Annotated in this window: 50 protein-coding genes and 1 tRNA gene (2 of these 51 cut by a window edge); 41 read left to right on the forward strand and 10 right to left on the reverse strand. The window is 52.1% G+C overall.

Translation table 11 applies throughout. The features are described 5' to 3' along the window. Positions 1–1,153: the 3' portion of a metal ABC transporter permease gene (locus IPH59_08190; protein ID MBK7091686.1), read on the forward strand. The gene continues 128 nt to the left of window position 1, outside the view; only the last 1,153 of its 1,281 coding nucleotides appear in the window; its start codon lies off the left edge, out of view; its stop codon occupies positions 1,151–1,153. 21 nt (positions 1,154–1,174) lie between these two features. On the opposite strand, the gene IPH59_08195 is transcribed toward IPH59_08190, so the two are convergent. Further along, positions 1,175–2,302, reverse strand: a complete 1,128-nt coding sequence (locus IPH59_08195; protein MBK7091687.1) for a hypothetical protein — start codon at positions 2,300–2,302, stop codon at positions 1,175–1,177. A gap of 137 nt (positions 2,303–2,439) precedes the next feature. Between IPH59_08195 and rlmD the strand changes: the two genes are divergently transcribed. The 11 genes from rlmD to IPH59_08250 all read left to right on the forward strand — a co-directional run bounded on the left by rlmD (position 2,440) and on the right by IPH59_08250 (position 14,388). Then, the gene (gene rlmD / locus IPH59_08200; protein ID MBK7091688.1) at positions 2,440–3,834 is read left to right on the forward strand and encodes a 23S rRNA (uracil(1939)-C(5))-methyltransferase RlmD; all 1,395 of its coding nucleotides are present in this window, start codon (positions 2,440–2,442) and stop codon (positions 3,832–3,834) included. Positions 3,835–3,920: 86 nt separating this feature from the next. After that, complete coding sequence (locus tag IPH59_08205; protein MBK7091689.1) at positions 3,921–5,633, forward strand: DUF885 domain-containing protein; 1,713 nt, start codon at positions 3,921–3,923, stop codon at positions 5,631–5,633. A gap of 198 nt (positions 5,634–5,831) precedes the next feature. Next, complete coding sequence (locus tag IPH59_08210) at positions 5,832–6,941, forward strand: hypothetical protein (protein MBK7091690.1); 1,110 nt, start codon at positions 5,832–5,834, stop codon at positions 6,939–6,941. Beyond that, entirely contained in the window at positions 6,941–9,076 is a 2,136-nt protein-coding gene (locus IPH59_08215; protein MBK7091691.1) for an AAA family ATPase, read from the forward strand. The genes IPH59_08210 and IPH59_08215 overlap by 1 nt, the downstream gene beginning before the upstream one ends. Before the next feature lie 211 nt (positions 9,077–9,287). Next, positions 9,288–9,530: an acyl carrier protein gene (locus IPH59_08220; protein MBK7091692.1), complete on the forward strand. Its 243-nt coding sequence runs from the start codon at positions 9,288–9,290 to the stop codon at positions 9,528–9,530. Further along, positions 9,527–10,711, forward strand: coding sequence for a hypothetical protein (locus tag IPH59_08225; GenBank protein MBK7091693.1), 1,185 nt, complete (start codon positions 9,527–9,529; stop codon positions 10,709–10,711). The genes IPH59_08220 and IPH59_08225 overlap by 4 nt, the downstream gene beginning before the upstream one ends. 5 nt (positions 10,712–10,716) lie before the next feature. Further along, positions 10,717–11,727 carry a hypothetical protein gene (locus IPH59_08230; protein ID MBK7091694.1) on the forward strand — a complete coding sequence of 337 codons (1,011 nt, stop codon included), beginning with the start codon at positions 10,717–10,719 and terminating at the stop codon, positions 11,725–11,727. Positions 11,728–11,747: 20 nt separating this feature from the next. After that, complete coding sequence (locus IPH59_08235; GenBank protein MBK7091695.1) at positions 11,748–12,356, forward strand: acyltransferase; 609 nt, start codon at positions 11,748–11,750, stop codon at positions 12,354–12,356. Positions 12,357–12,456: 100 nt separating this feature from the next. After that, entirely contained in the window at positions 12,457–12,942 is a 486-nt protein-coding gene (locus IPH59_08240; protein MBK7091696.1) for an HIT domain-containing protein, read from the forward strand. Then, positions 12,939–13,901, forward strand: a complete 963-nt coding sequence (locus IPH59_08245; GenBank protein MBK7091697.1) for a hypothetical protein — start codon at positions 12,939–12,941, stop codon at positions 13,899–13,901. The genes IPH59_08240 and IPH59_08245 overlap by 4 nt, the downstream gene beginning before the upstream one ends. Beyond that, entirely contained in the window at positions 13,888–14,388 is a 501-nt protein-coding gene (locus IPH59_08250; GenBank protein MBK7091698.1) for a hypothetical protein, read from the forward strand. The genes IPH59_08245 and IPH59_08250 overlap by 14 nt, the downstream gene beginning before the upstream one ends. Here the strand turns inward: IPH59_08250 and IPH59_08255 are convergent. Further along, positions 14,385–15,107 (reverse strand): UDP-2,3-diacylglucosamine diphosphatase, encoded by a 723-nt coding sequence (locus tag IPH59_08255; protein ID MBK7091699.1) that lies wholly within the window; start codon positions 15,105–15,107, stop codon positions 14,385–14,387. The two genes, IPH59_08250 and IPH59_08255, sit on opposite strands and share 4 nt — an antisense overlap. Positions 15,108–15,532: 425 nt before the next feature. Here IPH59_08255 and IPH59_08260 point away from each other — a divergent pair, with 425 nt between their 5' ends. From IPH59_08260 to IPH59_08270, 3 genes are all read left to right on the forward strand, one after another. After that, positions 15,533–15,817 carry a hypothetical protein gene (locus IPH59_08260; GenBank protein ID MBK7091700.1) on the forward strand — a complete coding sequence of 95 codons (285 nt, stop codon included), beginning with the start codon at positions 15,533–15,535 and terminating at the stop codon, positions 15,815–15,817. A gap of 112 nt (positions 15,818–15,929) precedes the next feature. Continuing rightward, positions 15,930–16,574: a hypothetical protein gene (locus tag IPH59_08265; protein MBK7091701.1), complete on the forward strand. Its 645-nt coding sequence runs from the start codon at positions 15,930–15,932 to the stop codon at positions 16,572–16,574. 51 nt (positions 16,575–16,625) lie between these two features. Then, positions 16,626–17,237, forward strand: a complete 612-nt coding sequence (locus tag IPH59_08270; GenBank protein MBK7091702.1) for a polysaccharide biosynthesis C-terminal domain-containing protein — start codon at positions 16,626–16,628, stop codon at positions 17,235–17,237. Positions 17,238–17,260: 23 nt separating this feature from the next. Here IPH59_08270 and IPH59_08275 read toward each other — a convergent pair whose 3' ends face one another. Next, complete coding sequence (locus IPH59_08275; protein MBK7091703.1) at positions 17,261–18,214, reverse strand: DUF4872 domain-containing protein; 954 nt, start codon at positions 18,212–18,214, stop codon at positions 17,261–17,263. 81 nt (positions 18,215–18,295) lie between these two features. Here IPH59_08275 and IPH59_08280 point away from each other — a divergent pair, with 81 nt between their 5' ends. After that, positions 18,296–19,297, forward strand: coding sequence for an isocitrate dehydrogenase (NAD(+)) (locus IPH59_08280; protein MBK7091704.1), 1,002 nt, complete (start codon positions 18,296–18,298; stop codon positions 19,295–19,297). Between the two features lie 39 nt (positions 19,298–19,336). Beyond that, positions 19,337–19,921, forward strand: a complete 585-nt coding sequence (locus tag IPH59_08285; GenBank protein MBK7091705.1) for a hypothetical protein — start codon at positions 19,337–19,339, stop codon at positions 19,919–19,921. Positions 19,922–20,171: 250 nt separating this feature from the next. Here IPH59_08285 and IPH59_08290 read toward each other — a convergent pair whose 3' ends face one another. From IPH59_08290 to IPH59_08300, 3 genes are read right to left on the reverse strand one after another with little or no spacing between them, the layout of a single operon-like run. Next, positions 20,172–21,035: a hypothetical protein gene (locus IPH59_08290; GenBank protein MBK7091706.1), complete on the reverse strand. Its 864-nt coding sequence runs from the start codon at positions 21,033–21,035 to the stop codon at positions 20,172–20,174. Positions 21,036–21,062: 27 nt separating this feature from the next. Next, positions 21,063–21,635 (reverse strand): hypothetical protein, encoded by a 573-nt coding sequence (locus IPH59_08295; protein MBK7091707.1) that lies wholly within the window; start codon positions 21,633–21,635, stop codon positions 21,063–21,065. Then, positions 21,635–22,240, reverse strand: coding sequence for a sigma-70 family RNA polymerase sigma factor (locus IPH59_08300; GenBank protein ID MBK7091708.1), 606 nt, complete (start codon positions 22,238–22,240; stop codon positions 21,635–21,637). Before IPH59_08300 ends, IPH59_08295 begins: the two co-directional genes overlap by 1 nt. A 285-nt stretch (positions 22,241–22,525) precedes the next feature. On the opposite strand from IPH59_08300, the gene IPH59_08305 reads away from it, so the two are divergent. The 16 genes from IPH59_08305 (at position 22,526) to IPH59_08380 (ending at position 42,956) form a co-directional block, all read left to right on the forward strand. Beyond that, a complete protein-coding gene (locus IPH59_08305) occupies positions 22,526–23,500 on the forward strand; it encodes a PD40 domain-containing protein (protein ID MBK7091709.1) in 975 nt (324 codons plus the stop codon). Between the two features lie 191 nt (positions 23,501–23,691). Continuing rightward, entirely contained in the window at positions 23,692–24,309 is a 618-nt protein-coding gene (locus IPH59_08310; GenBank protein ID MBK7091710.1) for a DUF4013 domain-containing protein, read from the forward strand. Between the two features lie 41 nt (positions 24,310–24,350). Continuing rightward, entirely contained in the window at positions 24,351–24,809 is a 459-nt protein-coding gene (locus tag IPH59_08315) for a DUF2085 domain-containing protein (GenBank protein MBK7091711.1), read from the forward strand. A 190-nt stretch (positions 24,810–24,999) separates the two neighbouring features. Continuing rightward, a complete protein-coding gene (gene recN / locus IPH59_08320) occupies positions 25,000–26,706 on the forward strand; it encodes a DNA repair protein RecN (protein MBK7091712.1) in 1,707 nt (568 codons plus the stop codon). A gap of 101 nt (positions 26,707–26,807) precedes the next feature. Beyond that, positions 26,808–26,880 (forward strand) — tRNA-Ala (locus tag IPH59_08325). A gap of 233 nt (positions 26,881–27,113) precedes the next feature. Continuing rightward, on the forward strand, positions 27,114–28,232 hold the full coding sequence (gene hppD, locus IPH59_08330) for a 4-hydroxyphenylpyruvate dioxygenase (GenBank protein MBK7091713.1): 1,119 nt from the start codon (positions 27,114–27,116) through the stop codon (positions 28,230–28,232). A gap of 88 nt (positions 28,233–28,320) precedes the next feature. Further along, positions 28,321–29,517 (forward strand): homogentisate 1,2-dioxygenase, encoded by a 1,197-nt coding sequence (locus IPH59_08335; GenBank protein MBK7091714.1) that lies wholly within the window; start codon positions 28,321–28,323, stop codon positions 29,515–29,517. Positions 29,518–29,529: 12 nt separating this feature from the next. Beyond that, the gene (locus tag IPH59_08340; GenBank protein ID MBK7091715.1) at positions 29,530–29,802 is read left to right on the forward strand and encodes a DUF3303 family protein; all 273 of its coding nucleotides are present in this window, start codon (positions 29,530–29,532) and stop codon (positions 29,800–29,802) included. 87 nt (positions 29,803–29,889) lie between these two features. Next, positions 29,890–31,047: an aminotransferase class I/II-fold pyridoxal phosphate-dependent enzyme gene (locus tag IPH59_08345; protein MBK7091716.1), complete on the forward strand. Its 1,158-nt coding sequence runs from the start codon at positions 29,890–29,892 to the stop codon at positions 31,045–31,047. Then, positions 31,016–32,029, forward strand: coding sequence for a fumarylacetoacetate hydrolase family protein (locus IPH59_08350; protein ID MBK7091717.1), 1,014 nt, complete (start codon positions 31,016–31,018; stop codon positions 32,027–32,029). Before IPH59_08345 ends, IPH59_08350 begins: the two co-directional genes overlap by 32 nt. Positions 32,030–32,067: 38 nt before the next feature. Beyond that, complete coding sequence (locus IPH59_08355) at positions 32,068–33,033, forward strand: flavin reductase family protein (GenBank protein ID MBK7091718.1); 966 nt, start codon at positions 32,068–32,070, stop codon at positions 33,031–33,033. A 4-nt stretch (positions 33,034–33,037) separates the two neighbouring features. Then, positions 33,038–34,978, forward strand: coding sequence for an acetoacetate--CoA ligase (locus tag IPH59_08360; GenBank protein ID MBK7091719.1), 1,941 nt, complete (start codon positions 33,038–33,040; stop codon positions 34,976–34,978). Positions 34,979–35,198: 220 nt separating this feature from the next. After that, a complete protein-coding gene (locus IPH59_08365) occupies positions 35,199–36,944 on the forward strand; it encodes an aromatic amino acid hydroxylase (protein MBK7091720.1) in 1,746 nt (581 codons plus the stop codon). Between the two features lie 224 nt (positions 36,945–37,168). Continuing rightward, positions 37,169–38,746, forward strand: coding sequence for a TolC family protein (locus IPH59_08370; protein ID MBK7091721.1), 1,578 nt, complete (start codon positions 37,169–37,171; stop codon positions 38,744–38,746). Positions 38,747–38,759: 13 nt separating this feature from the next. Further along, a complete protein-coding gene (locus IPH59_08375; protein ID MBK7091722.1) occupies positions 38,760–39,836 on the forward strand; it encodes an efflux RND transporter periplasmic adaptor subunit in 1,077 nt (358 codons plus the stop codon). A gap of 15 nt (positions 39,837–39,851) precedes the next feature. Further along, on the forward strand, positions 39,852–42,956 hold the full coding sequence (locus tag IPH59_08380) for an efflux RND transporter permease subunit (protein MBK7091723.1): 3,105 nt from the start codon (positions 39,852–39,854) through the stop codon (positions 42,954–42,956). 83 nt (positions 42,957–43,039) lie between these two features. Here IPH59_08380 and IPH59_08385 read toward each other — a convergent pair whose 3' ends face one another. Genes IPH59_08385 through IPH59_08400 form a run of 4 tightly spaced genes read right to left on the reverse strand, consistent with a single transcriptional unit; the run spans position 43,040 to position 50,087 of the window. Then, positions 43,040–44,239, reverse strand: coding sequence for a response regulator (locus IPH59_08385; GenBank protein ID MBK7091724.1), 1,200 nt, complete (start codon positions 44,237–44,239; stop codon positions 43,040–43,042). A 12-nt stretch (positions 44,240–44,251) separates the two neighbouring features. Beyond that, positions 44,252–45,454, reverse strand: coding sequence for an HDOD domain-containing protein (locus tag IPH59_08390; GenBank protein ID MBK7091725.1), 1,203 nt, complete (start codon positions 45,452–45,454; stop codon positions 44,252–44,254). Continuing rightward, positions 45,451–45,792 (reverse strand): hypothetical protein, encoded by a 342-nt coding sequence (locus IPH59_08395; protein MBK7091726.1) that lies wholly within the window; start codon positions 45,790–45,792, stop codon positions 45,451–45,453. Before IPH59_08395 ends, IPH59_08390 begins: the two co-directional genes overlap by 4 nt. Further along, positions 45,789–50,087: a PAS domain S-box protein gene (locus IPH59_08400; GenBank protein ID MBK7091727.1), complete on the reverse strand. Its 4,299-nt coding sequence runs from the start codon at positions 50,085–50,087 to the stop codon at positions 45,789–45,791. The genes IPH59_08395 and IPH59_08400 overlap by 4 nt, the downstream gene beginning before the upstream one ends. 508 nt (positions 50,088–50,595) lie before the next feature. Here IPH59_08400 and IPH59_08405 point away from each other — a divergent pair. From IPH59_08405 to ppk1, 8 genes are all read left to right on the forward strand, one after another. Further along, positions 50,596–50,940 carry an RNA-binding protein gene (locus IPH59_08405; GenBank protein ID MBK7091728.1) on the forward strand — a complete coding sequence of 115 codons (345 nt, stop codon included), beginning with the start codon at positions 50,596–50,598 and terminating at the stop codon, positions 50,938–50,940. A 257-nt stretch (positions 50,941–51,197) separates the two neighbouring features. Continuing rightward, on the forward strand, positions 51,198–51,581 hold the full coding sequence (locus IPH59_08410; protein ID MBK7091729.1) for a hypothetical protein: 384 nt from the start codon (positions 51,198–51,200) through the stop codon (positions 51,579–51,581). After that, positions 51,566–52,702: a hypothetical protein gene (locus IPH59_08415; protein ID MBK7091730.1), complete on the forward strand. Its 1,137-nt coding sequence runs from the start codon at positions 51,566–51,568 to the stop codon at positions 52,700–52,702. Before IPH59_08410 ends, IPH59_08415 begins: the two co-directional genes overlap by 16 nt. A 50-nt stretch (positions 52,703–52,752) precedes the next feature. Then, the gene (locus IPH59_08420) at positions 52,753–53,304 is read left to right on the forward strand and encodes a hypothetical protein (protein MBK7091731.1); all 552 of its coding nucleotides are present in this window, start codon (positions 52,753–52,755) and stop codon (positions 53,302–53,304) included. Positions 53,305–53,328: 24 nt separating this feature from the next. Beyond that, positions 53,329–54,117 (forward strand): dockerin type I repeat-containing protein, encoded by a 789-nt coding sequence (locus IPH59_08425; protein MBK7091732.1) that lies wholly within the window; start codon positions 53,329–53,331, stop codon positions 54,115–54,117. 283 nt (positions 54,118–54,400) lie between these two features. Further along, entirely contained in the window at positions 54,401–54,826 is a 426-nt protein-coding gene (locus IPH59_08430) for a GTP pyrophosphokinase (GenBank protein ID MBK7091733.1), read from the forward strand. An 85-nt stretch (positions 54,827–54,911) separates the two neighbouring features. Next, complete coding sequence (locus IPH59_08435) at positions 54,912–55,595, forward strand: histidine phosphatase family protein (GenBank protein ID MBK7091734.1); 684 nt, start codon at positions 54,912–54,914, stop codon at positions 55,593–55,595. 32 nt (positions 55,596–55,627) lie between these two features. Continuing rightward, positions 55,628–57,671, forward strand: partial view of a polyphosphate kinase 1 gene (gene ppk1 / locus IPH59_08440; protein MBK7091735.1) — the 5' portion only. It continues 53 nt past the right edge of the window; only the first 2,044 of its 2,097 coding nucleotides appear in the window; it begins with the start codon at positions 55,628–55,630; its stop codon lies beyond the right edge, outside the window.

A 57,671-nucleotide genomic window follows, 5' to 3' on the forward strand; every position in this document is an offset into this window, starting at 1 on the left:
ACTGATGGGCGATGCGCTCGCACATACCGTCCTCCCTGGAATCGTCATCGCGTTTCTGATCTCCAACTCGCGCGCTTCGTTGCCACTGTTAATCGGCGCCAGCGTTGTTGGATTCATCACAACACTCTTGATCAACGGCATCCATCTCAAAAGCCGGGTAAAAGAAGATGCCGCTATGGGTATTGTCTATTCGACGCTCTTCGCTATAGGCGTCGTTCTCCTCACGGCATTCGCTTCCCATGTCGATCTCGACCCCGACTGCGTGCTCTACGGCGACTTGCTTGGCGTGCCCGAAACCTCAATTTGGGTAATGCTGACAGTGGCCGGGATGATAATCGTCGGAATAATTTTATTCTACAAACAGCTGCTCATCACCGCGTTTGATGCTCAGCTCTCAAATGCGCTGGGGATATCCTCAGCCTGGACACACTACATCTTCATGGGATTCTTGTCGCTTGTCCTGGTGACTTCCTTCGAAGCCGTAGGCTCTGTGCTGGTAGTCGCCATGCTGATCGCGCCCGGCGCGACAGCGCTCTTCTGGTCGGATCGCCTGCCCCGCATGCTCGTCATTGCAGGTGCCTTGTCAATTGTCTCAGCCGTTAGTGGTCTATACATCTCTGTCTGGCTTAACTGTTCGCCGGCAGGCGCCATCGTCTGCACGGCATTCATCTTTTTTGTAGTGTCCTTGCTCGTGTCGCCGCGCTATGGTCTGATTGCCCGCGCTTTGCGAGCTGCTCGTCTCCGCCGCAAGATTCTTCTCGAGAACATTTTGAAAGAAGCTGTCAAAGTCGCCGACTACTCAGAATCTCCAATCCCGCTTGCGACGCTTCAAGCGACGCTGAAAATGCCTGCAGGCGCTCTCTTGCGCGGATCTAAACGTCTCCAGCAACGCAAAGAGGCAACATTGACCAGTTCAACTCTCACTCTAACGCCGGCTGGAATTGCGGAAGGCGAACGCATTCTCCGTAATCATCGTCTGTGGGAACTTTTCTTGAGCAGGGAATTCGAATTGCCGGAGGACCATCTCCATCGTGACGCCGACGATATCGAACATATCATGACACCGGAACTTGCTGCTGCGTTGGCGGTTCACTTGGACGATCCCAGACTTGACCCGCACGGCAAACCAATTCCGCCGTCCCGATCAAACTAATAATCGTCGTTCCTGTAAAGGCTATTCAGTTTTCTTTGCTGTGTCAGCGGCAGCGGAATCTACTCCGTCGCGCGCGTCCACTTCCAGTCCCCGGAAGTCCGGCTGCGAAATAGCCAACCGAGTCCGGAAATCACCTTTGGCAACGCTGAGAATTGATTTGAGTGAACCAATCATCGGGTCTGCCGCATCCTTGTAACGCGTATACGGATCGAAATCTCCTGCGAACAGTACCCCCCCAGCTTCGCCGATTACGACATACATCGCAAAATCGGTATTGATCCTCCCGCCTCCCATTGCCAATGGGTGCTTGCCCAGAACTTGAAATGTCAACTGCGACAAGCCTGCCTTCAATGGCACAAAAGCAAACCTCCCACTCAAATGCCGATAGTCTTTCGCCGGACCCGCTTTGTCACCCCACGATTCTGGCAACTTTGAAACAGCAATATTCGTTGAGTGCTCCACTACAAATTGCACTTGTGTATAGAGCGAAACATGACACTCCAGATCAAAATCAACGAATACCGTGTCCTTGAATCCGGCTCCAGGCGTAATCTTGAACGTTGAGCTGAAATGACGGTCTTGAAGTCTCTTCGCCTCCCATTGATTGATAGGGAACTCCACCACGATTGGAACTTCATTTTGCCGGCTGTGTGGCGGTACCAATGTGGTGCGGCATGTTTCAGTTGGTCCTGCGCAAATAGTCTTTCCGTCCTCACTGATCGCAAAAAATATCGTTCCGATCGCTGACCAGGATCTCTCGTTTTTCTTCTCAAATGCAATCTTGTGACTGCCGACCAGCGTTGGCGTGAACACGAAGCTAAACGACTTCACTGCGCCGGAATCAATCGGCGCTTCCCAGACGACCGTGTCCGGGAAGATTGGCATCGTATATATGTCACCCTTCGTGACGCGGAACACCATAGTTTCATTGCTTTGGAGATGGTTCACCAGTTCGACACGAAGCGTGCATGGCTTGGTCAATTCAGGAGTAGCGCTGAATCTAATCTCGCCGCCGATTGGTTGCGGCTTCTGACTTACCTTGCCCGTGAGCGATGGCTTAATAACGGCCGGATTTGCTCCAACCAGATTTGCTGCGACCGCGAAACCGGTGGCAATTATCCCAATCGCGATTACTCTACATAGACTCATCGTAGTTTCAATCCTCTTTAGTGTGTAGCGCTGATGCTGTTCACAATATTCTACAACGCCAATTATACACATTCCTTTATCGACCGACATCCGTTTTCTCGGTTGCCGAACGCTCCAATTTCACTATGTTGCCCCTCATGATTGAGAAGCTAAGAAAATTCGACACCATCGAAGTCGAAATCGAAGACCTTGCCCTCACCGGCAAATCTATTGGTCACCATAACGGCATGGTCATTATGTCCGATCAGGGACTTCCCGGGGAACGAATTTCCTGCCAGATCACTATGACCAAACGTCGCTATGCCTTTGCCCGCTTCAAGGAATTGCTTCGGCCGTCTCCTCGCCGGATTGAACCTCGCTGCTCCAATTTCACCCGCTGTGGCGGATGCACTTGGCAGAATCTTGAATACTCCGACCAGATCGAGTTTAAAACACGATTCATCAAAGAAGCTATCGCGCGAATCGGCAAGCTGTCCAACATCCCGATCGAGCCTCCGGTCGTGGCCGGCGAGACTTTCTACTATCGCAACAAGATGGAATACACCTTTGGACATCATGATGACGATCCCGCTGTCGGTATGCACGTTCGCGGGCGCTTCGACAAGGTCTTCGACCTGAAAGAATGCTACCTTCAATCCGAACAATCCGTGCAGGCATTGGAAGTTGTGCGCAGCGCCGCCATCGATCTGCAGATCCCCTTTATGAATGAGCGCACCGGCGAAGGCGAATTGCGCTTTCTGGTTGTACGCGAGGGAAAACTCACCGGCGATTTCATGCTCAATCTGGTGACATTCAACCGCGAATTTGCCGGCCGTGACGAGTTGTTTGCAAGAATTGTCAGGAGCGTGCCTGGTCTGACTTCATTCTTTCACACAGTCAATGGCAAAAAGGCAAATGTCGCCATCGGCGATGAGTTGATACCGATTCATGGCAAAGATCACCTTACCGAAACAATCGGCGACCTCGAGTTTCGTATCACTCCATTTTCCTTCTTCCAAACTAATAGCCGCCAAACTAAAGCCCTGTATAACGTCATTCTTGATCATGTAGCTCCAAAACCTAATCAACAACTATTGGACCTCTTTTGTGGTTGCGGCACCATTGCTCTCTATCTCGCTCGTCAGGTAGGTGGCGTGCTGGGAATCGAACTCAACGCCGAAGCCATCGAAATGGCGAAGCAAAATGCCGCCTTGAACAAAATCGATAATGCCGAATTCATAGCCGGAGACGTCCGCAAACTCCTTGTCGAGCTATCCCAGTCTGAACGACACTTCGACACGATCATCACGGACCCGCCGAGGGCTGGGATGGAGCAAAAAGCTATCCAGCGAATTGTCCGACTCAAAGCTGACAAGATCGTCGCAGTCTCTTGTAATCCAGCTACATTGGCTCGCGATCTCGAACTATTCGCCGAAGCTGGCTATGTCACGCAGCGCGTCACTCCGGTAGACATGTTTCCGCAAACGGCACATATCGAAGCCGTCGCCACTTTGCTACGCGACCCCGATTTCCAGCCTCCAACTGAGGAATAATCTTGAGTTTCCGGTCTCAGTATTGAAGTTGACTGTAGAATCGAATATGATAGATTCCTGATCACATAACGATTATGGAGAAACGAATGACTCGAATTTTGACACTCTGCGGCTTGCTGATATTACTCGTCCTTGTTCCTACTACCAACGCCGCTCCCAAGCTGACCGCCGAAGAACAACTTCAGAAAATCGCTGAAGATTATCTGATAATCCAATATGAGTTTGATCCTGTCCATGCAACAGAAATGGGTGAACACCGCTATGACGGACGCTATCCCGATTTCTCAACCGGTGCCATCAACCGTATGGTCAACAAACTCCGTCAAGTCAAAGCGAATCTCAAGAAGATTAAACTCGCGGAATTGAGCACTGACGCCAAAATCGACTTCATGTTGTTGGATTCAAACATTGATACTCAGGTGATCTACCTGACCAGTACAATCCTCTACCGTGATAATCCGAAGCTCTACAGCTCGACCGCAATCAACGGCATCTACTTGATTATGTTGTCGCAATCTCTCAGCGTGACAGAACAATTGACCCTGATTCTCGAACGACTATCCAAACTGCCCGATTTCTTGATTGCCGGTGAGAAGCAAATCAAGAATCCACCCCAGGTCTGGAGCGTATTGGCAAAGGATGAATCTGACAACGCCACAACTTTCTTAAACGATGTCTCAACCTTCTACAGTGCGCAGGTGCCGGAGCGACAGAGTGAAATAGATGTCAAGTTCGCTGCTGCCGCTGGAGCATTTCAGGACTACTCCGATTTCCTCAACGACTATGTTGAGCGCGAGGGCCAATCGTTTGCCATCGGCAGAGAGGTCTACAATCGTCTCTTGACGACGCAGTACTTCCTCGACTTCAATGTCGATTCGCTGTTGAGGTTCGGCGAGACGATGTTCGCCCAAGCCAATACTACTTATGACTCTCTGGCCTCGATTGTCGACAGCCTTCCTCCGGTGGAGGAGCGGAATACTTTCATTCCCAGCACTTTTACGCGCGACGATGTGCTCGACTACTTTCAATGGGAGATTGAGCAGGTGAGAAACTGGGTGGTCGAAAACGACTTCGCCACGATCCCGGCAGATATCGGCGACTGCATTCCAGTAGAAACTCCGCAGTTTCTTGCAAATATAATTGGCGGCATTGCCTACCAGCCGCCGGGTGCATTCGAGCAGGTCCAAACCGGCAGATTCTATGTGCGTCCGCTCCCTGATTCGCTGGATGACGCTAATCGCTCCGCGCTTTTCCGTTATTGCTATCGACGTGGTTTCCGCTCATCGACCGTGCACGAGGCCTATCCAGGCCATCATATGCAGCTCCAGCTAGCCAACCGCAATACCTCGCTTATCCGCCGTATTCAACGCAACGACCTTTTTGTCGAGGGCTGGGCTCTTTACTGCGAAGAAGCCGTCTATAATGCCGGATTTTACGGCAAAGACGTCCGCCAGCAACTGGCAATTGCCGGTGGCATTCGTTTCCGCGCCGCTCGAATCATTGTCGATGCCAGGCTTCAGACCGGGCAATTCACCTATCAGCAAGCTATTGACTGGATGGTTGAGAAGCTCGGCTCTTCAATCGAATACATCGAAAAGGAAGTCAGTCGATACACGCTTACTCCAACTGTCCCAATGACATATCTGCTCGGGAAAGAACAGCTAAAAGAGATTCGCACCTCATTGCAGCAGCGGATGGGAAGTGAATACTCGACGAAACGGTTCCATGATCTACTCTTAAATGAGGGAGCCATTCCGCCGGTGTTAATCTCGCGCAAAGTGAACGACTTGATTCTCTAATACCGCTCAATTCAGCGTCCAATTCTTCCGATAACTTAAAAAGACAAGGCGTTCGTGTGCCCGGAATTGTTCATTCCCGGTGCCGAGTGCTTGTCGTTCTGCAAGTGCCGAACGAACAATAACTTAACAGGTTCGCCCTTCCACTCTGCGAGAATGGCAGTTGCGCAGTATCGGGCGATCAGGCGGAGGCTGACTTATATGGCTAAAATCCTTCTCGCGTCCGATTTTCAACTCGGTCGTCAGTTTCCCGGACTCGGAAAATCCGGCGATCTCGTTCGCAAGGCGTTGAAGGACGCTCTTGAAAAATGCGTCTCTCAAGCATTAGAGTCGAGCGTTGACCTGTTGGTTGTAAGCGGCAATCTGTTTGCCACAAATCTCGTATCGCGAAATCTGGTAGACTTTGTCTATCGACAAGCCGAACGTCTTGGGCGTATCCCGTTCGTAATCGTGCCTGGAAGTCTTGACTGCCTCGATGACAACTCGATTTACCATCACTTGCCAGTGGAAAACCGGCCCGACAACATCTGTGTGCTTGGTGCCGACCACGAATGCACGATCAATTTTGCAGATTCAAACATCACCGTCTATGGTGTCCCTGACTACGGACCGGATGCCCCTCAAAGCGGCTGGCGAGTTCCGCAGCGAGCCAATTTCGAAGGTGCTCATCTTCTCATTGTCGCTAACCGTGAAGCATTCGAGGTCGCTCAGGTAGGACTGCTCAGCCCGATGATGCAACAGGTAGTCCTTAAAGACAGTTTCGACGTCGTCGGAATCGGCGGCAATCCGGATTTCAAGCAGTGGGCTACCAAGGTCTACTCCAGCGGGGCAGCCGAAGTGCTAAATTTTGACTCCACCGAAAGCGGACTCTGTTTGATGCTGGATGTTGAAGTCGGACACTTAAACGCCGAACCTAATCCGATTGGCGAACTCAACTGGAAGAGACTCGTTATCGACACCACCAAATTTCTTTACAATATCGAAATCGAACGCGAACTGCAGAAACTCGCCGGTGACCACACATTGCTGAGAGTTGAGATTTCCGGTTCCGGCAGTGGCGAAGGATTCCTCGATCTCTCCGGATTGGAGCGATCTCAAGCCAATCATTTCTGTCATTTGCAGATTTGCGATCAACGCAATCTATCCGTCGCCGGATTCGGCCCCAATAACGACAGCGGCGGCAGCCTGATCGGCGAATACACAGCATTACTCTCGGATAGTATCAACAAAGCCCCGGGCGAGTTGAAGTCCAAATACATTGAAGCCATGTCCACCGGACGCGCGCTTCTATCGGGCAAGGATGTGATCTAATGAAAATATTGCGACTCGAAATCAAGCGCTTTGGTCGCTTCGAAGACCAGACCTTTGAGTTTGCAGACGGAATCAATATCGTAGTTGGAGGCAATGAATCTGGCAAAACGACTATTGCCGAAGCCATTTGTGCCGTCTTGTTTGAAGATCCTGCACGCCTCGCTCCCACGATCAGCCGCTTTTCGAATTGGAAATCAGAACATCCTTTCCTGCTGCACTTCGAATACGTCTCCGACAATCGACACTACCGACTTACCAAGGATGTCTCCACGGAATTGTCCATGCTCGAAGAAGTGGAAACCGGCACTCGTTGGAACTCGCACAAGGAAGTTCAAGAGCAGATATACAAGGCTCTCGGATTCACCGAGCGCGATTTCTTCGAAGCAACGGCGTTCTTGCGACAAGGCGATCTTGCACGCGTCACTCGCCACGCCAATCTTGTCAAAGACAAACTGGAACGCCTGTTCAATAGCAACAAAGATGAAGTTCTCGCCTCGCGCCTGCTGGAAAAACTTGGCGCGCGCGTTCACGAACTCGAGGGCGGTGATTCTCAGGGCGGGGAAATAGTACAAATTCAAAAACGTATCGCCGGATTGGAAGCAGAATTACAGACCGCCAAATCAAAAACCGCAGAATTGCTCGAGACTCGCAAACGGGTCCACACCAACAATGTCGAACTTCAGGATTCGCAACTGCGTTTCGACGAGCAGCACGAGCGATTCAAGAAAAGTAAACTGGCGTTTGAAGCGTCACAGAATCTTGAAAAAGAACGTGAGCTGTATCTCGATTTAACCCGCCGTACTCGCGAGGCGCAGGAAATCAAGAACATGATCACGACCAAGAAAGACACTCTTAAGTCGCTCACCCGAATCGAACGTGCAGACCTAAAGACCTGCGAAAGCCTGGCGACTCAACGGACCATCTACGAAGGAAAAGTCCAGGACTTTGAGCAACGCCTCGAACGCGAGCGCGAATCTATCGATCAGGCAACACCGAAAGGGTGGTATCGCTACATTGTCGGTGGCGCCTTGGCAGCCGTCGCGGCTGGTGTAGTCGTGTATCTCAATGCAAAAGACCCGCTATTCTTAGCATCCGCCGGTGCAGCATTTGTCGTGGCCATTGCCGCCGCTGGACTGTGGTTCTCCGGGCAGCGCGCGTTCAGCGCAGCTCAAGCCAAATATTCCGAAGTCAAAACCCGGCTCGAAGATGAACGCGAGACCTTGCACAAAAACGTTGAGACTCTTGATGCTCTTCTGCGCCGTTTCAAGGTCAAAGACGTTGATGAAATGGCCGAAAGTTACGAGCAGTACCGCGATCTTGACCGCGATGTTAAGAATATGGTCGTTCGTTACGAAGCAATTCTCGGCGAAAACAACCTCAAGGATCTTGAAATCGACCTCGCAAAAATCACCGACAAGATGAACGAGCAGGGCAAGATATTTGAGCAATATCGCTCTTACGCCGTTTCTGCCGTTGACTTGGAAGGGCTCCAGCGCGAGGTCGCCGAGTTGGATCGGAAACTGACACGGCTGCGCGAAGAAGCGAAAATGCTCAACCACAAGCTCGAGTTCCTTGAGTCAGGTACTGATATCATGGCGCCCCTGCAGGAACGTATCGAAGAAGGCAAGCGCAAGGCTGAGTTATTGCGCAATGAATCAGAACAACTCAAGATCGTTGCCCGCTACCTTGAAGAAGCGCGGCGCAAAGTGCTCAAGAGTTCAATTGAGCTATTGGAAGAGGAGTCATCCTCCTATCTCAGCGCGCTCACTGCTGGTAGTTGGTCCAAAGTTCGCCTTGACCGGCACAGCCTCGCCTGTGAAATCTCTTCCGACGGAATCAACTGGCACAATAGCGAAAGTTCGCTGTCAGTCAGTGCCGCCGATTCGCTGCATATATCGCTGCGTTTGGCAATGGTCAAAGTTCTGGTAAATGACCGAAAACCGCCGTTGGTTATGGAAGACCCGTTCGTCAATCTCGACAAGGTAAGACGGTCCGAAGCCGAACGTGCGCTTCGCGCAATCTCCGAGGACTTCCAAGTTGTATTCTTGACGGCTGACCAGCATTATCGCGATTTCGGCGATCACGTCCACGAGCTGACGACCACCGCTCAGCGGCCATCAACCGTCGCCGTCTAATCGGCCGGAACGGCATTCTTGATGATTGTCACCCGCCCCGTAACTCGGGGCGGGTGATTTGGTTTAGTTCGCTTAACAGATTCCGAATCCTTGGATTCGGTGACGCCCTGCTTGAGACAATCAGCCTTGACAAGCACCGACTCTGGGTGTAATTTGCCACGAATTTCCATTCCCATCATACCCCGACAGAGGACAAATTGTAGTGGTCGAAATGAGTAAGATTCTTGAACAAGTAGCTGATGTTGTACGTGAAAGCGGAAGGGTGACCGGCGAAATCCCCGAGTCCAGCGATCTCTATGCTGAAGTCGGCGTCGAATCAGTCAATTCAATTGCCATCCTACTCGCGTTAGAAGAGAAGTTCGCTATCACAATCGATGATACGGAATTTGTTAAGGCTCGGACTTTAACGGAACTCGTCAAGTTAGTTGCCGCCCAAACGGGAGAAACTATATGAAAACGCTCGAAATCGCCATTGAAGGTGCCATCCCGACAGACGTCGGTATCGAGATTGCCAAGAGAGCCTGCTATTGCGATCAATTGATCACTAGTTGTCGATTTATCGAAGCTGGAGGCATCCTTCATATAGAGCTGCAGGACAACGCTAATCTTGAGGACGTAGAAATCAAGGCCCGCAAGCTCGTTGCCAAAATGAAATCCGGGCGCCTTCAAATCAAACCGGAAATTATTCGTCAACGAGAAACCACTCGTTCCTCCTTGTTTGCTGCGTCGGGAGCTGACTACACGGGTCTCTATCGACAAGGACTTGGAACAATGGCTAGGGGCGAAGAATTCCTTGAGATTTTAGCCCGAATCGACCGCCTTTTTCAGCGGCTCGGTGTCGAGCACTTCGGTGCCGTGCCACAGGAGTATAACGTCCTGATCCCAACCGACTGGCTGCGTAAGGCTGGATATCTCAGTTCTTTTCCCCACTCGCTGACATTTGCGATTCACCTCAAGGAAGACTACGATGGCATCGCCCGGTTCTCAGAGCGGCATGCCGGTCTAAAGGAACTCAACCTCGATTCAATCGACGAATTCGAGACACCAGAGTATTGCCTTTCGCCAGCAGTATGTTATCACACCTACGGGCTCCTTTCGTCGACTCATTTCACCCCAGATGACAACGGCCTAAAAGTATTCACTGCTGTGAACAGGTGCTTCCGCTACGAATCTAAGAACATGGCTAACGTCGAGCGTCTTTGGGAATTCAGCATGCGTGAGATTGTTCTCGTTGGAGAACGAGACCGCGTCCTTAAGGAGCGCGAACGCGGCCTTGATATGATCTGGAAAATGGTGGAAATGTTTGATCTCACCGCCTTCATCGAGACGGCTGTCGATCCATTTTTCACGTCAGACTTCCAGTCTAAGCGCTTTTTCCAACTCGCCAACCAGCTCAAGTACGAACTACGAATGCCGGTTCGCGATAATGACACAATTGCAGTCGGTTCTTTCAATTACCATGAGGACTTCTTCGGCGACCGATTCGGAATTCAGACCGCCGACGGCTCACGCGTCCATACCGGCTGCATCGCTTTCGGACTTGAACGCTTCGTGCATGCAGTCCTTCTGCAACTCGGTGTCGACGAGACCCGATCGCGCCTGCAAGCTGCCGAACAGCTCTTTCTTGGGAAATGAGTCACTTGGAAACTCCAGTATCGCCTGCGCCGGGATTCCGATTTGTTTTTAATCCGGACCTCAATGTCGTTTCCGACCTGATTGTCAGGACCTGGGAGCATCCGTGTTGGAAATACGACCCTGGTCTTCTTGAACTCCACATTATGCGTCCCACTGGCGACCCGACACTCACGGTAGGGCAGATCGATGAAAAGGGGAATCTCGCCTCGTATGTCGCATTCATGCCATTCGACGTCGAGTATTTTGGGAAGTCCTACCGCGCGGTCTTTTGCAGCTTCATGACTGTCGCTACAGAATACCATGGCAAGGGTCTTAACGGTCCGCAACAAGTCGCGCTATTGCAGAAATCGATGGAGCGCGACTACGATCTGTACATTGTGATATGCGAAGATGGCGCCGTCTCCAACATCTCGCTGGAACGAATCTTCGCCAAGCGTGATCGCAAACTGCAACTCGTCAAGAATCTCGGTTACATCGGCGCGCGTAGAGATCTTTTGCAACCGGTTCTTTCAACCCAGCCCTCGGCGCACACCCGCCAGATGGTCAGAAACGATCTCGCTTCTGTCAGTGTATTAGCTGCCGAGATCGGCAGAGGTTGCGATCTGCGCAGGATCATCAGTCCGCTCGATGTCGAATTCCTTTTCATTGATCGACCGCACACTAGCTCATTCGTTTACGAATCGGCGGGCAAGACTCGCGCTTTCGCGAACCTGCTATTGCTCGAAGTCCTCGACAAGGAGGCTTCGCTCAACCTTTACTTCGAGAATGTCCACTTCGGTGATCTCAATGAGTCCGAGCAGATTGAATTTATGGGCGACTGTCTGACTCACTTGCTGGGAACTGGCTTCCGTATGGCGATTCTGCCGGATATCGGCTACACCAATATCGAGCCATTTCGCAAACTGCGCTTCAGAGCCTTGCCGCGTCGTTTGAATCTCTATATGAGCGAGTTGAAGCCCGGCATCGTGCCGAACGGAATTCGCGACGTTAATCGTATCTACATGGACATCTATTAGGCGACGGGAGAAACACAGTTTTGCTTTCAGGATTCAAGGAACTGGTGCGATACACAATCATCGCCTTTTGGGGCATCCTCGCGCTTCCTTGGGCGGCGCTCTCTTTCATCGAAAAACGCGTCGGTCGAACTGAGAGTTTGTACCTTCTGGGAGCGCATACGATGTCGTTGATCCCTGGCTTTGCGGGCAAGTACGCTCGTGCCGCCTTCTATGTCATGACCCTCGACTATTGCCATCCTACAGCTATTGTCAGCTTTGGCAGCTTTTTCGCCACCAGAAAAGCTAGAGTCCAATTCAAGGCCGGCGTCGGTGAATACTGTATTATCGGTCTCGTCGATCTCGGCAAGCGGGTTCGTGTCGCAAGCAGGGTCTCCATCGTTTCGGGACTTCATGAACATGGCAGCACCGCTAAAATGGGCGATCTTCATTCTGGCGGAGCCGTTCGGAGAATTGAAATCGGAGATGAGGTCTGGATTGGCGAGGGTGCAATCATCGGTGCTGCTATCGGCGAGCACTCAATCGTCGGAATCGGCAGTGTGGTCGTCAACGATATCCCGGCTTGGAGCTTTGCAATGGGAAACCCTGCACGTATTCTCCCAGGTTCTCGCAAACCACAGAGCCCTTCCTAATCTCCTCTTTCTTCAAGACTCCTGCCATCCACCGAATGGCGGCTGGCATTCTTATATTCCGTTTGCTTGTCCATTTGGTCTTGCTTATAATTCCACTGCCATGACCAAGCACATGTTCGCCCCGTGGCGTGGAGATTTCATCCGCGGACCTAAAGAAAAGGGATGTGTCTTTTGCAGAATGGTCCGCGAAAAGAAAGACCGCCAGAACCTCATCCTCCACCGCGCAAAAAACTGCTTCATCGTGTTTAACCGTTATCCATACACTTCCGGCCACCTCATGATCGTTCCGAATTCCCATGTCGGTCACCTTGAAAAACTCAATCCTGCTATCCTCAATGAAATGATGGAGTTGGCTCAGTTTATGGTAACATCCCTTAAAAAGGAATTCTCGCCGCGAGGGTTCAACTTGGGGATGAATCTCGGTCGTTCCGCCGGTGCCGGTATTGCTGGGCACTTGCATCTTCACATCGTTCCTCGCTGGGCCGGCGATTCCAATTTCATGGCGACTACTGGAGATGTCCGCGTAATCTCGCTGTCGCTTGAGAGTGTCTATAAGTCACTTCAAAAGTATTTCCAGAACAAGTGAGCAGTCGCCGAATTCCGACCAAGCTGGAGTTGCTGCAACTCCAAAAGCTCTACCGCACAGACAAGAAAATCGGCCAAGCCCTCGGCGGAGTATCCGAGCAGCTGGTGGCTTATTGGCGTCGCAAAAAGGGCGTCGGCAAGTCAATATTCCCGAAGTACTCCTTTATGGAGATCAAAGAACTCTGGGAGCGCTACGGTGATGACGAGAAAGCCGGTGTCGAACTGCAAATCACCAAACAGGCTTTCTACCGCTGGCGCAAGAAATACAAACTCCTCGAGCGCCCAACGATTCTCAAACTCGAACAGCTCGAATTCAAGTTCTTCGATGAACAGCGCCTCAATCGCGGCGCTGGGCGAGAGACACCGGCACAGACTTACCTTCAGAAAATCGTCTCATATCATCTCAGCAACCGGTTCGCCAGGATTAATGAATCTGTTGAGATCATTCCCGATCTCTTTGTTCAAATGAACTCGACTGGCATTCAAGTCCACTCCGAGGGTAAAGTCCAAACCTTTCATACGATCGACGAGATGTTCGCGGACGGCTACTTCCAGCCCGGTCGTCTGATTCTCGCGGATTCATCTGAGGCCGCTGTTTTGGCAGTTACTTCTTCACTGGTCGAGATCGTGCCGACCGGCAAGCTCGACGCTTACAAAGATCGTCCAATGCCAATCTCGATTGTCCCGACGATACGAGTGGTTCTAACTGGTATTCAGCAGGGCAAACAAACCCCATTCGATTCAGCTTGCTGTATTTGGGAGTCGCTTCGCGGTGCACTTTCGCAGGCATTTTGTATCGAGTTGTGCGGAGGCGAGCGACTAACTCTCGAAGAGAGGATGGCGCTGCTTGCCTATACGCGCCTCCTCACGCAGAGACACGTCATCCTCGAACCGGACCAGACCTTTCTTGAACTATGTCACCCAATTTGGCGCGACTCGCTGGCCAGTGCCGTTTTCTGACAAACAGGTCTACTACTTGGATGATCTGACTGTCGCCATTGCTCGCACTCGTTCTTTGATTCGCTCCCTTGGACGAGACGAGTTTGTCGCCGACCTCACCGAATTCCAAGAGCGTCGCCTAAAACGCATCCGCATTGGACCAGTTTTGGGGGGAACTTTGGAGGACTTTCGCTTGATTGCCGCCGCGCTTAAAGATGGCGATGTCAAGTCAGGGGTTGAACTATCCGTCGTGCCGCGCAGCAAAGTCGTCTTCGTCGAAGCTCTTCGCCGAAAATATGTTCAGCGAATCGTCGAAGCCGGAGGATTTGTTGGTAACTTCGCCACCCAAGCGCCTCTGTCACCACTCGCCAAGGATGAATTTGAGCTCACCACCGAGATCAATCAGATCGGTAATTCCAACTATCTCGCTTCGGTGCCAACCATCGCCCAAACCTTGACGACGGGCAAGATCGCCAAGCGAGGACTCGAGTCGCCGCACGGCAACTAAATCATCGCCGACAGCTCGAATTTGCCGTTATCCAACCGGACATAGCTGAAGTAGTTCAGCCAGTCTCCGCAATTGATGTAGAAATTTCCACCTATGTCAACAAGCTCCGGCCAGTGGATATGTCCGCAGATGATGGCATGGTATCCTTCTGAAAACTTCTGACGCGCGAAATCGTGATACTCCGATACGAATTTGTCGCTCGGCTTCTGTTCGCCATAGTGCCTTGATCCTCCCGAAACCGCCAGCGCCAGTTTGTAAGCGATGGTTGTCGGAAGTTGACGGTAAAGTGCGATTCCGGCCCGGTTGCGCAAGACTCGTTTCAGCAACCGATACTTATAGTCCGAGGGCGCTATCCCGTCACCATGCAGCGCCAGGACCTTCCCGCGCGGAGTGTCGAGTACCAACTGATCCATTTCTACCTCAAATCCCAGCTCACTCTGCATAAAATCGCCAATCCAGAAATCGTGATTCCCGCAAATATAGGTGACTCTAACTCCACTCTTCACCAGATCGCGAAGTCTGAACAGAATCGAAAGGTTGTGCTTTGGGATCAGATAGCGATATTCAAACCAGAAGTCATAGAGATCACCAAGAATTATCAGGTGGCTAAGATCGCTTGAGATATTCGACAGAAACTTATCGAACAACTCGAGTTTGCGCTGATCACGGTCGCGATCGCGCTCTCCCAGATGAAAGTCGGATACAAAGTAGATGGCCATCAGCCCGAATCTACGCCACGGGAACGAAAGAGTAAAGCCAAAACTCCCCGGGTCCGGTTGTTCATTGTTGAAACATTTCGGCTTATCGAAAGCCGCCTTTCATACCCATTTGAAACATCGCATCCACTTCTTAGCCAAACCTATCTAACCCGCAACTCACAACGAGGTCGCTTTCCTGCAAACTCTGAACGACATGTCCGAGTCACCGTTACGTCCAAACTGTGATCTCCGAGTCGGACCATGCAAACTTGCGAAGTAAACTGCACCATCAAAGTCGTGAATTTCTGTGTTCCAAAATAAAGTATCTCTGCTTTGATCCGATACAATTAACTGTTAATGAAACTAACGAAGACAAATTTAGGACAAACAATACTTCAGGACGAAGTCACATTCACAACTATATCCTCATGCGAAAGGAGCAAAGGATGAATCGCAGAAGAAGAACCACCACGGCCCGCAAGAGCAGACGCACAACCACGTGGAATGCTCGCCCGACCGGAACAACCCGTCGCTTCAACACCAACAGCCGCACCAAGAACTGGACGCCGGTTGAAATCAACACGCTGAAGAAGATCTACCGCACCAATTCCAACGTGTCGATTGCCAAGAAGCTGGGTCGCACTGAAGGTTCTGTTCAGTACAAGGCCTCCAGCCTCGGCCTGCGCAAGAGCGCTCAGTACCTCAAGCAGATTCGCAATAACTGGGCTTAATTGTCCCTCGTTATTTAGTTCTTGCGACGGCGGCATTCATGTCGCCGTTTTTTTTGCATTGCACTCGGGCTCGCGAGGGAATATAGTGCCAGTTGTCCCAGGGAGACCGAACTTGCGTTTTTTTGAATCTACCATCGCTATCATCGCCACTCAGATTCTTGGGCTCGTATCCGTCTTCTTCCTGAATCTGCTCATTGCACGCAATTTCGGCGAAGCCGGCAAGGGCTACATCTCCCTTTTAATTTATCTGGCCGAAATCCTCTACGCGTTTTCCAATCTTGCCCTCGGTTTCACCGGCCAATACTTCATCAGCAAGGGATTAGCCCCGCCTCGAAAGTTGTTTTCCAACGTATTTGTCTATTCGCTAAGCGCCGGAATTCTGGTAGTAGGTTTTTTCGCACTAACGCACTCATTTTGGAGTGGCTACCTCCAAGATCTCAGCCTCAAAGAACTCCTGCCGGCTCTGCTTGTCGCGCTCCTGCTGCTCATTTATGAGCCGTGCAGCCAGATGCTGATTGCACTCGGCAAAATCGGCAAGCGTAGCGCCGTGGTGCTCTCTCAGAACTATCTGATGTTATTCTCACTTATGATTCTCGTCTGGGCAACAACCTGCCAAGTACAGCAAGCGGCCTGGCTCTACGTCGCGACCTATGGTGTCGGGGCACTTCTTGCCGTTGTCTTCTTAACAAGGGAAGTCGGCGCTCCCAATCAGCCCTCTGCAGAAGTCTTCAAGTCCTCGATGAAGTACGGCGGATAGATATTTGCCGCCAATTTCATCGGACTCCTCTACGCTCGCGTCGATTTCTTCATGCTATCTGCACTCGGCAGCATCGAAGCCGCCGGAGTTTATTCCGTCGCAATCGGGCTCACCGCGCCTCTGATGATGGTTAGTCTCGCAGTAAATACCATCTTCTATCCAAAAACATCGTCCGAAACCGATGCCGACGCAGCTGTCACTACGCCGTTCTATTATCGTCAGGCGCTCTTGGTCCAACTTGCCGGCTCCATCGGACTGGCAATATTTGCGCGCCCAGTTCTGAGTTGGTACGGCGCTGGATTCGTTGATGGTATTATTCCGATGCTTATCCTCCTCATCGCTGCCATTGGACGCGGATTAAACGGCATCTTAACACTGCACATTCTCGGACGCGGCAAATCGTTCACGAAATCGCTTGCGATGTTCTCCGCATTATGCGTCGCAATCGTGCTCAACTATTTCTTGATTCCGCGATATGGTATGATCGGCGCTGCGATTGCATCGTCTATTGCGGTGGTAACCGAAAACTTGATTCTCACTTATCTCTATCAGAATCTAGTCCACGGCAGGGCAGCGGACCTCTATCGCTTCGAAAAACGCGACTTCACTGCAACGATTCGCGAAGCTGCACGATTCGTTGGTCGATTGGTTTCGAAACAATAGGGTTAGAAGAAAGCCGAGGCTAATTAAAGGTCTTCCGCTTCAAATGAACTGAATATCTTTATCGCCCGAGTTTCCAACTGATAGATTTTCTCGAGCTTCTCTGTAGTGCCATTCAATTCGCCCGACCTTGCGTTGATTGCAATCTCTCGCCAGAGCGCCGCCGATTGTTCATACAGCGCCGATGACAATTCATAAATCGATCGCGCATAGATCTGCGACGCCTGATCAAGGAAATCAGCATACATCTTCCGGCCCAGCCCGCCGCCAGTGCCGGCCTTTTCGATCTGCTGGTACAACACTGTTTTGTCTTTGTAGTCTTCGATATGGTCGCGCAAATCGAAAATCTGCAGCAGATTGTATCCGTGCATGTGATTTTCGAACTTCCGGTAAACATTATACAGCGACTTCGTAATTGTCTCATCGATAAACGGACGCTCATTGAATCGCGCCAGACTCCAGCGTCTTCGCTGATGCGAAAACGGCGGAAACTGACTGCGACGCGCCTCAATAAACTTCTCAATGGGACACGATTGAATCTTCAGGAAACCGGTGTCAGCAACAAAGATATTGTCGTCATCATACCCGACCGGTATCACGCGATGTCCGGCGAAGTGAGTTTTTGAATCAAAATAGGGGAGGTGAAACAAATCGACTTGAACAATACAGGGCATTTGATTGTCAATCTGCGCCCTCAAGTCATCAAGGGCCGCTTCATCCGAAGCAAATTCCGCCATGTCGTACGTCAAATGCAGGTTCTTGCAAAAGGAGTCAACTAATCCGGACCCGGATCCTCCTAAATGAGGGTTGTCCAGCCCTTCAACGCGCCGAAATGTGAACCCCATCCCTTCGGCGATCCCATATATCCGGGATTCCGGGTAACGAAATCCATAGAAATTCAGAATATTACGTATTGCTGTGGTAATGCAATTGTTACCGGGCAGGTGCACAAAGTTTTGAATTTCATTACGTTTTGTCATAGCTATATTCTCACGTCGATTTGAAGATAGTTATTTGAAGTTTTAGAAAAAGAATAATCGAAAGGATAAGCAGTAGCTCAAATGGGTCATCATGTTGTCACACTAATTGAAGGGGACGGTATCGGTCCTGAGATCAGCAGAGCCACGACGCGCGTTATCGAAGCCACCGGCGTGGAAATTGACTGGGAACCGATCAAGGCCGGAATCAATGCCATTCCCGACTATGGCTCACCGGTGCCCGAAGTACTGCTTGAATCCATCCGCCGCAATAAAGTCGCACTCAAAGGGCCGTTGACGACATTCGTCGCCAAAGGATTCTCCTCCGCCAACGTCGGTTTGCGTAAAGCGCTCGACCTGTATGCCAATTTGCGCCCCGTCCATTCGATTGACGGCATCAAATCGCGTTATGACAACGTCGACTTGATTATCGTCCGCGAAAACACCGAGGACCTCTATGCCGGTCTCGAACACATTATTACTCCCGGCGTTTCGCAGTCAATTAAAGTCATCACGACTCACGCATCGACCCGTATCGGTCAATTCGCATTCGAATACGCCCGCAAAACCGGTCGCAAACGCGTTACAGCCGTCCACAAGGCCAATATCATGAAGATCTCCGATGGCATGTTCCTCGAATCGATTGCCGCCGTCGCGCAGAATTATCCCGAAATTAAGTACGATGACGTCATTGTCGACGCGCTTTGCATGAAGCTGGTCATGGACCCGAATCAATTCGATATTCTCGTGCTCTCTAACCTCTACGGCGACATCGTGTCCGATCTCGCTGCTGGCTTGGTCGGAGGCTTGGGCGTCGTTCCGGGTGCAAATATCGGTTTAGACACCGCTGTATTCGAAGCTGTCCACGGCTCAGCACCTGACATCGCCGGCAAGGGAATCGCCAATCCCAGCGCCTTGCTGTTCTCGGGCGTGCTCATGCTTCGTCATCTTAAGGAAGACACCGCTGCTGATCGAATCATGAATTCCATTAAGAAGGTCTTCCGCGAGGGTACTCATACAACGCGTGACTTGGGCGGAAAAGCTACCACCGAAGAGTTTGCCGACGAAGTCATCCGGCATCTGTAATTTGGGATTTCCGATCGAGCAATGAACAGGCGGTAAGGCATGATGCAATTGAAACTGCACGTCTGGTACGTCGCTTACGGCTCAAATCTCTGCGAGTCGCGCTTCTTGGCCTATATCAACGGCTCCGACGGCTCGGTATGGCCCAAAGCTCGCGGCTGCCGCGACAAAACCCCGCCCTCTCGCGATATCTCGGGCGAAATCCCCGGCAGCATCTACTTCGCTGAACGCTCCAAAAGCTGGGACAACGGCGGCGTCGCCTTCTACGACCCGACTCTCAAAGACTCAATCACCTTGGTCAGGATGTACTTGGTCACGCTCGACCAATTCAACGACATCTTCCTGCAAGAAAACGGCCTCGAGAGCGGCGACATCACTGCAACGATTACCAACCTTTCCGTCGGTTCATCCGTCGTTCATGGTACCGGCTGGTACTGCGAAATCTGGCGTCTCGCCGACGTCAACTGCTTTCCCGCTTTCACTTTCACATCACCGGTGCGAAAACATCAGGCGGTCCAAGTTGCGCCGTCGAGGAAGTACGTTGAAGTTATTGCAGAAGGTCTAAGATCAGCACACGGAAAGAACGAAAGCGAAGCTCTTGATTATCTGAGATTGGAATCGCTTTAGAACACGATAATCGAACATCGCTCCACTTGTTATCCACACCGGAAAAGGTGAACATCGGTTTAAATTTCTCCCCTCCCTCGGGGAGAAGTCTTGTCGTAGTTTCGCGCTCTACCGGAGGTGGGGCACCACAATAGAGCACCGTATGATTCCCCTCTTGAGAGGGGTGCCTTGAGTGCGCGAGGAACGAGCGCAATCAAGGCGGGGTGTGTTTCGCCGACTTCCCTCTACAGGTCCGTCGCGAGAGTACCTCTTATTTCTTATCCTTCAAATGAAAAAACAGCTCCCCTTCAATGTAAAACGTATTCGATGACGCCTCATTGCCGATAATCTTCGACCGCTCGGCAGTAACCTTCGTCGTCTCTTCCTGCGAATAGGTATACCCGCCTTCATAGTCGAAAACCAGCGTCCCGGTAACATCTACTCGATCAACACCGCGACGCGAAAGACTATCTGACTCCATCACATCAAACGGCAAAATCAGATTGCCGCGATAGTCAATCACTACGCACTTGTGTCCATCCGTCTCTACAAAGTCCTTAACCTCGTATGTCGTACTGGCATCGAGCGCCTCGCCGGACGGCATGAAAATCTTCACCGTCTGCATCCAGGTATAGCCCTTGCCAACTTCTTCGGCAGGGAAGGTCGGCTGCGACTGCTCCAAATTCTGCTGGGCGTATTCTTTCCATTTGGAAGCATCATCCTGATCAAGCAGTTCCAGCCCGCCAATCTTTCCGTCAGGATTCATCTCATACGACAACGACTCACTTGATGACACAATCTGAATCGTGCTGTCCTCGGCTTTCTCGCTCCAACTCCACGTCGATGTCTCTTCGATTCGGGCAACGCCGTCAGTCGATAGCGATTTCACGATCTGCGTCATTTCGCCTTTGGATTGGGAAGCCTGTGAGACAGAAGGGGAGTTTCTGACCGTGATCGTCTGCTTATTGACCTGCTCGTAAACCAGCTCACGGCCCTGCTGGAACTTCATCTGTAACCGCACCTTCCGATCCTGCGTCTGGGCACAGTTAAGCGCCAGCAACGCCACAGACATCACCAGAAGCGAAATCCACGGTAGGCTCCGATACGAACAGACAGATTTGACCATTAGACCCATTGAGTGTTCCGATGCGGCAGATTGCCGCTATTTCCCGGACTGCGCCAGGGAGCGCGATCGCGATAGCGATGACGGCGACCCGAGAATTGCCGTCGACATGAGCAGAATCTCCCTGTATTCCTTCATTTCCTGTTCCGTCAATTGACCCTGTTCTTCCGGTTCAACGTGCTGGCTGTACATATCCGAAATCGAAACATACGGCCCGTATGCCTCAGCAGTCAAATGCGATTCAAAGGTGTTTCCAATCGGATAATATACCACGCTCAAAGTTATCGCAACTGCAATTGCCGCCGTTGCTATCGCCGCCTGCAACGGTCGTACTGACTCTGGAATCAAAGTTGCAAACAACCGCTCCCGCCAGGTAACTTTGCGGATTGTCACCCTTTGGTAAATCTTCTGACGCGCCGATGCAAAATAGGCGTCGTTCGGCGTCACGACCTTGCGCCCCGAAATCAAACGCAAGTACTCAAGCTCGCGCTCGACCTCGCCATGACTCAAGTCGCAACCAGTTCGAATTCTCTCGATTTCTTCCGGATCCCCGCCGGATGCGTGCTGTGGCCGCAAATCCAGCAATCCGTCGTCTCTTTGTTCCTGCTGCATTACCGTCGATCCTCTCGCTTCTTCTTATCTACCGGGCCGTCGATCTTATCCTTAAGCCGCTGTTTCACCTTGGAACGTGCTATATGCAAATTGGACCTTACCGTCGCCTGCGGGCAATCCATCATCTGCGAAATTTCTTCCTTGGAATAGCCGTCGACATCGTGAAGTACAATTGTCGCCCTCTGCTTGGGCGGTAGTTCAGCTATCGCGGCATTGATCAGTTCCAAAAGCTGCTTATTCTCCTGTTCATCCTCGGGTGTCGGAATTGACCGCGACAACTCGAGCTGAAATTTCCCTGACTCCTCAAATTCCTGATCATCAACATTGACATACTTTCGCTGTCGTTTTCGAATAATGTCAATGCAGTAGTTGGTCGCGATCTTAAACACGAAACTGGCGAAATTTGAATCCGACTTGAGCCTCGTGATATTCTTGACCAGGCGGACAAACGTCTCCTGTAATACCTCATCGGCTTCGGTATGGTTGCCCACCATCTGATAAGCGTGTGCATAAATCCGCTTCTCAAACAGTCGAACCAATTCATTAAATGCCTTTTCGTCACCGGCTTTAAATCGTTCTACCAGCTCCGAGACGTTCTCGATCACGGCACCCCACACTCTCCAACCTTAGTTTAGACGCGACTGAAGAGGGTTTGTTTAATGGTGAATCCTATCAGGTCGCACAAGATTACAGTCGCCGGAAGTGGTTGTCAAATAATCTTTTGCGGGAATCTGCCCGGTTCGACTTACCCGTGGCCACCCAAAAGCCACTTCCCCAAAAGCTCTACCGTCTTTTCTCACAATTATTCCCCCCAAAAATCATTCGTCAATTGGAATCAGCCGATGTATAAATGAGCGGATCATTAAGTTAGCTCGAAAGGAAGGATTGACTTGATTCTGACACGGTTATCGAAAATCACCCTGTTCTTCGTCTTGTTCTCGACTTGCGCCTTCGCCCAGTTCGAAAAAGAGGCAGGGAAAATTGTTGTCCACAATGCAATGATTCCGGTTCCTGCCGGCAACGATAAATTGGCATTCCTGCGAATGGACGAAAAAATCCCCGGTATGCCGCTCGAGCTCTATCTCATGGAACTGGCAACGGGCAAAGAGACTCGTCTAATGCCGGGCGTGAATTTTGCCGAGCACCCAAGTTATGCCTATGCCTTTTCTCCGTCAGGAAACGAATATGTCGTTCCCGTAAAGGGCACCAAGGGCGCATGGGAATTTTTCAAATACGCGGTCGGCTCCCGTGCCGGTACCCAAATTGGCGATCTGGCGCAATATGTCGATGTGCCGACTCAAGACATTATGATTGGCCTCAACCTCGACAAGTCATCCTTGTTGCAGGTTACCGATCTCAACTGGTCGCCTTCCGGCAAGAAGTTGATCTTCACGATGATGCGTCCCGGCCGCAGCTCTGTCTGGTGGATGGACATCGCTACTGGTCGTGCAAGACAAGCTACCGAAGACAAAGTCGGATATTGGGGATCATTCCACTCCGATGACGTCAAGTTTTGCTACACCGACAACATCATCCGGGAGGGAATCACTACCACTGAGGGAATCATCCTTCGCTCGACCGTGTCTGCCGACGCCGACACCGTGGTTGATACCTCAGACAACGAATTCGCGGGAGCAATCTCGCCCGACGGCAGATACATGGCCTATAATCGAAATATCGACAATACCAACAATGTCTGGGTGATCAATCTCGCCACGCGCGAATCCAAGGCAATTACCAAAACAACCGGCGGTAAACATTGCGCCTACCCCAAATGGAGCCCTGACGGAAAGAAGATCTATTTTCAAGGTAACGGCTTTGAAAGTCAGTCTGTCGTTCTCGTCCAGAACTTCGTACCGTTCTAAACTTCCACTTCGAATCACCGTTATATAACCGGATAAACAAGGGCGACCAATGGTCGCCCCCTTGTTTATCCATGGATTGAACTTCCGGATTTTTTGTTGACAACAACTTGCACATTGACTTATCTCGGCACCAACATACAATCGAACACTTAATTATAGTTGTCGGATAAGGCGATCCCCTTGGAGGAAAAATGGATAATCTAGGTCGTGCATTCAATTTTATGTTCGAGGATCCGGAATGGCTGCAGAAAATCCTGATCGGCGGCTGCTTCGTGCTGTTGTCCTGTATCTTGATCGGTGTGCCGTTCGTCTTCGGCTACATGCTCTTGTTGATCAAGAACACCACCGAAGGCCGGCCGGTGCCACTCCCAGCCTGGGACAATCTCGGCGACAAATTCACTTCAGGTCTAATGTTCCTCGTCATGCTCCTCCTATGGGCAGTACCGGTATGGCTTGTCAGTATTGTATTGATTATGATTCCTTGTATCGGCTGGATTATTCTGGTCCCCTTTGTACTGGCAGTGTATCTGCTGATTCCATACATCATGGCGCGTTTTGCCGTCGGCGGTAAGATATCGGATGCCTTTGATTTTGCCGGCATCATCGCTTTCCTGACGCAAAATCTGATGAATCTGGTTATTGTCTTGGTGATGTCAATTGTCCTCAACATCATCTCGTATTTCGGTATTCTCGCCTTAGGCGTCGGCTTCCTTTTCACGAATTTCTGGGCACAACTCGGTATAGCCTATCTTGCCGGCGAACTCTATCGTACTGGCCAGAAGGGCAAGGCAGTTACCGCTCAGCCGTGATCCGGCAAAAAGATTCACCAATCCGTCTTTGGGCGATCCGGGTGGCCATTTGGTCACCTGTGGTCGCCCTCTTTGTTTACTTTGTCGGCGGTCTAATTCCTGCTCTCAGCCATCCGATGCAGACCGGAACCTTGCCGTTAGCGCTATTTCGAGCATACTCACATACCTGCCATCAAATTCCAGAGCGTTCGTTCTTTCACGACAATTCCCAATTCGGCTTTTGTGCCCGCTGTACCGGCTTCTACGGCGGATTAGCATTAGCCATGCTATTTGTACTTGCAACCTCTCGGACTCGGCAAATTACATTGCCTTGGCTTCTTGTCCTGAGCGCCCCGATTTTCGTCGACGTCGCCTTTGACCTAAGCAGTCATTGTAGCATCGCCAATGAGTTGCGCTTCGCCACCGGACTACTTGGCGCGTTCTCCGTGACTTTGTTCGTCTATCCGCGTTTCCTCAAAGCCGCAAGCAATTCACTTGCTCCCGACCGCGACACAACGTAACTTTCGAATTGGCTATCAGGCAGTGATGGGCTGACTCATACATCGACTGTGAATTGGGTGCCCCACCGCTTGCGGTGGGATCGAGACATACCTATCACAGGATAATGTGCAGAGTCTCTCTTGTGTTGAGCTTGCAGAAGAGACCAGTGACCGACTGCCGCAGATTCACCCTTTAGTTTTGCCGAATCGAATGATAAAACTCTCTCGTCTCGCACTCAAAAATTTCGCCGTAGTCTCCAGTGCGGATATCAACTTCGCCGATGGCTTCACTGCTATCACCGGCGAAACCGGCGCAGGGAAGTCCCTCATCGTCGGCGCCATCAGCCTGCTCCTCGGCGAACGCAGCAGCAGCGACTTCATTCGTGCCGGTGCAACAATCGCCACAATCGAAGGCGAATTCACTGGTGATATCGCATCACTCAATCGCGACCTTGCCGATGACGACATCGCTCTCACCGGCAGTTCGTTCACCATCACCCGCGAAATCCAGTCCGATGGCAAGAGCCGCGCCCTGATAAACGACCAGCGCGTCAACGTCGCCACTCTTAAGAAAATCGGCGACCGCATTTGCGACCTCCACGGCCAGCATCAGCACCAGTGGTTGCTCGATTCCGACCGCCACCTCTGGTTTCTCGACCGCTATGGCCAATGTGCAGACGCATTCTCCGCATACACAGCGGCGCTATCGGAATACCGCACCGCTCAAAGTCGCATCTTATCTTTGGCGCGCAGGATTGCCGAAAACAATGAGAAACAGGAACTCTATCGCTTCCAATTGCAGGAAATCGACACTGTCGCAATTCTCCCCAATGAAGAAGACTCGCTCGAATCCGAACGCAAGCAGTTGGAAAACGTCTTGAAAATTCGCACCGCGCTGGAATCTTCCGTCGCCCTGATCGAATCCGACAACGGCGCCGCCCATATCTCCGGCGAAATACTCAAGAATCTTCGCTCAATCGCCGAGTCGTATCCCGCTGTCGCCGAATACGAAAAGGAAATCGAGTCGGTCAAAATCAGCTTCACCGAGATCGCCCGCTCGCTCAATCAATCCTTGGCCGGAATCGCCGAAGACCCCGCTCGTCTCGAACAAATAGGGGAGAGGCTCTCAGACATTTACAATCTCAAGCGCAAATACGGCGGCACCGTTACGGCAGTACTGGACTATGCCGGAAAAATCCGCTCCGCCCTTGACTCCAACGACTCGATGGAATTGGAACTCGCCGCACTCAAACGCAATCTCGAACCGCTCCAGACTTTCTTGCTGACTACCGCGGACAAACTTCAGCACGAGCGGGAAACTGCCGCCAAGAAGCTCTCCAAGTCGATGAAGAAAGAGCTCTCCGAGCTCGGTCTTCCCAAAGCCGAGTTTGTGGTCAAATTCTCCGCTCACGCATCCGGCGAATTGCTCAATCATCAAGACAAATCGATCAACCTCGGTGAGCAGGGTCCGATGGCAGGCGAATTCTTCTTCAATGCCAACGCCGGTGAGGAAGCCAAACCCCTTGTCCAGGTTGCATCCGGCGGCGAGGTCAGCCGCGTTATGCTTGCCCTCAAATCGCTCATTGCCGGAAACGACCGCGTCGGCCTTCTGGTCTTCGACGAAATCGATGCCGGTATCGGCGGCGAAACCGCACTGCTTGTGGCGCGCAAACTCAAACAGCTCGCAGCGCGCCAGCAGTTGATCGTTATCACCCACTTACAGCAGATCGCTTCCTTCGCTGATCACCACCTCAAAGCCATCAAGCGCGAGGTCGCAAAACGCACCGAATCGGAATTGATTCCGCTCACCCGCGAAGAACGCGTAGTCGAGCTTGGCCGCATGATCTCCGGCGGCGATTTCGGCGACATCGAGCGCAAACAAGCGGAAAAACTCCTCAAAATGGCAAGAGAAGAATAGGACTCTGCTCAATTTTCTGACACCAATCGGGGGGGTCTCAACTCTCCCTCAAACTTTCCGTTGACAAATCTTTTCGCCAAGCTATATTGACTATCCCTTTTGGGGCCGTAGTTCAGTTGGGAGAACGCTTGACTGGCAGTCAAGAGGTCAGGGGTTCGACTCCCCTCGGCTCCATTTTTTATTGCCCATCGCCTCCTCGCATCCCGAAAAACCATTTGCGCCCAAGCCCTTGTCCTGCTAACTTTTGTCTATCACGGCGAAGAGCCGAATTCTTTTACACATTCAGCGCCCAAGGCGTATAAATATCGAAGCGGTTGCTACTTTGACCGCTCGTTTGTCGAGTAAATAGATTGATTTATGCAGTGTTCGTCTCCGATGACTCTGCTATATGAGAGGAAGCTCACGCTATGGCAAATACCCTCGGAATCAAGACCTGGGACTACGCCGAATTCTACGTCGGCTCCGCGCGCATGGCCGCCTATTGGTTCAGCCGCGCCCTCGGACTGCGCATCACCGGCTATTCTGGCCCCGAAACCGGCGTCCGTGACCGCATTTCGTTCTATCTCACTTCCAGCGAAATCAAAATCGTGGTTACTTCGGCGCTTCAGCCAAGCACCTACGATATCTGGGGCTGGGTGCAGAAACACGGCGACGGCGTCAAGCGCTGGGCCATCCAGGTCGAAGACGTCGACAAAGCCTACCGCTTCGCGCTCTCCAACGGCGCAGTCTTCGAACGTGCACCACACATGATTAAAGACGAAAACGGCTACGTCGTCGAAGCTTCCATGAAAATCTACGACGACACCGAATTGGTGCTGATCAATTACGACAATTACAAAGGACTCTTCCGTCCCGGCTTTAAGGAACCGCACCAAAAAATGCGTCTCAACTTCAACGCCGGCGGACTCAAGCATTTCGATCACATCGTCGGCAATGTCCGCACAAACGAAATGAACCAGTGGGCGAACTACTTCAACAAGACGATGGATTTCGAGACCTTTCTCGATTTCGGCCCCGGCGACATTTCGACGAAGTATTCGGCATTGCTTTCCAAAGTCGTCCGCTCCAAAGATGACCTCATTAAAATGCCGATCAACGAACCCTACGATGGCATCGCCAAGTCTCAGATCGAGGAATACATCGAACACTATCACGGCGCCGGAATCCAGCACATTGCGCTCTACACCGACAATATCCTCGAATCGATCGAAGCGCTCCGCGACAACGGCATAGAATTTCTCGCAGTGCCTGATACATACTATGACGAGCTAAAGAAGAAGAACATCAATATGAAGGAAGACATCGACGAACTCCAGCGTCTGCGCATTCTTTGCGATGCTTCAATGGGCTCCGGCGGATATCTATTGCAGTTGTTCACCAAACCGATAGGGGATCGCCCGACTTTCTTCTTCGAAGTCATCCAGCGCGTCAATGGCGCTCAGGGATTCGGTCAGGGCAATTTCCAGGCGCTGTTCGAAGCCATCGAGCAAGACCAGGCCCTGCGCGGCACGCTCATGCGCACATAACCGGAACTTTCAAACAAACAGAGCTGTCATCCCCGCGAACGCGGGGATCCAGCAATCTGATTTCGTGTACCGATAAAGGAGCATCTAAATGCCTTTCTACCATAAACTCGGGAAGATTCCCGCCAAGCGCCATACCACTTTCTTCAAACCCGATGGCGAATCGCTCTACCGCGAGGAACTCTTTTCCACTCTCGGATTCTCCGGAATCCACACCAACAAGTATCACATCCACATGCCGACTCGCGTCAAGGATGTTCGCGAGATCACGCCGAATGAATCTGCTGTCTGGAAAGAAGCCCCGCTTCTGTATTATCACTTCTTTACCGACAAAAAGAAAACCGGCGGCGATTTCATCAGCGCACGAAACATCTTCCTGCGCAACAATCATTGCATCGTTTCCACGGCGCATCCGGACAAGAACCCAGAAGTTTTCTACCGCAACAGCTTCGGCCACGCATACGTCTTTATCCACCACGGCAGCGGCAATCTGCTTTCGGAGTATGGACAGCTTCCATTTGAGCCGGGCGACCAAATTGTCGTCCCGCGCGGTACCACCTACCAGATGTTCTTCGACAAGTTGGAAGGCAATAAGCTCCTCTTCTGCGAATCCGATACCCCGTTTGACGTACCCAAGCACTATCGCAACGAATACGGTCAGATGCTCGAGGGCGCTCCCTTCTGCGAACGCGACGTCAAACTTCCCGAACACATGGATGCCGTTGACGAAGAGGGTGACTTCAAGATGATCCTCAAGGCGTGGAATCGCACCTTTGAGTATACCTTGCCGCATCATCCCTTCGATGTCGTCGGCTGGGATGGTTACAACTATCCGCACGCGATCAACATCAAGGACTATTGCCCGATCGTCGGCAAGATCCATCTTCCGCCGCCGGTGCATTTGCTGTTCAAGACGCAGCATTTTGTCGTCTGCAATTTCGTACCGCGTCCATTCGACTTCCATCCCGAGTCAATTCCGGCGCCGTATTTCCATTCCAATATCGACTCCGACGAGATTCTCTACTACGTCGACGGTGATTTCATGTCGCGCAAAGGCGTTGTCGAGGGATCAATCACCTTGCATCCGGGCGGTCTGCCGCATGGTCCGCAGCCCGGTAAGACCGAGGCTTCCATCGGTAAGAAAGAAACTTCCGAATGGGCAATTATGATCGATACGTTCGAGCCGCTTCTGCCTACACTGAATGTCAAAGAGACACTCGACCCCGATTATGCGCGCTCTTGGCTTGACGAAAACAGCAATGGCCGCTATGTCGGCACGGTTTCCTGATCGATGCTCTTCATGGTGATTGAGCGATTCAAGAATGGCGACATCGACCCCGTCGGTGAGCGCTTCAGAGCTTCTGGCCGCATGATGCCTGACGATGTCAAGTACATCTCAAGTTGGATAGACTTCCCCGGCGCAGTCTGCTACCAAATGATGGAGGCAGATTCTGCCGACCGGCTCAAGCTCTGGACTGACAATTGGTGCGACCTCGTTGATTTCGAGGTCGTTCCTGTGCTCACTTCAGCGGATTTCTGGGCACAGCGCTCCGGTGGTCAACCAACAACATGATTTGCCGCGCTTGCAACGGCCCTAAATGGCTTGCTTACTCCACGTTGATTGGCTATCATTCACGCCAGTACCTAACCGGGAGTTGCCGTGATTAAGATTCCACACCACATTGAAAATCTCTGGCCGTACAAAGCAGGCAAATCGATTTCTGAACTCGCGCGCGAGAAGGGTCTCAAGCGCATTGTTAAACTGGCTTCCAATGAAAACCCCAACGGCCCGTCGCCGCGGGCACTCGCGGCAATCCGGCAAGCGCTGCCGCAATCGCATCTCTATGTCGATCCCGGCGCCTATGAACTCACGCAGGCAATTGCCAAAGAATTCGGCAAACGTCCCTCGCAAATTGTCTGTGGACACGGCACCGATGCGATCATCGAATACATCCTCGTCGCCTTCTCGGACGCCGGCGATGAAGTTCTGACTTCGCAAGGCACCTTCATCGGTATCTACGTTAACACCAACAAGCTCGGTCGCAGACTCGTCGCGCTTCCTCTGAAGAATTACGCATTCGATCTCGAAGCGATCGTCAAATCCGGCACCGAAAAAACCAAGATCATTTACTTGGCAAATCCCAACAATCCGACCGGCAGCATCTTCACTCGTTCACAATTTGATTGGTTTATGTCGCGCGTGCCCGACTATGTCACCGTCATACTCGACGAAGCCTATTGCCAATACTGCGAAAACGAACCCGAGTATCCGAACGGCTTGGAATACGAATACGACAATCTCATCGTCACGCGCACCTTCTCCAAAGCCTACGGTCTTGGCGGTTTGCGCGTCGGATTCGCCTCAGGACCGGAGCGCTTAATCAGCGCCATTACCAAGGTCAAACTGCCATTCGAACCAAATCATCTCGCGCAGGTTGGCGCGTTAGCGGCGCTGACCGATTACGAATTCCTGAAACTAACACAGGTTGTCAACGCTCGCTCAATCCGCATGTTCGAAGACGGCTTTGACCAACTCGGAATCTCTCGCATCAAGACATACTGCAATTCGATTCTGCTGCTCATGCCGACCGAGCAATTCGCCGAGCAGTTCTTCTTGCGTTGTCTCGATCGCGGCCTTATTGTCCGCCACGTAAAATCCTTCGGAATCCCCGAAGGTATCCGTATCAATTCTGGTTCGGAGGACGAGACTGAGTTTGCGCTCGAAGTGATCGCCGATGTCTATCCGGGTCTTTTGAAAGAACACACACAGGGGAATGTAACTCAGAATGAAGCTTGTATCATTCATCAATCAGAATAATCAGGAACGCGCCGGCATCTTTGTGAACGGCTCAGTCTACGACCTGAGCGACGGCGCTCGCGCCGTTGGCGCGTCACTTCCGACAACGATGGCGGAATTCCTCAAGGGTGAAGAGCGCGCCATGGAATTCGCCAACCTCGTCAGCGAAGCAATCAACTCCGGGAAAGTCACCGAAGTCGCTGAAATTGCAAAAATGCTCGCGCCGGTGCCGCATCCGACGTCTTGCCGCGATGGCTACGCCTTCCGTCAGCATGTCGCCACGGCACGTCGCAATCGCGGTGTCGAAATGATCCCCGAGTTCGATCAGTATCCGATATTCTACTTCACGAATCACAACGCTATCTTCGGCGAGGGCGATGTTCTCATCGAGGATGATCATCTCAAAGGCCTCGACTTCGAGCTCGAATGCGCCGTCGTAATCGGCAAGCGCGGCAAGAACATCGAAGCCGCCGACGCCGACCAATACATCGCCGGCTACACAATCATGAATGACTTGTCCGCACGTGTCCTCCAGATGGAAGAAATGAAACTCAATCTCGGTCCCGCCAAGGGAAAGGATTTTGCCACCACCATCGGACCATGGTTGGTAACTCCGGACGAACTTGCGGCTAGAAAATCCGAATCGCTCTTCGGTGCGCGCCACAACTTGCGCATGCTCGCACGACACAACGGCAAGCAAATCTCTGACGGCAACGTCAACCAAATGAATTGGACATTTGCCGAAATCATTGAACGCGCCTCCTATGGAGTGGAGTTGCTTCCGGGCGATGTCATTGGTTCCGGCACTGTCGGCACCGGTTGCTACCTCGAACTTAACGGCACGTGGGCGCTCGAAGCCAAAGACCGCGGTGAGACGCATACGCCGATTTGGCTCAAGGAAGGCGACACCATTGAACTCGAAATCGACTATCTCGGTGTGCTGACCAACAAGATCGTCAAATCACCGGGCAACAGGTCCATTCTGGCAAAGAAGAAAATGTAACGTGCACTCATCGGTGCACAGGTCGAACATTCATCTGTATGTTGCAAATTGATCCGAAAAATACTCCGATCCCGGTCGTTCATCAATACTTGCTTGGCGGCGTTGCCCCACGACCGATTGCATTGGTGTCGACGTTGTCCGCAGACGGTGTCCGCAACCTGACGCCGTTTTCATTTTTCAATGCCTTTGGCGCCAATCCGCCGATGATCGCCTTTTCACCGGCCCGCCGTGGTCGCGACGGCACTCTCAAAGACACTTACAACAATCTCATGGCGACGAAAGAGTGCACCGTCCAAGCGGTCACTCATGCAATCTTGCACCAGATAAATCTCGCCTCTGCAGAGTTTCCGTCCGATGTCGATGAGTTCGTCAAAAGCGGTCTCACTCCGATCTCTTCAGTCGTAGTCAAACCGGCTCGCGTCAAAGAATCCCCATTCCAAATGGAATGCATTCTCAGGCAGATGATCCCGCTTGGCGAAGGCAAAGCATCAGGAAATCTCGCTATCTGCGAAGTCGTGATGATGCACATCGCCGAGGACATCCTTGAAGGCACAATCATCAACCCCGGTCGCATCGACCATGTCGCCCGCAACGGCGGCGATTGGTGGAGCCGTGTCACGAGTGCAAATGCCTTCAAGCTAGCGAAGCCGGGCTCCGATGCCTTGATCGGCTACGATGGCCTTCCCGAATTCGTTCGTCGCTCCCAAGTCCTTTCAGCCAATAATCTCGCACAGCTTGCCAACTGGCCGGCTGCACCGTCTCTCGAAGACGCACGCAGTCTCATCGACGAAGATTCCACTATCGAGATCTCGCGCGTAACTTTTGAACGGCTCGCACGCGTCGGCAATTACACCGCCATGATCAAATTGGCGCAGGCTGCTGTACGCTCCGGCATGAAGAATTTCTACTTATTCGAGCAGACTGCCAAGACTGCTCTCGACTTTGCCGACGACCGCGACTTCGCATGGAAATCACTCTTGCTCGGAAACTCCCTTACCAAGTAGCTCGATGAAAGACCCGATCTGGCGGCCTACAACGGAACGAATCGCAAACTCCAACCTAACCGCTTACCAGAAATTCCTTGTCGACAACTTCGCGCTCAAATTCGCAGACTTCGCTCAGCTGTATCAATGGTCAGTCTCCGATATCCCGAAATTCTGGAAATCGATCTGGAAATTTGCGGATGTCATCCATTCCCGCGGTTATGATCGCATTAACGATGGCGACCACATGTGGGACAATCATTGGTTCACCGGCGCGAAACTGAACTACGCCGAAAATCTGCTCCGCCACTCCGCTGACCGTAACGCTATCGTCTGCTGGAATGAATCTGGAGATAAGCGCCGCCTGACTTTTGGCGAGTTGCGCTCTCAGGTCGCCGCCTGTGCCGCCGGCTTGCGTGCAAGCGGTGTTGGCGTTGGTGATCGCGTTGCCGCTTACATGCCCAACATGCCCGAATCTGTCATCATGATGCTCGCCGCGACCAGCATCGGCGCTATTTGGTCATCATGTTCTCCCGACTTCGGACTTCAGGGTGTCTTGGACCGCTTTCAACAGATTGAACCCAAAATACTCCTCGCCGTCGATAGCTACTCCTATCACGGAAAACTAATCGACCGGTCCGATACACTCTTGCATATCGTTGAAGGCTTGCCGACACTTCGGCGGGCAGTGATCGTCAATCGCAAATCGCCGATATTCGCTGCCGATTCAAGATTTGTCGATTGGAACGATTTCCTCCAACCGACTGCAGAGCCGCTCCAATTCGCTCAGCTCGACTTTGATCACCCGATCTACATCCTCTATTCGTCGGGCACAACCGGTGTCCCCAAGTGCATCGTCCACGGTGCCGGCGGAACCTTGCTCCAACATTTCAAAGAGCATTCATTTCACTGCGATCTCAAACCCGGCGACGTCCTCTGTTACTTCACCACCTGTGGCTGGATGATGTGGAACTGGCTTGTAGGCGCACTATTCAATGGTGTGACTATCTTCCTATATGATGGCAGCCCCGCTCATCCCGATTTGAGCACTCTCTGGAACGCCATCGACGAAGAAAACATCAACGTCTTCGGCACCAGCCCGAAATTCCTCCAATCATGCGAGTCCGCTGGTTTGTCACCGCGAAAATCACATCGCCTCGACTCACTGAAAGCCATTCTCTCAACAGGATCTCCTTTGCCTGATTCTTCCTTCGAATGGGTCTACCGCGAAGTCAAATCCGATATCCAGCTTGCCTCGATCTCCGGCGGCACTGATATCGTATCTTGTTTCATGTTGGGCGCACCCACCATCCCGGTGTACTCCGGCGAAATCCAGACTCGCGGTCTGGGAATGAAAGTCGAGACCTTCAATGATGAAGGGAAGAGCGTCATCGACGAAGTCGGAGAACTCGTCTGCACTGCGCCATTTCCGTCACGTCCGGTCCAGTTCTGGAATGATCCCGACGGCGCGAAGTACAAGTCTGCGTACTTCGATCATTTTCCTGGTATCTGGCGTCACGGCGACTTCATCAAAATCACCGAATCCGGCGGCATCATCGTTTATGGCCGTTCCGATGCCACCCTCAATCGCGGGGGCGTCCGAATCGGTACTGCCGAAATCTATGGCCCCGTCGAAGCTCTCCCCGAGATCGAGGACAGCCTCGTTGTCGAGCGTCGAATTGGCTCCGATAGCCAAGTTGTTCTTTTTGTCGTCCTTGCAGAAGGATCAGATTTAAATGAAGACCTGATTCAGAAAATCCGCCGCACTATTCGAGAGCAGGAGTCTCCCCGCCATGTACCCGACAAAATAGTACCGATAGCCGAAATTCCTCGCACCGTCAGCGGTAAGAAAGTAGAGCTGGCAGTTGGTCGAATTCTCAATGGCCAACCGGTAACCAATCGCGAAGCTCTTGCTAACCCAAACTCGCTCCTTCAGTTTGAAGCGCTTGCCAAATCCTGGGAGTAGCCAAGGTACTAATCAGCAACTTCCCGCACAAAAATCCGCTTGCCCGAATCGTATAATTGTATGTAATATAGAGCGTTATAGTGCAGGATGACCCACTGGATTGATTCAGAACCATCCTGCGGCAATTTCGGAAGTACCTACGGAGAACCGACCAATGAAGAAATTTCGTTCGCCGCGTCCTGACGCCGGAGCAACGGTTGACAAAGACGCCACTGCCCGAATGAATCTTCCCGACAATGAGAATATCCGCCGCCTGCCTAACCATTTGCGGCAGTTCATTGTTGACCAAAGTTACGAACGCTACACCTCCGTCGATCATGCCGTCTGGCGCTATGTTATGCGCCAGAACTACAATTTTCTCCGCGAATATGCGCACCTCATCTACTTCGACGGCCTCGAGAAAACCGGTATCGGCGTTGAGCGAATTCCGTCGATTCTCGAAATGAACGAGATTCTCTCGCGCATCGGTTGGGCAGCAGTTTCAGTAGATGGTTTCATTCCACCGTCCGCCTTTATGGAATTTCAAGAATATCGCGTTCTCGTCATTGCCGCCGACATTCGCCAGATTGAACACGTCGAATACACGCCGGCTCCCGACATTATCCACGAAGCCGCCGGTCACGCCCCGATCATCGCCGACCAACAATATGCCGACTATCTCCAGCAATTCGGTGCTGTAGGCGCCAAAGCAATGTCGTCAAAGAAAGATTTCGAGCTGTACGAAGCGATTCGTCACCTGTCCATCCTCAAAGAAGCCCATACTTCCAAACCGGAAGAAATCAGACACGCCGAAGATGATGTCGCCTTCAAACAAGCCAATCTCGGCAAACCATCAGAAATGGCGTTGGTGTCACGCTTGCATTGGTGGACTGTAGAATATGGACTGATTGGCACTCTGGATAAACCAAAGATATTCGGCGCCGGTTTGCTGTCTTCCATCGGCGAATCCGCCAACTGCATCAAGCCGACGGTGAAGAAGATCCTCTATTCCATCGACGCCGCGAATTATGCCTTTGATATCACAAACCAGCAGCCGCAGCTATTTGTTACGCCCAGTTTCGAGCATTTGAGCGAGGTTCTTGCCGACTTCGCCTCCCGTATGGCTTACAAAGTCGGCGGACTCGAAGGCGTCAAAAAGGCCATCGAATGCAACAACACTTGCACTTGCCAGTACAGCTCCGGAGTTCAAGTCTCCGGCACCTTCTCTGAAGTCCTGCTTGACGATAGGGGAGAGTTGGCTTACATCCGGACAAACTCGCCAACCAATCTTGCATTCGAAAACAAAGAACTCCCCGGCCACGACAAACAGTATCATCACGACGGCTTCGGCTCGCCTGTCGGCAGATTGCGCCACCATCCGCTGCCGCTAGAAGACTGCAGCGATGGTGAACTCCAGCATCTTGGCATCGTTGCCAACCGGGAGGCAGAACTGATTTTCGAAAGTGGCGTTACCGTCAAGGGTACTGTATTAACCGTCCTACGCCGCGGTGGCAAAGTGGTCCTGATCAGTTTCGATGACTGCAAAGTCACATTCAATGACAGCACTCTATTTGACCCGTCGTGGGGCAACTACGATATGACTGTCGGCGCCAAGATTGCTTCAGTATTCTCCGGAGCCGCCGACAAGGACGCTTACGACCAAGCCCACATCGTTCCTCGAGAACGCACTATCAAAGTCACATACGACGAAAAGCGTCTTGCGCTGCATGAACTGTACCAGACAGTCCGCAACTGCCGCGAACAGGGAAGTGGTCATGATACTCTGCCCGGCATCTGGGCGACACTTCGCTATTCGCATCAGAATGACTGGCTGCTCTCGATGGAAATTCTCGAACTGCTTTCCAAGTCGAACCTCTATCCAAATGTCGCTACCGAGATTCGTGCCTATCTGCAACAGCGCGCTCGAGAAGATGAATCACTTACCAAAATGATCGAAGACGGCTTTCATTTGATAGCTATTCAATAAGAACCGACCAACAATTGTCCCGCTGAGTTAGTATGAAATCATGCAAGCATTTACATCTGGCCATCCAATCGACTTGGACTCTTCTGAAACAAATGTGATTGACTAAAGAGGGCCGTTTTAAATTCGTATGTAAAGTTTGTGTTAAAGCAGAAACCTTGAGGGGCATTTTGCGTTAGAGTGAATAATTGGCTGTAACCTTTGTCTATTTTCTGAAATGTAGGTCTATGAAGTTTATTCTTATTCTGTTCTCGGGCCTGATCCTGATTTCAGCGAATGCCGCTGCCCAATCAGGACAAATGCGTAATGATGCCACTCTCTTGCGTCCCGATAGCGCTTTTGCTGCGACTATCGCCGCTATGAAGGGCCAGAAGCTTAGTCTTGCCGAGGCGCGCAATCTCGCGATTAAAAACGCCACTGAAGTCAGATTAGCCTCTGCATCCCTGCTGGCCGCCAAGGGCGAACTGCGCCGCGTCCGCGGTGGATTCGACCCCGAACTCTTTGCCGAATTGGGACGTTCAGGCAACGACGCACCCAGTGCCAGCCCTTTCGGCGGCGCCGACGTTGTCGAAACCGAACAAACCAACACAACGACCGGCGTTCGCATGAAACTGCCATTTGGCACCGAAATCGAAGCCAGCGTCAACGCCCGCAAGCTCGAAACGAATTCCTCGTTTGCCGCGCTTAATCCCGAGTATAGCGCAACGAGCTTACTCCAACTGACTCAGCCGTTGTTGAGTGGATTTGGTCCTGCCGCAAAGGCAGACCTCTCCGCAGCGCGCCACCAATACGAGGCTGCATTGGCTCGCTATGAACAGGCTCTTCTCAATGTCGGTGCCGATATCGAGAACAAATATTGGGACCTCTATGCTGCAGAACGCGATTTGGCGGTTCAAATACTGATTCGTGACCGTGGTCTGGCATTCCTCAATCAGGCATCACTGCGTGCAAAGGCAGGATTGGTTGGACCCGGCGACGTCGCAAAAGCGCGCGTATTCGTCGCCGATCAGGAACAACAGGTGCTTGACCGCGAAGAGGCAATCGGCAGAATCTCCGACGAACTTGCGTCCCTGATTGGCCAACGGCCTTCAGATGGCACACCTCGGTTTCGCCCGACTGATACTCCGATTTCCGCTTACGCTGCTCCACCCAGCGCCGAGTCAGTAGTTTCTGAAGCGATGGAAAGAAATCAACGCCTCAAGGCCGCAGAAATGGACCTCGAAGCAGCTCGCGCTCGCGAAGCCGGCGGCAAATGGAATGCCTGGCCAACTCTTGATCTGGTCGGCTCAATCGGCGGCAACGGACTTGCCGGTACTGCCCAAGAAATCGCGTTTGGTGGCGAGACTTATACTTCCGATTTTGACGGCAGCGCCGGAGACTCCTGGAGTCAGGCAATCAGCCGTGATTATCCAAATTGGTCCATTGGTCTTACGTTTGCCATGCCAATCGGGCTCCGACCCGGCCGTGGCGAACGCGATCGTTTGAGCGCCGAGCGAATTCGCAGCGAACAACTGCTCGTTGATACCAGACGAACCTTAGAAGAAGACGTTCGCGCATATCACCGCGAACTGCTCTATGCCAACCAGCGATTGATCGCCGCCGAAGAGGGCGTCGAGGCATCATTAGAGCAGGTTCGAATCGGTGTGCTCGATTACGATACTGGGCGAATCTCTGCCGTCGAGATCGTATTACTGGCAGAAGATCTGGCGCGTGCTCAACAAAGCTGGACGCGCGCACTTGTAAAGGCTGCAAAGGCCACAGCACAGTTACGGAAATTCACTGGCTCACCTGATAATTCAAACTGATAGGATATACATAATGCCAACCAAATCTCTTACACTACGACTGCTCTTGTTTATCTCCCTTATCGGGATTGTCAGCTCGATCGCTGGCTGCCAGACCAAACAGGCGGGCGGATTTCAGATGCCGCCAACCCCAGTCGAAACCGCGACCGTCGAGCTCTCGACCGTCACCGATCGTTTTGAATCTGTAGGTTCAATTGATGCGAGCGAAATGATCACTGTCGTCTCCGAAATCGACGCGCTCGTCATGGCTTTGCCGTTTCGCGAAGGCGCCCCGATCGGCAAGGGCGACCTCATCGCTCAACTCGACGACTCGAAACTGGCCGCCGAAGTTGCCAAAGCTGAAGCTACCGTCGAACAGCGCCGTGCGAGTTACGATCGTGTGAAATCCGTCGTCGATCAAAATGCTGCGGCACCTCAGGATCTCGATGATGCCGCCGCCGAACTCAAGCGCGCTGAAGCTGAGCTCGCATTTGCTCAGGCAAATCTCGACAAGACCCGCATCGTCGCGCCGTTTTCCGGTGTCGTCGGCGCACGTCGCGTCAGCCCCGGTGCATTCCTGCGCGCGGGAAGTGCCATCACCGATCTCACCCAATTCGAAACGATCAAAGTCACTTTTTCTGCACCGGAACGATTCTATCCCAGCCTTACACGCGGAGCAGAAGTCCAAGTGTCTACAACTGCTTTCCCTGACTACGTCTTGAAAGGCACCATCGATGTCGTTGAGCCGATGATTGATCAGGCAACTCGTTCAGTCAAGATTATCGCGAAAGTACAAAATCCTGAAGGCAAGTTCCGCCCGGGTATGTCGGCAAATGTCACCGCAATCCTGCAAGAGCGTCAACAATCAATGTCGATTCCCGATGAAGCAATTTTCGCTGAAGGCAGCCAGACGCTTGTCTTTGTCGTTTCTCCAGATAGCACTGCCGTTCGGACCCCGATTACAATCGGTACGCGCATGAGTGATGCCGTCGAAGTCTTGACGGGCCTCAAGGCTGGCGACAAAATCGTCAGGGCGGGCCACCAGAAACTCTACGATGGCGCCAAAGTGATGCCGGTAAGTTCGCAGCCGGAATCAACCAAGACTAACTAACTAAGAGGACCACTCATGAAAATAAGTGAACTATCAATTAAGAGACCCGTCTTCGCCACGGTGATGAGTCTCGCCATCGTGCTATTCGGCATTGTGGCTTATACTCGTCTCCCGGTCCGCGAGTACCCGAACATTGACTCGCCAATCGTCTCCGTGAACACTTTCTATCGCGGCGCCAGCGCTCGCGTTATGGAAACGGAAATCACCGACGTTCTCGAAGAACAACTTGCCACGATCGAGGGCATCCGCACGATGACCTCCTCAAGCAGTGAGCAGGGTTCCGGCATTTCGATTGAATTCGAACTCGATCGCAATATTGAAGAGGCCGCCAACGACGTGCGCGACAAAGTAAGCCGCACCCTCGGACAGCTTCCTGCAGAAGCCGACGAACCTGTCGTTTCCAAGATCGATGCCAACGCTCAGCCAATTATCTGGATCGCTTTGTCAAGTGATCGCCACAACACCCTCGAACTCTCCGAAGTCGCCGACCTTCAATTGAAAGAACGCGTCCTGCGCCTTCCCGGCGTCGGCGCAGTTATCATCGGCGGCGAACGCAGATATTCAATGCGCGTTTGGCTCGACCCGCAGTTGATGGCCGCACACGGTTTGACAACTACCGATGTCGAAAACGCCATTCGCCGCGCTAATGCCGAAGTTCCCGGCGGTCGTGTCGAAGGGAAGGGGAGGGAATTTTCTGTTCTTACCCGTGGCGAAGTTTCTCAACCGGAAGAGTTCGCCGCCATCATCGTCAAGCAAAACGGTGACGAACAGGTGCGGCTCGGTGATGTTGCCAAGGTCGAAGTCGGCGCAGAAGACGACCGCACGGCGACCCGCTACAACGGGAAACCTGCCGTTGGCCTTGGTGTCGTTAAACAATCGACCGCCAGCACACTCTCGGTCGGTGAAGAAGTTGAGAAAGCGCTGCCCGAATTGCGCAAGTTACTCCCGCAAGGAATGGAAATCCAGTTCGCTTACAATTCCTCAGTATTCGTCCGCCAATCGATCAGCGAAGTCGGCGAGACTATTCTCATCGCTCTGGCATTGGTCGTATTGGTAATTCTCGCATTCCTCAAGAGCCTGCGCGCTACCGTCATTCCGGCAGTCGCGATTCCGATTTCAATCATCGGCTCTCTCGCCGTTGCCTACTTCCTCGGATTCACGATCAACATCTTGACGCTCTTGGCAATCGTTCTCGCGATCGGGCTTGTCGTCGATGATGCTATCGTTATGCTCGAAAACATCTATCGACACCTCCAAATGGGGAAGAGCCGTCTTCGCGCTTCGTACGACGGCGCCAAGGAGATCGGCTTTGCAGTGCTCGCCACAACTATCGCACTCGTAGCAGTATTTGTGCCGCTGGCATTCTTGACCGGTAGTGTCGGAAGATTGTTTAACGAGTTCGGTATCACCGTCGCCGCAGCGGTCTTGATTTCCGGATTCGTCGCACTGACATTCACGCCGATGCTATGCTCCAAGATTCTCAAGCCATTGCACGGTACTTCGAACAGCTGGGCATCGCGCTCCTTCGATGCGTTTTTTGAATGGGTTGATCGTACCTATGATCGCGTTCTTCGTTTCTGTATTCGCAACAAGGGGCTGACTATTGCCGGATCAGTAGTATTCGTCGGCCTGGGGCTATTCCTTTACACATTCTTGCCGAGCGAACTGATTCCTACCGAAGACCGCGGCACTGCCTTCGGACTTGTCATTGCCCCCGACGGTTCAACACTCGAATACACTGACCGCTACATGCGTCAGCTTGAAGGCATCTTAATGAGCCTGCCGGAGCATCAGGGACTCTTTACAGCAACCGGTCTCTCATTTGGTGCCGCCGGTTCGCCCAGCGACGGCTTCGCTTTCTTCCGACTTAAAGAGCGTTCCGAAAGAGAAAAGTCTCAACAGCAAATCGTCGGTGAAATGTTCCCGCCGTTGTTTGCCATCCCCGGTGTCACTTCATTCTTGATCAACCTGCCCAGTCTCAACACCGGCGCCGGCAACACTCCAATCGAGTATGTCCTGCTCGGTGATACCTATGATGACTTGCAGTCCGCTGTCGGCATCATGATGCGCAAAGCATCCGAGCTTGGGTTCTTGATCAACCTGAACACCGATCTCAAACTCAACAAACCGCAGTTGGAAATCCACATCGACCGCGATCGTGCAGCCCAGCTTGGTGTCTCCGTCGCCGATATCGGCACGACTCTCGAGACTTTCCTTGGTGGCCGCGTCGTCTCAAACTTCAAGCGCGCGTCTAAGCAATACGACGTGATTCTTCAATTGCGTCCGCAGGATCGCGCAACTCCCGACGCTATCGATCAGCTTTATATCAGGGGCAACGGTCAACTGGTACAACTCGCGACCGTTGTCAACGTTACCGAAACCGTCGCGCCAAAATCGCTAAACCACTTCAATCGCGTTCGCTCGGCAAAAATCACCGCCAATCTTCCTCCCGGCGTAGCCCTTGGCGACGCTATCGACGCACTCGACAACATCGCGCAGACCGAATTACCGCCGAGTATCAAGACCGATCTGTCGGGTCAGTCGCGCGAATTTCGTGACTCCAGTTCGAGTTTGTACTTCATGTTCGTTCTCGCCGTCGTGTTCATCTTCCTGGTGCTCGCAGCGCAGTTCGAAAGCTTCGTCCACCCGTTCACGATCTTGCTTGCCGTGCCGTTAGCTATCGTCGGCGCGATCGCGGCACTGTTCGCCTTCGGCCAGTCAATGAACATCTTTTCGCAGATCGGCCTAATCATGTTGATTGGCTTGGTCACGAAGAACTCTATCCTGATCGTCGAATTTGCCAACCAGTTACGTGAGCAGGGACAGGATGCCCTCAATGCAGTCATTGAATCATCGCGAATTCGCTTACGCCCGATTCTTATGACCTCGTTTGCGACTGTGTTTGGCGTACTCCCGATCGCCATCGGTCTCGGCGCTGGCGCCGAGTCGCGGCGTCCGCTCGGTATCGCTGTTGTCGGCGGGTTGATATTTTCGACCTTCCTGACGTTGGTTCTCGTGCCGGTGGTTTACGCACTGCTCGCCCGATTTACTCCGGCACACGGCCACGAGGAAGAGCACGCTATGCATTCCGAAATTGCTGAAAAACCGGCCGGCGTGTAATCGGCGTCTTCAAACAACGACCCAAAAACAAAGGGCGGGGACATCGTCCCCGCCCTTGGCATTGAAGCGCCGAACTTCACATCTTACGTTCCCATTGGTGCGTCAATAGTTTTTCCAATAACAGCCGGCCTTGCTGCGGGGACGATTGCGCGAATCTTTTGATCAATTTCCTTCCGATGAAGGTAATTCTCCAGTCGCGTGCGCAGCGAAAGTGTCGCCTTCTGCCCCTTCGGCGCTACAAGCAGCCCTGATCTGGTATGAATATCTTGGGCAAGCGTCATTGAGTCCGTCAAATCACGGATCGCAACTTCGCGCAACTCCGTTTCAACGGCGACAACTTCGACCTGCTCAAGTGTACGCGCCAACAGCGGACAGAACTCGCTATTGCGCATTTTCAGGTTTCCAATCACATGATCGTGAAGCTGTCCCGTCAATGTCAGCGTATCGAATTCGGTTGATATCTTCAACAGTTGCGCACCCAATACTACCCGGTTGCCCATGATGTTCTCAACCGTGGCGCCGCAATCCTTGAATTCAACCATCTGCGTGGCGATCATTTGGCTCACTTCATTCAATCTCGGAATAAGTGAAATCAACTTGCCGCCAAACTCCGGGTGCGAATGATACATCTTGCTCTCTTCACTGCTCAGCTCAGTACCGGAATATACCTTCTCAAGAATATCCGGCGGAATCGACACGCAGCCAATTTGTGACAGAAGAGCAGCTATGTCGAACTCCCATACATTCTCCAATGCCAGCTGCCGGGCGAGTTGACTCACATACTCTTTCACCCGCGACGAACGGCTAAACGCCAACGGGCTGGCTAGGGCAAGAGTATCCGCCAATACCTGAACGCTGCCCTTGAGCGTCTGCTCAAGCAACTCGCGCTCCGATGTAATCAGCCGGTACTGCTCAACCCCCGCCTCAATTGCCCATTCCATCGTCGCCTTTTGGCACGGCTTCACCAGGAACCTGAAAATGTTGCCTTCATTGACGGCATGCATCGCCGTGTCTAACTCGGCATTGCCGGTCAGCATGATGCGAACCGTGTCAGGGTTAATCTCTCGCGCTCGGGCAAGAAACTGTATTCCGTTCATGTCCGGCATCCGCATGTCCGACACCACCACTTGGAACGGTCCTTGCAGTCGCATAGCCTGAAGTCCCTCGACGCCGCCTTCTGCTATCATCAACTCAAATCGATTGTGAAACTGTCGAGCAACCGCATCAAGAAAATTGCGGTCGTCGTCGACGAACAAAACTCTAATCGTCGATTGTGTGGTCATCTCGAATTCTCCTTATGCCTGGGCTTCGACGGTACAGCCTTGAGCCAGTTCGTCGACCATATCTGCCAATTGTATATTTCTCAGATAGTTCATATCAAGCTCGTTAGACTTCCACTGATTGATGTCGTCATAACGATCCCGATGATGTAGCGCGTTCGCGATATGAACCGCGGTCAGTGCGTTAACCTTCGGACTATCTACACGGCTCGGTTGATGATGCTGCAACACCGCCTCAACCGTTGAATCCGGCTCACCCCAAAGCGACAGCAGGTAAGCGCCAATCTCCGCGTGGCTCACACCTAAAATCTCCGCTTCGGTTTTGTGCATTGGTTCTCCGGTTTGTGCTGTATTGGTCATCGCTGCAGCGTAGTTCTCCCGGAAATGCATCAATAGAATCGGCTTGCCGATGTCATGCATCATTCCCGCCAACATCGCGTCGTCCAACAAACGCTTTTCAAGCTTCAGTTTGCGAGCAATACATTGAGCTGTTACCCCAACCTTCATGCTGTGCGAGTAGACTGATTCCAGACTCACGCCATTCAACTCGGCTATATTGAACTGCTCGAATACTCCCGCAGTCAGCACCAGCGCCTTGATCGTTTCCATCCCCAGAAGGCTCACCGCCCTCAGCGGGCTCTCGACATGTGTCGGCAATCCAAAGAACGCCGAGTTCACCATTTGCAGTATCTTCGTCGTCATCCCAATATCTTCTGCCACAATCCTGGCGACCGTGTCGAGTGAAATCGTCTCCGACCCAAGCGCCTCCAATAGCCGGTGATAAGTTGCCGGAAGAGTCGGCAGCGACGGTACATTGGCGATCTGTCGGCGCAACTCCGCATTGGCAAGCAGCCCGCGAATAGCAAACGAGTTTTTGATGCTCGATATCAGTTGCGCCGGTTCGCATGGCTTGGCGAGAAATTGATGAGTGCATCCGACGGACTGCAGTATCAGCTCGTGATCGGAATGTCCCGACAAGATGAACCGCACAGTGTCGGGGTACAATTCTGCCACTTGCCGCAGCAACTGCGCGCCGTTTATCTCCGGCATCCTCATGTCGGAAATGACAGCATCATACGGTTTCTCAGCCATCATCACCAAAGCCGAACGGGCGTCTTCCGCAAATGACATTTCCCATTCATCCGACATCTTGTGAAGCATTCGCTTCAGTCCCGACAACACATTGGGGCTGTCATCAACGAATATCACCCTTTTCATACCAGTGACTCCTGTGTTGTACGCAATGGCAGTTTTATGAAGAAAGTCGTCCCTTTGCCTTCTTCTGTCTCGAAGTAAATCTCGCCTCCGTGCTTTTCGACAACCGTTGCGCGCGCAATTGCCAATCCTTGGCCCGTGCCGCGCCCAACTTCTTTGGTCGTAAAGAAGGGTTCAAACACGCGATCTCGCACAGCTTGCTTGATACCGATTCCGGTATCCGAAATCGATACCACTATCGCATCCTTCGTCTGAGTTGTTCGGACGGTTATAGTCCCGCGTTCCTTGCCTTCCGATGTTACCTCTCCGATTGCATGAGCGGCATTCACCAGCAGGTTCAAAACACCTGGTTCAACTCGCTGGCGTATCCGAGCACTGAAGGCAAGTCGGGATCGAGTTCTTTCACGACATTGGCGACATACTTCAGTTCATTGTGCGCCACGGTCAACGTCGTCGACAAAGCTCGGTTAATATCAATCATTGACATCTCGCGCTTGTCTGGGTGCGAGAAATCCTTCATCGCCCTTACGATATTGGCAACCCGGTCGATTCCCTGGAGACTCTGTTCGAGCGCGCGCGGAATCTCTTCTTTCAAATATGGCAAGTCTGCTTTGCTGATCGCTTGGAACAACTGTGAAATCTCCGGTATCGAGTGCGCCAACTCAGCCTTGGTCTTCGCAAGCTCGCTGGCTTGATCCATCAGCTTCAGCAGATCCGCAAAAGCATCCGACAAGAAATGCGTATTATCCCCGACAAATTGGATCGGCGTGTTAATCTCGTGTGCAATTCCGGCGGCCAAAGCGCCGACTGCTTCAAGTTTCTGCGCCTGTCTCAACTGCGACTCCAGCGCTACCAGCTTGGTCACGTCGCGTTTCACTGCCACGAAATTGATGATCTTCCCGGCGCCATCGCGCACGGCGCGGATCGAAGTTTCAGCTTCGACCAGCGACCCGTCTTTGCGCTTATTCACCATTCTGCCTTTCCAAATATCGCCTCGCAATATTGTGTCCCAAAGATTCTGATAGAATGGCTTCGAGTGCTCACCACTATTAAGTATCCGGGGATTTTTGCCCAACACTTCAGATTGCGAAAATCCGGTAATTTCCTCAAAAGCCGGATTCACGTACTGAATCCGCCCATCGGTATCCGTTATCATGATTGCTTCAGCCGCTTGCTCTACTGCGGCAGTCAGCTTGATCCGTCGTTCGTCTTCCGATTTTTGTTCAGTTACGTCGAGAATCAACCCTTGCAAACTGACCTTGCCCTGCGCGAAATCGCCTTCCGCCCAGCCATGCTCCCAAACCCAGCGTTCTTTTCCGTCTGCTCCGAGAATCCGATATGTCAGCTCATACTGCTCACCGGCATCCAGCGCCGCCTGCAACTGCCGGTTGGTTGACTCACGGTCATCAGGATGTATCAATCCTCCGAACGTCAGTTTCTTACTTCCAATCAAATCTTCGACAGGGAATCCAGTGAGGTTATAGCATCCGTCGCTGGCAAACTCCAACGTTCGGTCTACGTCATTGCGGCAACGGTATATCATTCCCGGCAAATTGGTCATCAGCGCAGTGAGCAGGCGATGACTCTCAGACAGCGACCGCTCCGCTTGTTTGCGCGCTGTGATGTCGATTGCGATATTGGTAATGCCTATTATCTGCCCTTGCATGTCGCGTCGCGGTTCAATGCTGAGATCGTAAAAACGCCGCGAATTCTGGACGAAGGCGCGGTATTCTGTTCGTTCTCCGACACCCGTACTCAGCACTCGTTTCTTCATCTTGACTACGCGATCAACTTCATCGGGCCAGAATAGCGGCTCATGTGCTTCTACTTCAAAATCCTCAAGTTCAGTGTCCGGATCAGGATTGAATATCCATTCATATTGAAGATCGCGGTTTTGATGTGACACAATCATCCCCGAACTGCTGATGGCCAAACGGAATCGCTCCTCGCTCTCCCGCAGCGCCATTTCGATTCGCTTCCGGTCGGTGATGTCCTGAAGCGTTCCCACGATCCGAAACACTGTGCCGTTCTCATCCACGATCGGTGCGCCTTGCAGCTGGACGAATTTCTTTCGCCCACTTTCTGGCAAGGTTATTGAACAGTCGAGATTTATTGGCTTGAAGCTCTTGGTCGCGTTCTCAATCGACTCACTTACCTTGTCCAGTTCATCGCCGTAATATTTTCGCCAAAGATCCATTGAATTGAGTTGCTCTATCGAACGATCCATCTCAAAGATGTCATACATTTGATCCGAGAACATCAATGCCCCCGATTCAACTTCCAACTCCCAATGCCCGATTCGGCCGATTCGCTGTGCTTCCCTGAGTTTCTCTTCGCTGTCCCGCAACTTCTGCTCAAACTTCTGTTGCTCGGTGACATCGCGGAAAATCGCAAATGCGCCGCAATGTTCTCCTTGAGCGTCATAACGATTAGCCGAAGAAATGATCAGTGACCGCGAACTGCCATCTTGGCGAGTAATCTCGATCTGATAGCGGCTGGCCTCACTGCCTTTTCTTTTCGCTACTGTCTTTAGAATCATATCATATTGCTCAGCAGTCGTGAATTCAGCAATCCTACGGCCCACCAAGGTACCGATCGGCACGCCGAACATTTCTTCTGCAGACCTATTGGCGAAAAGACAACGATCCTCAAGATCGACAATCCCTATTCCTTCTGCCGTGTTTTCCACGAGCGAGCGATAACGCTCTTCGCTCTCGCGCAGCGTCTCTTCCGCCTTCTTGCGGTCGCTGATATCAAGAATCGTACCCACCAGACCGCCCAATTTTCCTTCGGTGTTCCGGTAAGCTGCCTGGTACAACACGACGTCGTGTGCAGCCCCATCAGAAAACGTGAGCCGTCCTTCCCAACTTTCAGTCTTTCCACTCTGTAGGACGCGCTCGTCCTGCTGGACGATCAGTGTGGATTCTGATTCGTTGAAAATCGCGGCCGCTGTTCGCCCGATAATCTCGCCGCGTGACATGCCGATGCTCGACTCAAATGACCGATTGCATCCAACAAACACTCCCGCTATGTCCTTGTAGAACACTGGCGTCGGAATCGAGTCGATGAGTTGTTGCAGGAACCGCAGGTGATCCTGAACTCTCAGCTCCGATTTCAATCGTTGCGTTACATCACGAATCTCAGCGACTACCGCGGACTCTGAATCGACGTGAATGCGCTTCAGACACATTTCAGTTTCAAGCAACTCGCCAGTGCCGCCTCGGAATCGCCAATTTAGTCTCTGCTGCGTTCCCTCGTGGCCGGCATCCAGCCTGATTCTGATCGCTTCATGAGATGATTTCCCATCCGGCTGATCGATAGGGGAGATGTCCGCAATCGTCATCCCAATGATCTGATCGCGAGACAGTCCGAACAATTTACACGCTTGTTCGCTGCAATCCGTGATCTGGTACTGCCGTATCAGCAAGAATGCAACCGCCGAGCTGTCGAAAAGCGTCCGATAACGATTCTCGCTTTCACGCATTGCCTTTTCTGCTCGAGCCTTTGCAGTGACATCGCGAGCTATGCCGGTCGTCCCGATTACCAAACCATCGATATCATAAACCGGAGTCTTGATCGTCTCGATTATTAGTCGCGATCCATCGACGAAAACTATCGGCTCCTCAAGGCGCCGCGTTTCGCCGCTCGCCATCACTTCTTTGTCGTCTTTGCGATACTTTTCGGCAATTTCACGTGGCCAAAGTTCAAGATCAGTCTTACCGACAACCTCTGCCTGACTTAGACCGCATGCCTCTGCAAAAGGTGCATTGACGATCACGAATCGACTTTCGGTATCTTTCAGCCAGGCGATGTCCGGAATGTTGTTCAGAATTGCTTCCTGCTGTTTGTGGACCTTGGCCGCCATCGCTTCTGCCTGCCTCTGCGAAGTCAAATTGCTGCACGTCAAAACGAATCCGTCATAGCCGCCGTTCGGTCTCGCCACTTCAGCCGCTTCAAGCAGAACATCAATCGCCTGCCCGTCTTTGCCGTGAGCAGTAATCTCTGATGTCCAACGCTCGCCCTGAGTTGAATCCCAATTGTTCAGCAATGTAAATGGATTTTCGATCAACTTTAAAATGGACGCAAACGACTTCCCAATCGCTTCGCTCTCGCTGTAACCAAAGATCGCCTCGGCTGAACCGCACCATCTCTTCACGATCCCGTGAGCGTCAGTCAGAACAATCGCCGCAGGGATGTGTGCAAGTATGACCTGTAAAAGCGCTTGTCCTTGCCGGGCAGTTTCTTCTTCCGTGAGATTGCGAACTATCGCATACAGTTCATTTGTCTTACCCGGTACCAGTCGCGCTTGATAATCCACCAGTACGTCGTCGTACGGAAGACTGATGTAGCAGTACTGTATCTTCTGTGAATCTATTGTCTCAGCAATTCGAGGTAAGAGGAAGTCTGCTGTCTCAGCGGGCATTATCTCCGACAATGAACGCCCAAGCAGTTCTTCCGGCGGTCTGAATGGTCGTGTACCGCTGCCGGCGAAGTACTCAAGTATCACACCATCTCGGGTCATCCTGAATACCGTATCTGGATTGTCTTCCAGAAAATCACCGCGACTGTCCAGATAGTGGGAGGTGCCAACGTGATTTGCTGGTCGATTGGACTTGGTTTCACTTGAGGTAATCATGTTTCCTTCGCGTACTGCAGGCGCTTTGACTCGAAAGTCTGAAGTATGCCTCTTTCCGCCGATTTTGCCCGTTAATCACCTTTGTGGTCATTTGTCTTATACCCGAAGCCCGAATCCGAGCTTTCCTCTTAAAAATTATCGACAAAACCCACAACTTCGTTAGAGCAGATGCGTTGCGTCGCTAAGTTGTTGTATGGCAATATGATAGCAACATCGAAACGAGCCACGATTTAAGCTGTTTACTGCCGATTTCCGCTTTCCAGCCAGACCGCGGTCCTTGATCGCGAAAATAATCTAAAATAATGTTGGACTTTCGCTTATCGCCGAACGTATATGAAGCATGTTAACCAATCTCCACGTGTAACTTTGTTCAAGCCTTGCATCTGAAAAATCAATTCTTGTCAAATTCCGAGTTCGGAGATTCGCGCAATCGTGCGCAATCACACATTTTGGTTTTGACTCATGACTATGTCATGTGCCGAGATCAAATCATCTACAGGAGTGTAGAATGAACATTTTCGTAGGCAATCTCTCACGCGAAACGGCGGAAGCCGATCTGCGCCAGGCATTCGAGGCATTTGGGCAAGTTACCCGTGCGACCGTTATCATCGACAAGATGACCAATCAGTCCAAGGGTTTCGGCTTTGTTGAAATGTCTTCCAAAGAAGAAGCCGATGCAGCCATTACCGGCATGTCCGGCAAGGAACTGCATGGTCGCACGCTCAACGTGAGCGAAGCTCGCCCGCGTACCGAAAACGACCGCAGCGGTGGCGGTGGTCGTAGCGGTGGTGGCGGCTACGGTGGCGGCGGTGGACGCAGCGGTGGCGGTGGCTACGGCGGCGGACGTCGCTAATTCCAATTGACTATCTGCGCATAATCGCGCTGTGATCAATTCAGGCAGGAGTCTTCTGACTCCTGCCTTCTTATTTATATCCAAATTTCTCCGCATTCCGCCATCCCGATTTCTCATAGCTGGTAAAAGTAGTTGACTTTTTTGTCAACAAAGAGTAAGTTCTATACAATAGAAAACTATCCACGATTGCATCGGTGAGGTGTTTTATCGTTACTGCAAAGTCTATACTCTTCGTCTTCTTATTGGTCTTGGCGCCAATGTCGCTGCTCCTTGCAGCCGACGAAATCCCAGTGACTGAGTCCGCGCAGCCTTTTGTCGATCTTGATGGCGATGGCTTCGATGACTCCATGGAAGACAACAATGGCGACGGCATCCCGGAACCCGCAACTGAGAAACAACAAGCGACATCTACCGCTGCCACAAGCGACAACATGTTTGCATCTGTTCAACTCGTCAAGAGCAGTGTGCCGGTATTCCTCCACAATTCCGGATCGTTTAACCACCTTAAGCGTCAATTAACAGCTTTGGTCCAACACCGCGGCGGTTTCAGCATCGGAGCTGATTTCGGACCCGGTAGTGACATCGGTAGCGGCGCTGTTTTGGGTGGGGCATGTGCAGGTGGGGCTTGCGGACCGAAGTAAGCCTATACAAATACCGCCTTCTTCCGATGCTGGCAGTCGCTCTGTTTAGCGCCTGCTTTCCTGCATTACTCTTTGCCAATACTCTCTTCGAACTTGGTATCAACGGCGGCTACACCGACAACCTCGTAGGCGATTCAAGCTCCCTCGTCGATCGGTATTCAACCACCACCGCTTCGGTGCGTTTCTACCCGACTTCAAAAACCGAGTTCAATGTCTCCGGCGATGCGATGTTCTACGACCGTAATCCCGGACTTTCAAATCGCAAAATTGGAATCGGCGCCAAATTCATACCTTTGAACCCCGAATCCCGTCTGGCTTTGTTTCTCAGCTCCGACTTTGATATTCGCCGCTATCGCGCTGACTATGACCGATACAACAATAATAACTTCAATGTCCGCACTTCAATCGGTTATCGGCTCAGCGCCACAGCGCGTCTTCGTGCCGGCATTCAAATTCTCGGCTCCGAATATCTTGGTTCCAGCAGCGGCGACAAAACCTCTGCCGAAGCATACCTCGGATTCAATACCACACTTTTTGGTGACAACAGTATCGACTGCGAACTTGGTTATGGTTCGATGGACTACCGTTTTATCGATCCGGGCTTGGAGTTTATCGATTTCGAAAATCCCGAAGGCGCATTGGTGAGCGGCAAACTCCGCTCCTTCTACTTGTCGCCTCGTTTTTCAAGACCTCTCGGCAGCCAAACTGGTCTTAACCTGACTCTGTCGTTCCGCCAATTCGCAAACGACAACGACCGCATCGTCTACGGATCTTCCGTCGGCTTGCTCTCGCCTTGGACATCTGTTTGGGAAGGCACCTCTGCGACATTGACCGTCAAAAGTTATCTGATACCGCACTGCGTTACGACAATCGGCACCGGCTACTGGAATCGCCGTCATCTCCGGACTATTGAAAACAACATGTTTCCATTGGTGATCGGAACTGACCGCGATGACGAGCAAGTCCGCAGCTACTGTCAGGTGGCGCGCCCGGTTCTGATCGGTGCAGGGCTCCTTCTGCAGCCCTATCTTAGTCTCGAATTTAGCAACAATCGGTCGACTAATCGGCTGTTTGAATACACCAGTTTCGCAATCAGTACCGGCATTAGTCTCAAACTCTGAGACAATACCGACAGCACATTTCTCAGAATTCTTCCGGAAAGGAGTTCACCTTGAGATCTTCCGCACTATCAAAAGTGATTCTCATCCTGGCAATGCTTAGCCTATCCTTTGCCTCGGCGGTAGGGGAGAACGCGGCTTCGACACCAATAAACCGCTCGGCATATACGCTGGAAGAATCAACAACCTCTCCGGCCGTGGCTGCTTCACCCCGCGATTCCTACCACGGAACATTGCGGATTTACATCGAAGAGCCTGTCTCGCGATATCGCGACTTCACGAACAAAAATTACCACTTCGGTTTTCTTGGATTTGCCGTCAATCAGGAAGTCTCCATCAATGACGGTGAAGTCCTTACCGATACTGTGATCTGGAATGTCGGATCAATCGGCGCAGTTGCGCAGAACAACATCGAAGCAATCGCCGTACTGACCAATGCTGAAGGCCATGCCGCCTATTCCAGCCCAAGCGACAACACATTCCCGTTCACAGCTCACTATGTTGATGCCGCAGCCTCGTCATTGCCTGGTATCGTTGGCATCGAAGATGCCGGCGGTTCGTACACGCATACAGTCTTCCTTGAGGAAGCAACGGCCAGCACCTGAAGCTCCTGTCCTGTCACCCGTGCGGTGCTCGAAACAATCTACACTTCAGGCAGCTATCAATTCCTGTATACGGCAATGGTTACCAGCAACTCTGCCGCGTCATCCTACCTGTTCAGCAATTATAATACCGGCTACACACCGACTGTCTACTTCGATGGCGGTCACGGCGTTTATGTCGGCGGTTCATCAAATCAAACGAACTACACCAGCCGAATCGTCCAGGCTTCAACCCGGACAGTTGCTCCACTGAAGCTCGCGGTCAAATTGAACTTCATCAGCACGACGCAGCTCTCCGTGGAATACTATGTCAAGACCACCAACCGGGCACCGTCTACACCGGCTCAAGTTGCAGGACCTGTCCTTGCACGAACCGATGCTCCGCTGCAGTATGTCGCCAATCTCGTGGATGCCGATGGCGATCTCGTCTTCTGTCGCTGGATTCTCGACAAGGAAGACACTACCGCCTGGTTCGGACCCTATCATTCCGGCGATACCAGTATGATTTCGCAAACTTGGCAATCGACAGGTGCCTTTGAAGTCGCCGTTCAGACCAAAGACTATTGGGAAGTCCAAACCGTAGCCAGCACACCATTGATAACGACTGTTTACAAGTGCGGCGATGCCGACGGTAGCGGCAGTATTTCAATCTCCGATGCAGTCAAGCTTATCGCGCACATCTTCGGCGGCGGTACGGCGCCATCACCACCTGAAGCCGGTGATGCTAACTGTTCAGGCGGAATGAGTATCTCGGATGCGGTCTATCTCATCGCCCATATCTTTGGTGGCGGACCGGCTCCTTGTAGCGGTTGCTAAGACCGTCACGATTCTACGAATCGAAAACTATAGACTATTTCAACGGAACCGACAAATTCGGTTCCGTTTTCTTTTTTCATAGACTGTGTTCACTCGCCTTGAATTCGTGCCACTCATCAGCCAAACAATCATTGACCTATTCCTAACACAATTCTAACACGTATACCTATAAAGGGCACACAATCGAAACCGATGCTTCGCATTCAATTTTGGAAGCGCTTTGCTCGATATTTCGCGCTTCGATGGGATGCGGCTAAATCGTATTCCCGATAGGAGGTTATCGATGTCCACACTCGATAAAGCGGTTGCAATTGCTGTCGATGCCCATACCGGCCAAGTCGATAAGTACGGTCAACCATACATCCTTCATCCGGTTCGCGTGATGTCCCGCGTCGAATCGCCGGATGAAAAAATCGTCGCAATTCTGCACGATGTCGTCGAAGACAGCGATCGAACTCTTGACGACCTTCGCAAAGAAGGTTTCGCCGATGATATTATCAACGCGATTGGTTTGCTCACCAAAGGCGCTGACGAAGCCTATACCGATTATGTCTCTCGACTGGCGCACAATCGCCTCGCGCGTAGCGTCAAGCTGGCCGATCTCGAAGACAACATGGACTTGCGCCGCATATCCGCATTGACGGACAATGACTCTAAACGGTTGCAGCGCTACCATTGGGCCTGGCAATTTTTGCGGGAAGTGAAATAGGCGTAATCCGGTTGTGACTTGCAAGTCACGCCGCGATCGCTCGAATATTCAAACGGAAACTCATTGAGATTTTCGGAGATATGAAATGAAAACCCTCATTCTCGTAAGACATGCCAAAGCCGCCGATCGACACAAGCATCTGTCCGACTTAGAACGTGCTCTTACGCCTGCTGGCCAAAAAGACGCCCGACGAGCTGCCAGAGCACTTAAATCCAAAGGCGTCATTCCCAGCCTCTTTGTGTCCAGTCCTGCCAATCGCGCACTTGAAACTGCACACGTTTTCGCCGCCGAACTCGGATATCCCATCCAAAAAATCGCGCTCAAGCAATCCGCTTATGACGCCATGGATGCCGAATCCCTATTCAACGTAATTCGCGAAACGGAAGACCATCACGATACAGTTCTCTTGTTCGGACATAACCCGTCGCTCGAAGAGTTCGCTTCGAGTCTGTTGCTTGGCTTCGAGTCTGACTTGCCCAAGGCCGGCGTTGTCGAAATTGTTATCGAAAAGGAAAGTTGGCGTGACATCCTGCCCGGCGATGGCCGTAGTCCCGAGGGGGAGGACTCCGCTGCCGCCACCGAGGTTGCAGTCCCATCAGCGAAGGAACTCCGCCGTGAATTGCGCTCCAAAATCGAACCCGCGCTCCGCTTCGTAATTAACGAACTTCACGATTCCGGCGCTGACAAACTAAGCGGCGAGATTGAGGAAGCATCCGAGATACTCGCTCGCCGCCTTGCGAAAGTAATCAGATCCGAAAAATCCGCTTGACCGGCACGCCAGAGAATGGATTATATCAGTCGATGAAGAACAGGCAAACCAGCAAGGAAATCAGCTGGCTCTCCTTCAATTCAAGAGTCTTGCAGGAAGCCGCTAACCCCAATGTCCCGCTCGTCGAACGTATCCGCTTCTTGGGAATCGTCTCTTCAAATCTCGACGAATTCTTTCGCGTCAGGGTGGCAACACTCCGCCGACTCGTGCAATTTGGAAAGAAATCCAAGAAGCTCGCCGGACTCGATCCCAAGGCTCTACTGAAGGAAGTCCAGGAAATCGTTCTCGAACAACACGAACAATTCGACAACGTCTACCGCGACCTGCTGACTGAACTAAGCCGCAACCGCATCTACATCGTCAACGAAAAACAGCTCAACGAGGAGCAGTCCGAGTTCGTTCGTCAGTTCTTTCAGGAAGAAGTCCGCCCCAAGTTGTGTCCGATCATAATCGACGAAGACCAACGCTTTCCCGATCTGCGCGACCAGTTCATCTATCTCGCAGTCATTATGACTCGCGGCGATTCTGCACGCAAAAGCAAGCACGCCCTAATCGAAATCCCGACTGACATCCTTCAGCGCTTGATTGTGCTCCCGTCAATCGGCGACAGCAAGTACATCATCCTGCTTGAAGATGTCGTCCGCTTCGGCCTCGACGACGTGTTCAACCTATTCGACTACGACACTATCGAAGCGTTCACTATCAAACTCACTCGCGATGCCGAACTCGACATCGACGAAGATCTCGCCCAAAGTTACATCAAGAAGCTCTCACGCAGCTTGAAGCAACGCAAGGACGGCAGTCCGGTGCGCTTTATCTACGATGCGCAAATGCCGCCCTCACTGCGCGATGCGCTCTTTGTCGAGCTTGGCTTAAGCACCGAGCACGATACCCTGGTCCCCGGCGGGCGCTACCACAACTTCCGTGACTTCATGAAGTTCCCCGACTTTGGACTCCAGCACTTGCGCTATACGCCAACGCCAAGTATCCCTCATAAAGGTTTAGTGAAGAACAAGAGCATCCTCAAGATCATCCAACGCCAGGACATCCTACTTCATTATCCCTATCATTCGTTCAACCACGTCATCGACCTTCTGCGCGAAGCTGCAATCGACCCGCAGGTCCATTCGATAAAAACGACCATCTACCGCGCCGCTCGAAACTCCAGCGTTATGAACGCCCTGATCAACGCCGCTCGAAACGGCAAATCCGTCGTCGCCGTTGTCGAACTTCAGGCGCGCTTCGATGAAGAGGCCAACATTGGTTGGGCGAATCGACTTCAGGAAGAAGGCGTCAAAGTCATCTTCGGCGTGCCGGGTCTCAAGGTCCACGCCAAGCTCTGTCTGATCAGCCGCAATGAGCGAGGTCGCCGTGCGCTTTATGCCGTTGTCGGCACCGGCAATTTCAACGAAGACACCGCTCGCGTTTACAGTGACCACTGCCTCTTAACCGCTCATCACGGCATCGCCAAAGAGGTTCAGAAGCTGTTCGAGTTCTTCGAGAACAACTACAAGACTTCCGAATTCCGTCACTTGATTGTCGCACCTTTTGACATGCGCTCGCGCCTCATTCGCTGTATTCGTCGCGAAATTCGCGCCGCCCGCGATGGGCAAGAGGCTCAGATCTTCCTCAAACTGAATAATCTGGTCGACTCGGAAGTTGTCAGCACCCTTTATGAAGCCAGCCAGGCCGGCGTTCAAGTGCGCCTGATTGTTCGCGGAATGTTCTCGCTCCAGCCCGGTATTGAAGGCCTCAGCGAGAAAATCGAAGCTATCAGCATTGTCGATAAATACCTTGAGCATTCTCGAATCTACGCCTTCTTCAATCGCGGAAAACCCGTGTACTACATTTCTTCCGGCGACTTAATGACACGAAACCTCGACCAGCGCGTTGAAGTCACTTGTCCAATTTACGATCCGTTGCTTCAGCTCGAACTCCAGGAATATCTCGGAATTCAATGGAATGACAACGTCAAGGCGCGTATTCTCGACGCTGAACTGACCAACCAATTCCGCCAGACCGATGGCGCGCAAGCCGTCAGAGCACAGTGGGCGATTTACGATTACTTGCGCGACC

The organism is bacterium, assembly GCA_016708315.1.
Lineage (GTDB): Bacteria > Zixibacteria > MSB-5A5 > CAIYYT01 > CAIYYT01 > JADJGC01.

Coding starts and splice junctions, on each gene's coding strand:
- IPH59_08290 (MBK7091706.1), bottom strand. CDS start 21,035: ATGGGTCTAATGGTCAAATCTGTCTGTTCGTATCGGAGCCTACCGTGG.
- IPH59_08275 (MBK7091703.1), bottom strand. CDS start 18,214: ATGACAAAACGTAATGAAATTCAAAACTTTGTGCACCTGCCCGGTAAC.
- IPH59_08340 (MBK7091715.1), top strand. CDS start 29,530: ATGGTGATTGAGCGATTCAAGAATGGCGACATCGACCCCGTCGGTGAG.
- IPH59_08210 (MBK7091690.1), top strand. CDS start 5,832: ATGGCTAAAATCCTTCTCGCGTCCGATTTTCAACTCGGTCGTCAGTTT.
- IPH59_08435 (MBK7091734.1), top strand. CDS start 54,912: ATGAAAACCCTCATTCTCGTAAGACATGCCAAAGCCGCCGATCGACAC.
- IPH59_08370 (MBK7091721.1), top strand. CDS start 37,169: ATGAAGTTTATTCTTATTCTGTTCTCGGGCCTGATCCTGATTTCAGCG.
- IPH59_08375 (MBK7091722.1), top strand. CDS start 38,760: ATGCCAACCAAATCTCTTACACTACGACTGCTCTTGTTTATCTCCCTT.
- IPH59_08195 (MBK7091687.1), bottom strand. CDS start 2,302: ATGAGTCTATGTAGAGTAATCGCGATTGGGATAATTGCCACCGGTTTC.
- IPH59_08410 (MBK7091729.1), top strand. CDS start 51,198: ATGTCGCTGCTCCTTGCAGCCGACGAAATCCCAGTGACTGAGTCCGCG.
- IPH59_08400 (MBK7091727.1), bottom strand. CDS start 50,087: ATGATTACCTCAAGTGAAACCAAGTCCAATCGACCAGCAAATCACGTT.
- IPH59_08405 (MBK7091728.1), top strand. CDS start 50,596: ATGAACATTTTCGTAGGCAATCTCTCACGCGAAACGGCGGAAGCCGAT.
- IPH59_08295 (MBK7091707.1), bottom strand. CDS start 21,635: ATGCAGCAGGAACAAAGAGACGACGGATTGCTGGATTTGCGGCCACAG.
- IPH59_08350 (MBK7091717.1), top strand. CDS start 31,016: ATGAAGCTTGTATCATTCATCAATCAGAATAATCAGGAACGCGCCGGC.
- hppD (MBK7091713.1), top strand. CDS start 27,114: ATGGCAAATACCCTCGGAATCAAGACCTGGGACTACGCCGAATTCTAC.
- IPH59_08225 (MBK7091693.1), top strand. CDS start 9,527: ATGAAAACGCTCGAAATCGCCATTGAAGGTGCCATCCCGACAGACGTC.
- IPH59_08215 (MBK7091691.1), top strand. CDS start 6,941: ATGAAAATATTGCGACTCGAAATCAAGCGCTTTGGTCGCTTCGAAGAC.
- recN (MBK7091712.1), top strand. CDS start 25,000: ATGATAAAACTCTCTCGTCTCGCACTCAAAAATTTCGCCGTAGTCTCC.
- IPH59_08380 (MBK7091723.1), top strand. CDS start 39,852: ATGAAAATAAGTGAACTATCAATTAAGAGACCCGTCTTCGCCACGGTG.
- IPH59_08335 (MBK7091714.1), top strand. CDS start 28,321: ATGCCTTTCTACCATAAACTCGGGAAGATTCCCGCCAAGCGCCATACC.
- IPH59_08255 (MBK7091699.1), bottom strand. CDS start 15,107: ATGGCCATCTACTTTGTATCCGACTTTCATCTGGGAGAGCGCGATCGC.
- IPH59_08365 (MBK7091720.1), top strand. CDS start 35,199: ATGAATCTTCCCGACAATGAGAATATCCGCCGCCTGCCTAACCATTTG.
- IPH59_08310 (MBK7091710.1), top strand. CDS start 23,692: ATGGATAATCTAGGTCGTGCATTCAATTTTATGTTCGAGGATCCGGAA.
- IPH59_08360 (MBK7091719.1), top strand. CDS start 33,038: ATGAAAGACCCGATCTGGCGGCCTACAACGGAACGAATCGCAAACTCC.
- IPH59_08430 (MBK7091733.1), top strand. CDS start 54,401: ATGTCCACACTCGATAAAGCGGTTGCAATTGCTGTCGATGCCCATACC.
- IPH59_08385 (MBK7091724.1), bottom strand. CDS start 44,239: ATGACCACACAATCGACGATTAGAGTTTTGTTCGTCGACGACGACCGC.
- IPH59_08220 (MBK7091692.1), top strand. CDS start 9,288: ATGAGTAAGATTCTTGAACAAGTAGCTGATGTTGTACGTGAAAGCGGA.
- IPH59_08390 (MBK7091725.1), bottom strand. CDS start 45,454: ATGAAAAGGGTGATATTCGTTGATGACAGCCCCAATGTGTTGTCGGGA.
- IPH59_08270 (MBK7091702.1), top strand. CDS start 16,626: ATGCTATCTGCACTCGGCAGCATCGAAGCCGCCGGAGTTTATTCCGTC.
- IPH59_08205 (MBK7091689.1), top strand. CDS start 3,921: ATGACTCGAATTTTGACACTCTGCGGCTTGCTGATATTACTCGTCCTT.
- IPH59_08240 (MBK7091696.1), top strand. CDS start 12,457: ATGACCAAGCACATGTTCGCCCCGTGGCGTGGAGATTTCATCCGCGGA.
- IPH59_08260 (MBK7091700.1), top strand. CDS start 15,533: ATGAATCGCAGAAGAAGAACCACCACGGCCCGCAAGAGCAGACGCACA.
- IPH59_08280 (MBK7091704.1), top strand. CDS start 18,296: ATGGGTCATCATGTTGTCACACTAATTGAAGGGGACGGTATCGGTCCT.
- IPH59_08285 (MBK7091705.1), top strand. CDS start 19,337: ATGATGCAATTGAAACTGCACGTCTGGTACGTCGCTTACGGCTCAAAT.
- rlmD (MBK7091688.1), top strand. CDS start 2,440: ATGATTGAGAAGCTAAGAAAATTCGACACCATCGAAGTCGAAATCGAA.
- IPH59_08355 (MBK7091718.1), top strand. CDS start 32,068: ATGTTGCAAATTGATCCGAAAAATACTCCGATCCCGGTCGTTCATCAA.